The following is a 57,671-nucleotide window of genomic DNA, read 5'->3' on the forward strand; positions in this document are numbered from 1 at the left end:
GTATAGAGGGTAATAACTGTCGCCTTAGACACCGATTAAGACGAGCGGTTAGAAAGACTTGTTGCTTCTCAAAAAAGCTTGATAATCATTTTAAAGTGTTTGATTTGGTGTTCTTTTACATCAATTATGGCTACGTCTGATGCCAGCATACTTTTTAGAACACCACCCATTTTTTATTTCCCAAACGTCTCAAATTACATGTAGTAAGAAATCTATTTCATTTTGCAGGACAATACGGTTGGTTCTTAGGCATAGGGCTACTGCCCTTAGCGACCGTTTTTGCTATTGAATTCACTGTCCCTTTTTGGACGATAATTATATCGTATCTTTTCTTAAAAGAGTCTATAACTGTCAAAAAAGTTGCTGCCGTACTATTAGGTATTCTAGGGGTAATAGTCATCGTACAACCTAATACAGAGGGCGCCAACTATGCGTCACTAATCGTTCTGGGTGCAGCTATTTGCTATGCCTTTTCTCATGTTTCCACAAAATCATTATCTAATAGCGAAAGCCCAATAACCATCATTTTTATGATGTGTCTGCTTCAAGCGCCTTTAGGATTACTTTTATTTATAGAAGGCTGGACAACGCCGTTAGATATTCAGTGGCTATGGCTTATAATTATAGGAGTGACAGCCCTATCAGCACATTATTGTATGACCAAAGCCATGCAACATGCAGAGGTCACATTCGTTGTAACCATGGATATGTTTAGATTACCGCTAATCTCAATCATTGGTGTGCTGTTATATTCTGAAAGTTTTAGCGTGGCCTTAGTCATCGGTATAATACTGATAATGGCTGGTAATTCATTAAATATATACTCTAAGAATACAGATAAAGTAAGACAATAGATAAAGACAGTATTGCCCGATAGCGAACTTAAGTATATTTAATCAGTTTAACGTCCTCTAAGAATCGAAAGAACAAAAAAAAGACCTCGCCACATTAGATGACAAGGTCTTTTATTAAGTCAAAGTATCAACTTTAAAAACTTGAGTTGTAAGGAATACAAGCACTACTAATTTAGGGTTAGCTTATATAACAATGCTAATCAGGTTTTTAGATTGATATTAAGAAGGATGCACCATATCTGCTGGCGTCACCCACTCATCAAACTGTGCTTCAGTTAACAGCTCTAACTCAACCGCTACTTGCTTCAAGGTTTTGTTTTCTTTATAAGCGGTCTTAGCGATTTTCGCTGCCTTTCTCGTAGCCACAATACGGGTATTAAGCATACTCAATAGGCTCAATCTCATCTAAAAAGTGTAAGTCATCAGATTCAACTAGACGTAGCTCATAAGTGGATTGTAGATTTAGCCAGAACTGAGCATTACCACCAAAATACTTGGCTAAGCGCAATGCTGTGTCTGCGGTAACGCCTCGCTTCTCACGTACGATCTCATTAACACGCGCAGGCGTAACGCCCAGCTGGTTTGCAAGCGCAGTGGCGCTCATATCGAGCGGCTCAAGAAAATCTTCTCTTAATACTTCACCAGGATGAATTGGGCGCATACCATTCTTAATCATGAGTTTCTCTCCCTCTCTTATTGTTCAGCTAGATTAAGGGCTGTATAGAATTCAGCTAAGGAACTAACAGAGACTATTTTTTAGGCAATTCGACGCCAAAAATAGTAAGTTTAGTCATTCTAAGCGCGATAGTTTTGGCTATGAAGTGGCAAAAAATAGTCCTGTTCCTTCGGACTGATGCTAAAATCGCCCCAGACGTTGTTGTAAATCTAGCTAAGGTCTCGACATTACCTTCGATTTACGCCTAGTCTGGAATTATTTTAGCGATCAGCAGTCCTAATAGATGAATTCTATACAGCCCCTAATGATAATCGATAATTTCTATATCTGTAGCACCCTGCTCTGTCCAAACAAAGCATAATCTCCATTGAGCATTAATTCGTATACTGTGCTGACCTTCTCTATCGCCATGCAAAGCTTCTAAGCGATTGCCCGGTGGTGCTCTTAAATCTTCAAGCACAGTTGCATTGTCTAACAGTAGTAACTTACGTTCTGCAACATTTTTTATTGCAGACCATCGCTTTGTCTTTCCAGTAGAAAAAAGAGTTTGGGTGTCACTACATTTAAAATTAACGATCATACAAATCTCAACACCTTTATATTTATTATTGGTTTGTAGAAAATTAATATATTTTTATATTGTATATCGATAAGCGATATATATCAATGGTAAAACCTGAATCATAGAAAACCTCATTTTACACACCAATTAGATATTTATACGTTGGCGTTGCTGTATGGGCCGCTCTGGTTTAAGTTATCATAATAGAAAAGACCTTGCCACATTAGATGACAAGGTCTTTTATTAAGTCAAAGTATCAACTTTAAAAGCTTGAGTTATAAGGAATACAAATCAGACTTATAGATTGATATTAAGAAGGATGTACCATATCAGCTGGCGTTACCCACTCATCAAACTGCGCTTCTGTTAATAGCTCTAGCTCAACCGCTACTTGCTTCAAGGTTTTGTTTTCTTTATAAGCAGTCTTAGCGATTTTCGCCGCATTTTCATAACCAACATGACGGTTCAATGCAGTCACTAGCATCAGTGAGTTATGCAAGAAGTCATCGATTTTATCTTTCACTGGCTCGATACCAGCCGCACAATTGTCGTTAAAACTATTGCACGCATCACCAAGTAGCTTGATAGATTGCAATAAGTTAAAGGCGATCACTGGCTTATAGACGTTTAGCTCAAAGTTACCTGACGCGCCAGCCATACTGATAGTGACATCGTTACCCATCACTTGCGCCACAACCATGGTCATCGCTTCTGACTGGGTTGGGTTTACTTTACCTGGCATGATAGAAGAGCCTGGCTCATTTTCAGGAATCGTCAACTCACCCAAACCACAACGAGGACCTGATGCCAACCAACGTACGTCGTTAGCGATTTTATTTAAGCTACCTGCTAGGGTTTTTAAGGCACCAGAAGCAAATACTTCGGCATCACGAGCGGCTAGTGCTTCAAATTTATTCGGTGAGGTCACAAAAGGCAGACCAGACAATGTTGCCAATTGCTCAGCGGCTTTTACCGCATAATCAGGATGGGCGTTTAGACCTGTACCAACTGCCGTTCCACCTAGTGGCAATTCATACAGGCCTTGTAGCGCGTTATCGATACGCGTTAGCGAGTGGTCAAGTTGGCTGACATAACCACTGAACTCTTGACCTAATGTCAAAGGCGTGGCGTCTTGCAGATGCGTACGACCGATTTTAACAATGCTATCAAACTCTTTGGCTTTAGCATCTAGTGTATCGCGCAATGCTTTTACCGCTGGAATCAATAAGCCATTAATTTCACGCGCTGCCGCCACACGAATCGCGGTTGGGAAGCTGTCGTTAGTAGATTGAGCATGGTTGACGTGGTCGTTTGGGTGAATCGGCGTGTAGCTGCCGCGCTCATTACCAGCGATTTCGTTGGCACGATTGGCCAATACTTCGTTCATGTTCATGTTTGACTGGGTGCCAGAACCGGTCTGCCAGACAACCAATGGAAACTGATCCGTTAGACCACCATTGATAATTTCGTCAGCGGCTTGGACGATTAAATCGCGTTTATCACCTTCGATACGCTCAAGGCCAGCATTGGTAATCGCAGCGGCTTTTTTGACCAGTGCCATCGCTTCAATCATCGGTCGCGGCAAGGTTTCACCACCAATCTTGAAGTTCTCGCGGCTACGCTGGGTTTGTGCACCCCAATATGCATCAGCTGGGACTTCCACGTTGCCCATGGTATCTTTTTCGGTACGAGTTGCCTGATTCTGTGTCGACATAACTACCCTCTTCGATGGTTTGTTGATAAATGATTTGTTGATAAATGCTTGAGCATAAAATACAACAGCGGTTACACATAAAGAAAAACACGATATAAAGTGGCGTTATGATAGCATGACTAGGCCGTGTTGAATATTGACAAATAGCCACTACCGCTATCTAAAAGCGCCAGCCACCATCAATTCCCTACGTTACTGGATACTCTACTTATGCATCCTGACATAAATAATACTGAGAAAAATGCATTAAAAACAAGCAATCCGCCAAGACGACATTTTACTCGCCAGCGCCGTCAGTTAAGCGAAAGTGAACGCAGGCAGCTTGCCCATTCTGCCAGCTTGCATTTAATCAAGCTGCAACAGCGCCTGCCAGCCAACGCTCGTATTGGCTTGTATTATGATGGTTTTGGCGAGCTACCGACTCAACCACTACTAGACTGGATAACTCGCTTAAATTATCAGCCGTATCTGCCAGTGGTTGGCTCGCTCGGTCGTAATGATGATAAACGCTTGCGCTTTGTGCCTATTTATCACAACAAATTAATCAACGTCCCGACACGTATCCATAGCTTAGGTATGAAACAAAACCATCATCGCCGGTTGCTATGGGCGGCAGAATTAGATGTCATTATCTGTCCATTGACAGCGGTTGATAGTAATGGCAATCGCATGGGTATGGGTGGTGGGTTTTATGATACGACGCTTGCTAAAAGCTATCAATCAGGGGCAAAAAAGCCGTTAAAAATTGGCTGGTGTTATGATTTTCAAGTGGTGGAACAGTTGGCGCGTCAACCGTGGGATGTGCCATTAGATGGTTTGATTACCCCTAGTGGGATACGGTGGTTTTGATGAAAGATAACTCTAAAAGTAATAGTGACGATAAATCTAGCGCAGATAGCGTTGCCGATTATCTGCAAACGTTAGCTAATAAAGAGGGAGAACGTGAGCAGCTATATTATAGTCAAGAGCAAGAGTTTAATTCTGATGAGTTGGCACGGGTTATCAATGAAACGCGCTTAAATGAGCTATTGGTGCAAAGTGATGAGTTTTTGCGCGGTTTGGGTGTTGAGATTGAGGGTTTTGAAGATTAACGATCTTCTTTAATATTCAATACACACTTCTACACACAGAAATACAGCATTAATTATAAATTATGTGTAATAATACACACATCCAATTAGTATCCTTGAAGAGAATCCATGAAAAGTGGTGAACTAATCAAGTTGCTTAAAGAGGATGGTTGGATAGTTGATAGAGTTAAAGGAAGTCATCATATTTTGAGAAAGGAAGGCGTTGATAGCATTATTTCAATCAGTCACCCTGAAAAAGATGTGTCTCGGCATCAATTGGCTCAAGCAAGACGTATTTCTAGTTTGAAACTTTAAGCAACTCCAACCTTTTAACAAAGGTTGGTTTTTACTCTTCATAAAAACTTTCTCTATCCTATTTAAATTTATTAATAAGATAATATTCATAGGGGGTTATATGTTAAATTATCCCATCGCTATATTCAAAGACGAAGGCATGGACAACTATGCAGCTATTGTTCCTGATATTGACGGCTGTTTCCCTTTAGGAGATACCATCGATGACACAGTGCAAGAAGCGCAGTCCTTAATTTACGATCATATCGAATATATGCTAGATAAAGGAATGAGTTTTGACTTTCATACTAGTGATATAGAAACATTAAGAATGAATGCAGATTTTCAAGATGCTTTGGCTTGGGCTATTGTAAATATTGATGAAAGCAAGTTTTCAACTAAGCAAGTACGCTTTAATGTTAGTTGGCCTGAATATTTATTACAGCGTGTTGACAGTTATGCTGAAAAAAACCACGAAACTCGCTCTGGGTTTTTAGCAAAAGCAGTACAAAAAGCTTTAGTATGAAATTATCGATTTGAAATAAAAAAGCTACCTATTCGGTAGCTTTTTTTATGGAGTATAGTTCTATAAAACACAACCTACAACACCATCGCCGCAATCCAACCAAATACCAATAGTGGAATGTTGTAATGCAAGAATGTCGGTACCACGCTGTCCTTGATATGGTCATGTTGACCGTCAACGTTGAGACCAGAAGTGGGTCCAAGCGTCGAATCTGATGCTGGAGAACCTGCATCACCAAGCGCGCCAGCCGTACCAATAATCGCAACCGTAGCTAGTGGTGAAAAGCCTAACGAGATACATAGCGGCACGTAAATAGCGGCAATAATTGGAATGGTTGAGAACGATGAACCAATACCCATCGTAACGACTAAACCTATGCTTAACATCACTAAAGCAGCAATGGCCTTATTACCCGCAAACAAGTTCGTCGCCCCATCAATCAGCGGTGCGATTTCACCAGTCGCTTTCATCACTTCGGCAAAGCCCTGCGCGGTAATCATAATAAAGCCAATCATCGCCATCAGCTTGATACCGTCATTAAACACCGTATCGGCATCACGCCACTTGACCACGCCCGTCGCCATAAACACCCCAAAACCAAACATCGAGCCAAGCAATAGCGAATCAGTATAAAGCTGCACTACAAAGGCTGTCACAATCGCAGCAATCGCCACCAGTGTTTTAAGCTTACTTTGTGTTTGTGCATCTGCCGCTGTTTTGCTTAATGCATCACCTTCTACGACCGCATCGCGAGCGTCTTTATCAATGGTTAATTGGGCATACTGGCGCGGTTTACGGTAGCTAATAAATATCGCCACTAGCAAACCTACAAACATGCCCAGTGCTGGAATCGCCATCGCTTTGGTGACTGAAATATTTGCCACATCAATGCCCGCTTCGCCGACATTTTTTAGCATGATTTGATTAAGATAAATATCACCAAATCCATAAGGAATAAACATATAAGTGGTGACCAGTCCAAAAGTAATCAGACACGCAATCAGACGTCTATCAATCTGCATCCGGTTAAATGCCAATAGTAAAGGCGGCACTAATAGAGGAATAAAGGCGATATGTATGGGAATTAAATTTTGGCTAAAGCAGCTCATCATAACGAGGCCTGCAAACAGCATATATTTAATCATGCCACTGGTGCCGCCAGCATCAATGCGTTTAATCACTGCACCGGCCAGAGATTGCGGCAAGCCAGAATGCGCAATTGCCACCGCAAAAGCCCCAAGTAACGCATAAGATAAGGCAATTTGTGCCCCATTACGGATGCCTTCTTGAAAGGCATTTAAAGTATCGGTCACACCAAGACCAGCGATGAGTCCACCTGCCAGCGCACCGATTAACAAGCTGAGTACCACGTGTACCCGCGCCAAAGATAGCCCTAGCATGATGACGACTGCCAGTAACACCGCATTGATGGTCATATTTTCGCCCCTTGCTCTCTGTTTTGTGGCCCACTCTCGACCTTTTATTGACCTATTTTTTCGCCGCAGTCTGTTAATCCACACAGCCGTTATACGTGCGTAGCGGTTAAGATGCGCGTCAGTTTACCTGATTTTGTACAGAAATCCCACGCGTAGAACCTAGCAGACATAACCGAACGCGCAAATAAACCCACAATATTACCTTTACTGTTAGCGAATAAGCCTTGCAATTTTGTATAGCAGCACCATTTATCTAAACATGAGACACTAACTTGACTTTACAAGTCTGGTGAACGAGGAAAGAATATATGAGTGAACATAAAATTGCCCAAGACAATATCGACATTGATGTCGACGTTTCATCTAGCGTTGCTGATGATAATGCATTAGAAAAAGAGCTAGATGCAACGTCTGATACTGATAACGTTGACAACACTGAAAAAAATGATAGCGAAAATAGCAGTATTTCAGACGATGATGCTGCAGATGACAATGCTATTAAAGATGACGGCTCTGAAAACTATCTGCCGCTACTAGCGTTGCGAGATGTCGTGGTCTATCCGCACATGCAAATTGCTTTATTTGTCGGTCGTGCACCATCGGTAAAAGCCGTTGAATTGGCACAAGCCGAGTACGGCAATAAAGTATTGGTCGTTGCCCAAAAAGACTCGCTAACCGAAGATATTGATCAAGACAACTTATACCAGTACGGTACGGTCTGCCGTATCGTTAGCACCATGCCGCACGACAGCGATGAAAACTGCATCAAAGTATTGATTGAAGGTCAGTACCGCGCACGTGTTGATAACATCGAAAATCACGACGAGTTGTTAATGGCCAGCTTTGATCGCGCTGACCTCGATGTCAGCATGGACGAAAGCCAGCAGAAAAATACCATTCAAGCCTTAACCACCCTATTTGAAAGCTACGCCGATGCGCGCTTGCGTAATGCTCGTGAGCTAACGCGCGTGGCGCAGCGTATCGATGATTTGCTTGAGTTGGTCTACTTTATCTCAACGCGTGTCTCGATGGACCTTGATGTGAAACAGTCGTTCTTAGAAGAAAACGACATCAAAACCCACATCAATACCTTGACTGAATATTTGGTCAAGCAAAGCGCTGAGCAAAATATCGAACAAGACATCCAAGATGCCGTCCGTCTGCAAATGGAAGACAATCAGCGCGAATACTTCTTAAACGAGAAGATGAAGGCCATTAAAAACGAGCTGTCAGATATGAGTGACGGTGCGTTCGATGGTGAAGATGACGTGGCTGAGCTTGAGCAGCGCTTAGAAGAAGCTGATTTGCCAGAAGATGTGCGCAAAAAAGCCGAGCAAGAATTAAAAAAGCTCAAAATGATGCCGCCTGCCTCATCAGAATCATCAGTGGTGCGTAATTATATTGAGTGGATTTTGGACACGCCGTGGAATGCGACGACCAAAGTTTCTATCAATTTAGACAAAGCCAAAACCGTGTTGGACGAAGATCATTACGGCTTGCAAGATGTGAAAGACCGCATCTTAGAATACCTCGCCGTACAATCACGGGTGAAAAAACTGCGTGGTCCTATTCTTTGCTTAGTCGGCCCTCCTGGTGTCGGTAAAACCTCATTGGGCGAGTCAATTGCTCGGGCTACTGGTCGTAAATTTGTGCGTATGGCGCTGGGTGGCGTCCGTGATGAAGCCGAAATTCGTGGTCATCGCCGTACCTATATCGGCGCAATGCCGGGTAAAATCGTGCAATCATTGGCAAAAGTTGAAGTCAAAAACCCGCTATTCTTACTAGATGAAGTTGATAAGATGGCGCAAGACTTCCGTGGTGATCCTGCGTCAGCGTTGCTTGAAGTGCTAGATCCGTCACAGAACGATACTTTTAACGACCATTATTTAGATATGGACTTAGATTTATCGCAAGTGATGTTCATCTGTACAGCGAACAGTATGGATATTCCACCAGCGCTACTTGACCGTATGGAAGTCATTCGTCTACCGGGTTATACCGAAGAAGAAAAGGTCAATATTGCCCAGAAGTATTTGGTGCCAAAATCGATTAAAAATAACGGTCTCAAAGAAGGCGAGATTGAGATTGTCGAAGCAGCATTACATAGCATCGTGCGTAGCTATACCCGTGAAGCCGGTGTGCGTAACCTTGAGCGCGAAGTCAATAAAATCTGCCGTAAAGTAGTTCGCAATTCAGTTGAAAGTCATGGCGCTCGCGCTCCGAAAAAAGCAGAACGTCAGCTGGTTGTGGTCGATGACAAAAATATCGATGATTATCTAGGCGTGCATCAGTATGACTATGGTCTAGCGGAAGAAGAGCCTGAGATTGGTCGTATTACTGGTCTTGCTTGGACACAAGTCGGTGGTGAGCTACTGACTATTGAAGCGGTGGCAATGAAAGGTAAAGGCGAGCTGAGCTTTACTGGTTCACTCGGCGATGTGATGAAAGAGTCTATTCGCGCTGCTATGAGTGTGGTTCGTGCCCGTGGTGACAGCTTAGGTATCGACTACGAAACCTTTAAAACGACTGATGTCCATGTGCATATGCCAGAAGGTGCGACGCCGAAAGATGGTCCCTCTGCTGGTGGCGCACTGACCACAGCGCTGGTATCTGCTTTGACTGGTATTGCCATTCGTCCAGATATCGCCATGACAGGTGAGATTACCCTGCGTGGTAAAATCCTACGTATCGGCGGACTGAAAGAGAAGCTACTCGCGGCGCATCGCGGCGGCATCAAGCATGTGTTGATTCCAGCGACCAACGAGCGTGACTTGGCTGATATCCCTGATAACGTCAAAGAAGGCTTAACCATTCAGCCAGTCGCGACGATTGATGAGATATTAAAAGTTGCTTTAGTCAGCATGCCAACACCAATTAAGCCTGCAAAAGTCACGGTTGATAAAACCAAAGGCAAAGCGCTACATAATTAATTAAACCGTCAGTAATTTAGCCTTAGCAATTAAAAAGCCGCTTACAGCAATGTAGGCGGCTTTTTTTGGCAAAAATAAACAACAATTTAAGTAAAACCCTATGCTATATTTTAGACAAATGTTTATTTGGTAATAAAAATGAATTTAAATCGATTGGCTACTTTATCATTACTTGTAGGCTCATTATCGTCAGTGGCTTTAGTAGGCTGTCAGTCTACTAAACTGAGCCATTCAAACAAAATTGGTGCCGTTAATTCCGACACAAATAATGAAGACTGGTCAACCTCTATCCAGCAACCTTATCTTCTTCAAACTTTGACTAAGTATGACTGGCAATTAACGCAAGTGACTGGTATGAACAATAAAGGCCAACCTTTCAGGCATAAACCACCATTAATTATGGATATTCGTCCAAGTAGTTTATTATTTAAAGAAGGTTGTCATCGTTACAAATTATTTATTGAGAATGCCTATCCCACGCCATACCCCTACTCAATATCTCACCTTGTGGACTCTACTAATGACTGTGACACACAGAGTAACGTAGCGAGCAAAGGTGCTATCCAACAAAGCCTAGAGACCATATTTTCACCGAGATCAAATTTATACTTTAATTTTGAGCCAGTAACTCTTAAATCTAATTTTTTTATACCAAATTCATCAAAACAACTGGCATTAAATATAAATAATGATATGACACTTATATTTACTGGAATGCGTAAGCCTGAACAAAAAACATCAGGACTGCCCATTACTAATGAGTTAATTGAGCGCTATAGCTGGCGACTGATAAGCGCGGCCGATAATAAAGCTCAACTGATTGAACATTTTAATCAAGCAGAGACCCCTATCATTGGCAGATTTACGACAGAAGAATATCACCGCTTTGCTGGCTACTCTGTGGGCTGCAATGGCGCAGGTGGTCCTTATGCCATAACCAATAATCACAGGCTACTCATTGGTGGTGCGCCCAGTACGATGATGAGCTGCGGCGAGCAGATAGATAAAATAGAATCTGATTTTCGCAAATTAGTATCGTATAGCCAAAGCCAATTATTATTAACCAAAACTGCATCAAATAATGATCACGGCAATACAAATAATGAATTACCCTACAAGCTCATCCAAAAAATGGACTCAGGCGAGACTCTAATTTGGCAAAGTGAGACAAAAGACAGCTCACGATAATATTTAAGACGCTTATACGGATATGAATTTAATATAAAAATGGACAAGCATTATGACTCTTTCCTACCATTTATTAATACCAGCTCGTACGTTTACTTTAATAAGCATGTTTGGCGTGGCAGGCTTAGTCGGCTGTCAAACCATAGACGATAGCACCTTTATACCGATAACCGCTAAAGCGCCAAAACCAATAGATACCGATGAAAGAATCATCACGTTTCCACAAAGTGATGAGAATGAATACATAAGCTCTTGGAAATTGCCTGAACTACCCGTTGAAAGTCTCAATCGCTTTGATTGGAAGCTGGTGCGCTGGATAGATAATCAAGATGTGGTCACTCATGTTGATTCTGATGTTTATGCTGGGGGCGACGCTGTGCCGCCATTAATACTGGATGTGCGACCTAGTAATCTGGTGTTTAAATACGACTGTCAGCGTTATAGCCTGCATCATGACGGTTATCATAATTACACTTATAGCTCCTATGGCGTAACAACGACCACGCCAGAATCTTGCTTAATAAACGATACGCAAGCGGCTAGCGATATCTCGGATTATTTAACCCAACTATTCCCCAAATATGGCCGAGGTCGTTTTAACCTTAAAATTATCCCAACACCAAAACAGCAATCCTCAAAACAGCGATTATCACCTCTAAATAAACCAATCTCAAAAAAGCCAATTCCTTATGAGTTGGCATTAAATGCCCAAGATAAACAGTTTATTTTTGCAGCTATCCCAAAGAAATTGCAACCAACTACTGGTCTGCCGATTAGTTATGAGCTGTTAAAAACTTACCAATGGCGACTTGTTAGCGCGGTCGATAGTGATAATAAAGCCATTATTGAGATTAGTCGTCCAGGCTTTCCCGTCAGCGCCTATTTTGGTTATCCCGTATACAATGAGGAGCATCAAGTGGGGTTTGGCTCTGATTGTAATGGCGTTGGTGGACCATACATTTTGACTGCTGATAACATGCTATTAATCGGCTCAGGGGCACAATCGATGATGGGCTGTGGTCCGAAACGTGAAGCTGCCGAAGATAAAATTCGTGAGCTTGAACAGTTAAGCAAAAGCCAATTAACCTTACAACGGCTCCCAAATACCAATACTGATAATCCAAGCCTGCCCTATTATCTACTCACCCAAAAGCTCGATACAGGTGAAATATTGATTTGGAAAAATCAAAAGACGGTCACTCGTTAATCTAGAATCACCACAAAAAAAGCCAAGCATCAAACGCTTGGCTTTTTTTATTTTGAATATTTCTGATGATAGATATAGTCTATTTACTTTAAAACCGATACAGTACCGCTGGGATGTATTTTGCGCAGCCTATGTCAGCGTAGACACAGCACGCTAGTGAAATTTATACCAGTAGCACGATAGTTTTAAAGTCTCAATGTTATTTCGAACTGACTATAGTGCTTACTTAATCGTCACCGTCATATAATATGGCTTTGGCGTATTACCTTCGCGGGCTTGATTGCGTGGTTGTAACACACGAATGGTATGCTCGCCTGTCTTATCCAATGCCACCGTCTCAGTACTAATATCTGGCGAATTGGTGCCATAAAGTACAGGATATAAGTCGTTGCTACCGACGATTGTCGCGCTTACTTTTTGACCTTTTTTGGCATAAAACTGATATTCACAGAATTTATCGCCTTTAATAGCACCGGCACGATTGACATCATAGCTGCCCTTTGCCATGCGCAGCTCTTTGACACCGCAATCGGCATTATAGTGCAAATCGCCTGTTTGTGATGCGGCTTGCGCCGTCATGGTACCCGCGCTCATCATACCTAAAACTAATACTGTGCTTCCTGCTAATTTAGTCAATGTACTCATATAAAACCTCACATAAATTATTATTAAAATTCTAATTATAGAAACTGATATCTCTTACCACTGCTATTTTGCATTACCGCTCACCGATTCATCGTTTTATTTCGTCATCTTATCTTATCATCGCGTTATGTTAACTTAAGCAAATGTTAAGCTCATCTAATTATATGTTTTATATAGGACTTACATATATTAACGCTTTGTTGCGCTTTTAATGAATATCTAGCGATACAGCTTAGCTATACTAGTGGCGAGATTAAGAAAACTCGTTAAATTCTAAATACAAATGGAGATAATAATGAATAAGACAATGCTTGCAAGTGCTTTATTATGTGGTTCAGCGTTAGCAATGACTGGCTGTCAGACAGTAGAGGGCCAAATGCAAACGGGCAATCCACTTAACCAACCCACATTAAAATCAACCATTAATGCGGTCGATGGCAAAAAAAGTGAAGTGGGTCAAGTTTTTCTACGTCCAGTTGATGGCGGTGTACAAGTTTACGGTAAGCTCATGAATTTGCAGCCGGGTAAGACTGTATCACTACATATCCATGAAACGGGCAGCTGCGATGCTATGGGTAAAGCGGCAGGTGGTCATTTCAACCCAGACAACAATCCTCATTCTAACCCAGATGACATGGATGGCCATGCTGGTGATCTGCCTAACCTAACCGCCAACGACGATGGCGTGGCTACGATCAACTATGTGAATAAAAAAATCTCTGCCGCTGAAGGTGGTAAATATAGTGTCAACCGCCTAGCCTTTATCGTTCATGGCGGCGTTGATGACTATACCAGCCAGCCAGCAGGTGATTCAGGCGATCGCGTCGCTTGTGGTATCATTAAAAAAAGCTAATAACGTTTAAGTTTAATACTATTAATTAGTTACACAAGTAGCTAGCCACACAAAAAAACCTCTTAGAGTCTAAGAGGTTTTTTTGTGGCTTAAAGCAATGTTTATCGTATAAACAACAAACCTTTAATAGAAAGTCTAAAGGTAAAGGAGTTTACGACTCTTCTACCCACTCGCCTTTACGCCAATACACTCCCCAACGCGATGCTTTACCGTTCTTTTCAGAGCCGATATATTGCTCTTTTTTCTTCCGTGACCAACGCAGTATTGTTGGATTACCATCAGGGTCTTCATCTGGGCCTTCAAACAAATACTGGAATTTATCTTCCATTTTATCTTTAATCTGTCTCAGCTCAGCCAACTTTGGTGCCCGTGTTTCGCGTACTTTTGGAAACTTAGACGCCGCTAAGAACATGCCTGCGGCCCCTTCACGCAAGATAAAGTAATCATCGTGCTTGGTCGATTTTAGCTCTGGCATATGGATTGGATCCATACGCGGCGGCGCTGCTTCACCCGTTTTGAGCACTTTACGTGTGTTGTCACATTTCTGACAAGCGAAGTACGGTCCAAAACGTCCAGTCTTTAGCTCCATCTGCCCATCACACTTATTACAATCGATGGTTGGGGCATCTGAGCCTGGGACTTCAAACTTACCTTCTTCTAAAATGTAGCCATCGCAATCAGGATTATTACCACAAACATGTAGCTTGAGGCCGCCATCGACGATATAACCATTCATTGCCGTACCACATTTCGGGCAGCGTTTTTTCTCCATCAAGTCTCTGACTTCGGCCGCATCATCATCGCCTTCGGCGTCGTCAAGATTGGCAAACGCTTCGACTGGCATTAAGTTTTTGGTACCTTTACAGCGCTCCTTCGGTGGTAAGTTATAACCGGTACAGCCCAAGAATACACCCGTTGAACCAGTACGCAGCTGCATCGGACGATCACAAAGATCGCAATGTACGTCTGGGACATCGGTTGGGTCATTGGGGCGCATGCCGTCTTTTTCTTTAGCGCGATCGAGGGTAGTTTTAAAATCACCGTAGAAGTTATCGAGGACATCTTTCCAGTCCGTATCGCCTTCAGCGACATGGTCAAGCTTATCCTCAAGCGCGGCGGTAAAGGTATAATCCATCAAGTCTGGAAAGCTTGCCGTCAGTCTATCGGTGACGATATCGCCCATTTTTTCAGCAAATAAGCGCTTGTTTTCAAGCTTCACATAACCACGGTCTTGAATAGTCGAGATAATAGATGCATAGGTCGATGGACGACCGATACCTTTTTTCTCAAGCTCTTTGACCAAGCTTGCCTCGGTATAGCGCGGTGGCGGCTTGGTAAAGTGTTGGCTCGGATCTAGCTTATCAAGCGTTAACTTATCGCCTTTTTTGACGTCAGGTAATAAAGTATCGTCGGTCTTAGCGGGTGGCATAACCTTAGTAAAGCCATCAAACACCAGGGTACGACCGCGGGCTTTTAGCTCAACGTCATTGGCACTGACGAATAGATTCACTGACAGGTATTTAGCTGGCAGCATCTGACAAGCAACAAACTGACGCCAAATCAGCTCATACAAACGTATCGCGTCACGCTCAACCCCTTTCAACTGGGTTGACTTCATATTGACGTTAGAAGGACGAACCGCCTCATGCGCCTCTTGTGCGCCTTGCTTGTTGCCGTAGAAGTTTGGTTTTTCTGGCACATATTTTTCGCCGTAGCTGTCTTCGATATAACCACGTACCGCAGCTAACGCATCACCGGACAAAAAGGTAGAGTCGGTACGCATATAAGTAATATGACCCGCTTCGTACAATCGCTGGGCTAAAATCATGGTCTTTTTAACAGAAAATCCCAACCGTGTGCTGGCGGCTTGTTGCAGAGTCGAGGTAATAAAAGGCGCACTTGGACGAGATTGCGTTGGTTTCTCTTCACGCTCTTTAACGATAAAGTCATTTGTGTTAAGAACTTCTAGGACTTTATCGGTCTGTTCTTTATTGACCAGCTTAAGCGTTTTGCCGCCTTGTTTAGTGGCTTCTAAACGAATCGCGATTTGCTCAGCGTCCTTTTTGCTACTGGCAACGTGAGTATCCGCATGAATCTGCCAGTATTCTTCGGGGATAAAGGCACGAATCTCATGTTCTCTTTCTACGACCAAGCGCATGGCAACCGATTGCACACGCCCCGCAGATAGACCACGAGCGACTTTTTGCCATAGCAGCGGCGATACCATAAAACCAACCACACGGTCTAAAAAGCGCCTTGCCTGCTGGGCATTGACGCGATCAATATCGAGTTTGGAGGGCTGCTTAAAGGCGTTTTGAATGGCAGATTTGGTAATCTCGTTAAAGACCACGCGCTCATATTTACTGTCCGCGCCGCCAATCACTTCTTTGAGATGCCAAGCAATAGCTTCCCCTTCTCTATCCATATCCGTTGCGAGATAGATTTTGTCAGCGTCTTTGGCTAAGGCTTTGAGCTCTTTGATGACCTTGGTTTTATTTGGCAATACTTCATAGACTGCCGCCCAATTATGTTCAGGGTCGACGCCCATACGCCGTACCAATGCTTGCTGGGTTTTTTCTTCTTTGGTCAGACTCTCATCTTTTTTGGTTGCTGCTGGTTTTTTGGCGCTCTTGCTCGCACCAACGGGTAAATCTCGAACATGACCGATACTTGAACGGACAACGAAATCATCACCAAGGTATTTATTAATCGTTTTTGCCTTGGCGGGTGATTCTACAATCACTAAAGACTTGCCTTTTGGATTGCCAGCAGCGGATGCTGGTTTTTTTTTGGTTGTAGTTTTTGCCATGTGTGACGACACCATAATAAGTAAATTAAAGTAAGGATACATTCGGCAGCACGGCAATTTATAGTAATTAGCTATAATTGCTCAGCGAATTATTGTAGTGGTAGCTGCCGATAAAAAGCGGTTATAAAACAAGCAATAACTATAAGACAAAAAATCAGTTATAAAGACGTTACACTGCTAAGCGTTAAACTGTCAACTGCAAATGACTGAGAGTATGCCAAAAGTACTTGCATATTACACATTAATGGAGATTAAAAAACAATTTACTAGCTCTTGGGCTTTTTATGCACCTCTATAGCCCATTGCTCAAGCTTTTCTTTTAACGCCAATAAATCTTCTTCAATCAGTTTCTTCTGATAAGTAGGATTGGTTGACGGACGTACATAAGCGATATCTTCCCAATAAATGACGATGCTATTTGCCTTGGTCCATAGGCCTTTGACAAACGGCTCGATACTAACTGGCAAATCCAATGGCATTTTATCCAAACTAAAATCAATCTTTTTTACAGCCGTATTGCTATTGTTTTGACTAGGCCGAGTGATACTTGGGATAGTGAGTTTGACGTCGTCTCTCTTGGTATCGATAAAACTTCTGTCTGGTCGCCACTGCCCATCGATCACTTGATAGCGCGTATGCGGCAACTTCGTATCTTCTAGCACCAAGCAGTACTGGCCCATCATCCCGCGACCATATTCATTGTCCTTCCCCTTAACCCAATCAGGACAGGTGACGAGTTTTGGGTTCAACTGCAACCGACGCGCGGTCATGCGCAGCTTATCCAAACGCTGATCAATACCGCTAGGTTTGAGCGCCATCATACTCCCTAATACGAATAGTACAATGATAACGCCAATCAATGTTCCCATGATGGTCTGGCCTTTTAACTAAATGAAGGGGTGGCGAATAGACGACGAGTATACCGTTACTTATAATGAGCACGAACCATTAAAAATCAAGCAGCAAAATCTCACAACCACTGGATAGCCAGTTGAACGGCTCATAACGACATGCCTATTTATAGTGGCAGATCAAACACTTAGCTCAATTAGACATAGTCACAATAACAAGATACAAAAAGTCGTGCGCCTAAAAAGGTGCTATGATAAACCATAACTTTAGACGCGCGCAGGTTTATTATGAATAATATTATTAAGCGAAACTCATCGGCCGCTAATTTTGCTAATAAACTGGCCAATAAAGCCACGAGTAAATCCAGCATTGCTCTATCACTAATGGGTGCGGCTTTATTTACCTTATCAGGCTGTGCAACCACCCAAAGCCTAACGCCGCAGCAATGTCAAAGCAGTAACTGGCAAGAAGTGGGCTATGCCGACGGTATCCGTGGTCGCTCAGGCGCGTATTTCGGTCAGTATGCTAATCAATGTGCCAGCGTAGTCGGCGCTACGCCAAACCGTATTCAATGGGAGCAAGGCCGACAGCAAGGGCTAAAAAACTATTGTACCGAGCTCAATGCTTATAAGCTCGGCCGTGAAGGTTATGATTGGCAGCCTGTTTGTCCTCTCGAAGGTATTGAGAAGCTAGAAGAAGCTTATTCGCAAGGACGCTACTATTATATTCGTCAGCGCGACCTTGACTATCTACGCTCGCCTTATCCATTTGGTTATGGCCCTGGACGTTTCGGTTACGGCCATCGCCCACTTGGCTATGGTTGGTAATGGTTACCTATAATCAGCTCAAAACAGAAGTAGTACGGTTCAATTAACGTGTTATTAAAATAGCTCCAACATATACAAGCCGTATTACGGCTCGATGTCTTTAAAGGTTAAGACTACATTAAAATAAAGGAAACCTCACAAGGTTGCCCATGTGAGGCTGGAGAAAGTTTATTATTTTAATGATTCTTCTTATTGTGTTGGCTATTTTTCTATTAATAGGCTTGCTGGTTTTAGCGGTAAGTTTAATCATATAAAGCAGTTATAAAAGGTATAAATATCAACATATAAATGCCACGAGTTAGCCGATACCTTTTATGTATCTTATGTATCACAAATAGGTATCACAAAAATGCTTTATTAACAAAGCTATTCATTAACAAAGGATATTTTGGTCAATCCGGCGTGACTGGCTGCTGCCAATACTTGCGCGACCGTATCGTACTTGCCTTCTTTATCCGCACTCAATTGTACTGAAGGGTCTTTGTTTTCAGCGCTTTGCTGTTGTAGACGCTGCTCTAACTCCTCCATACTAATCGGATCACTGTCCCAAAATATTCCTGCGTCTTTATCAATGCTAATTTGAATGGCTTCTGGTGGCGGCTCATTTACCTCGGCACTGGTCTTTGGCAGGTTTAATGGTACCGTTGGATTCAACACAGTCGCCGTCAATAAAAATATAATCATCAATACCAGCATGATATCGATAAGCGGAATGAGGTTCATCTCACTCATGCTTTGACTGTCATCATCACCCAATTGAAATGCCATAATTACTCTCAATACGTTTCGTTATAATCATTGCCGTTAGTGCGTTTTAACCGGCCTCAGAGGCGCCTTTTTGGATTTCAAAACATTATTAATAAATAACATTCTCAATAAACAGCGCTTATAGCTGCGATGTTGCTGATTTATTATAATGTTCTGACGCTTGAGCAGTTTGTCTATCTGAGTTTATCGTTGTCGCTGATTGAGCTTGGGTAGCCGTAGTACCGTGCTGCATTGATAGTTGCTGTGCGGCGGCAAGCTCGGTTGATTGCGCCAATAAATCATGCGCTCTGTCATTGGCGTGGTACATCACACGGCGATTGATACGTACGGCAAGGTTATAAAACACCACCGCTGGAATCGCCACTGCAATACCAAGACCTGTCATAATCAGCGCCTCACCAACCGGCCCTGCCACTTGTCCCAAGCCTGCTTGTCCCGTCGTGCCAATATTATGCAGCGCATGAAAGATACCCCACACCGTCCCAAATAGACCAATAAATGGCGCAATCGCCGCGGTCGTGCCGAGAATTGGTAGTCCGCGCTCACTGGCAAAGCGATAGCGACCGATATGTTTGAGTAAAGTCTGCTCTATCACCAAACGACGTGTCGCTGTATCCGACTCTATTAACTCTGCTTGTTTAGCCTGAATTTTCTGGCTCAAGTCATCGGCGACATTGGCAGCCAATTTACGGCTTTGTAGTATCCGTATGATACCGGTTACCCAAGAGAAAATAGATAAGGCGAGTAGCAAAAAGAACAGGGTTCTGGTCACCATATCGCTATATTGCCAGTAGGTTGTAAAGTCCATATCAGACTCCTTAATGTGATGTTTTATGACTTGTCATTTATGGTTTGCAACAGTAGCGCAATTCAGTTATTTATTGTCATATCTTTATGGAACGGGATAATCGATTGGCAGTGTGACATTACCGACAACTGGCACACCATTTTCTGTAAAGGGTTTAAATTTACCAGAGCGTACTTGACGTTTTGCTTCTGTATCCAAGCCCGTGTTTCCAGACGATTGAGCAACACGTACACTATCGATACCGCCTTGTTTATTCACTCTCAATATCAGCACAACTTTGAGCATATCACCTGAACGTGCTCTACGAGCCGCACGACTAGGAAAGCTAAAGTTGGGGGCAGAAGCCCAGTTAGCAGCGCTGGCCGTAAAGTTAACAGGCTGATTACTCACGGCAGCGGCAGCTTTAGCCTCCGCATCAGCTTTTGCTTGAGCAGCGACTTCTTCGGCTTGTTTTGCCGCAGCGGCTTTTTTAGCAGCCTCTTTCGCAGCTTTAGCATTGGCGTCAACTAATGCTTGCGCCTCTCTAGCTGCTTTAGCATCAGCAGCTGCTTGCGCTTCTCGTTCTGCTTGCGCCGCCTTTTCAGCTTGCGCTGCTTTTTCTGCCTGCGCGGCTATGATACGGCGGCGTTCATCAGCAGTTTCCTTATCAAGATTAGGCTGTTTTTTCTCTGGTGGCTCGTTTTCTACTTTCTTTTCTGTAGGTTTTTTCTGCGGTGGTTTCTCGTTCTGAACCGTTGGTTTCTTCTCTTTTACCACTGGCTTCTCTTGCTTAACAACTACAGGTTTTGGTTTTGGCTTAGGCTCTGATTTTGGCTGTGGTTTACTTTTTGGCACTACTTCTACCTCAGCATCCACACTCTCGGCAGGTTCAGTAGGTAACGTCACCATCTCTATCTCGATAGGTGGCGTGTCTTTTTCTGGCTCGACTTTTATCTCAGCCGGTTTTATCGCCACCAATGCTACTGCCGTGAGCACGTGTAGCGTCACCACTATGATAATAGCAATGAGTATTGACCTAAGTGGTGGCGCGTCTAAATCCGTTGAACTCATAACAGCCTAACTTTTATTTTAACCGGAGTAGAATGGCGTAGATGATAATGCAAACGATAATTATTATCAATAATAAATTTACAATAATTTCTTTACTTAACAAAATATTTACAGCTCTATTGTAAGGTCATTCACCTTCAGGTTTAACAAACCTTTATTATATAGCTGATTCACCTTAAAACCGATACGAGTGCTACTGGATTAAAATTTTCGTAGCCCCTGTCACGTTTACGAACAGCAAGCAAGAAAAATTGATAACCGTAGTACGTGGTTACCAACGTCTCGATTTTATATAGAACTGCCTATATATAATTGAAGTATATTAGCAAACCATTCAGCTATCGTTAATAAAAACCATTATCATCTGTATTGATAATAAGTCTCAATTACTTTATCATAAGCATATTAATTTTTAAGCGCTCTAATCCTTAAGCGTAAAAACAGCAATAAAAAACAAGAAGTCTTAAGGTATTACTATCGAGTAGTATCTAGCGCGCACAATCACGCTAAACAAGCTCTTTTTATTTTTCACATTCTCCAAACCTACGATATACCGAGTCATTTATGTCTATTAATTCATTATCTAGCCGTTCTTCTACCCCTCTTTTTAAACGTCCCTTATTGGCTGTCATGGTGACGGCACTGTTTACCACCATCGGTATAGCAGGCTGTAGCTCGCCTGATTCGAGCGATGCGGAGCCAACAGAAACTAAGGCTGAAAACCAAACGGCTGATTCTGCCTCAAATGTTGACAATAATGATGCTGTTTCTGCTGAAAAAATCTCAGTCGATACGGTAAAAGGCAAGGTCGATCTACCAATGAACCCCTCGCCGTTGGTGGTTTATGACATGACCTTGTTACAAGATTTAGCAGCGCTTGATGTGGCGGTTGATGGTATGCCGAGCGGGCTACATCTAGATAACTTACATTCTGAAGTACAGCCTGAGCCCAAAGAAGTCGGTACCGTATTTGAGCCCAATCTTGAAGACTTAAATGCGATGCAGCCGCAAGCGATCTTGGTCGGCTCGCGTATGGCAGAAAAATATAATGAGCTATCCAGTATCGCACCGACGTTGGATATGAGTATTGATACCGCGAATATTTATGAATCAAGTAAACAGCGTTTGCATGATTTGGGCGCTTTGTTTGGTAAGAGCGATCAGGCGGCTAAGCTGCAAGGTAATATCGACGGTCTCATCGATGAGACTAAAACCTTAACCAAGGATAAAGGCAAAGGCCTAGTCGTCATGGTTAATGGTAATAAACTTTCTACTTATAACGTTAAATCGCGCTACGGCTTTATCCATACTGTACTGGATATACCCATTGCAGACGAGTCAATATCGGATGCGCGCCACGGTCAGCCAGTGTCTTTTGAATACTTACAAAAAACCAATCCAGACTGGTTGTTTGTCGTTGATCGCAGCGCAGCGATTGGTGAAGATAGCGCTGGTGCTAAAGCAGTATTGGACAACCCATTGGTCGCGCAAACCACTGCATGGAGTAAAGATCAAGTGGTTTACTTGAGCCCAGACTCTTACCTAGCATTCGGTGGCTATTATCAGTGGATGCAAGATTTGACGACCATTAAAGACGCATTCGCTAGCGCAAAATAAACGCTATAACCATGCAAGCCATTGTTGTTAATCGATGATTAGCACCTCATTTTAAGCCAGTATAAGTTATGTCGTTATTTTCACATCGTGCTCATACCCACGCTAAACCCCACGCTAAAACCAGTGCTTCGTTGCCAATCGCTTCACCGCACTGGCAAAAAAGCACTAGTAAAGGTTTGAGTACCAACCCTCGACGTGCCGCTATACCGCCATGGTTAATAAACACCGGTAGCCTCATTATTATGGGGTTTTTGGTGTTATTAAGCCTATCAATCGGTGTGGCGGATTTTTCATGGTCAGGTATCCTACAAAGCCTCATCAGTCATAGCGCCAACTCGGATAGCTCGTTAATGTTGGTCAGCCGACTACCGCGTACCATTGCCATTATCTTAACCGGTATCGCGATGGCAGTAGCGGGGATGATTATTCAGGTGGTGTTAAAAAACCGTTTCGTTGAGCCATCGATGGTTGGTGCCACCCAAAGTGCGGCGCTAGGGCTGTTGGTGGTCAGCTTGCTGTTTCCAGCCAGTGCGCTTATCGTCAAAATGGGCGTGGCAACCGTCGCCGCTGTATTTGGCATGATGTTATTTATGCTGCTGATTCACCGCATCCCGCCTACTGACTTTTTGATGATTCCACTGATTGGCATTGTCTTTGGCGGTATCATCGAGGCGGTGACGACGTTTATCGCCTATCAAACTGAGTCGTTACAAATGCTAAGTGTATGGCAATTTGGTGACTTCTCTGGCGTATTAGCTGGTCGTTATGAGCTACTGTGGCTGACAGGTGGGCTGTGTGTGTTGGCTTATATCATCGCCGACAAACTGACCATCGTTGGTTTGGGCGATAATATCGCGCTCAATTTGGGCATTAGTAAACGCCAAGTCACATGGCTTGGCGTTGGGATGGTGGCGATGATGAGTGCCGTTGTCGTGGTAACGGTGGGCATGATTCCATTTATTGGTTTGGTCGTGCCCAATATCGTCAGTCGATTGATGGGTGATAAATTACGTCGTAGCTTGCCCGCAGTTGCGCTATTAGGTGCCTCAGCTGTCCTGCTCTGCGATATTATTGGTCGCTCTATTCGCTATCCGTTTGAAGTACCTGTGGCGACGGTCTTTGGTGTGGTCGGTACCGTGCTGTTTTTATGGCTATTATTACGTGCGCCTGCCGAGCAATAAAAACAGTCACTCAACCCTGTTATCAGTTATCTACCCTCTTCACTTATCTCTCTTTTTTACCAGATAAGCTTGGCACTATAGGATTCGCGCATGTTTTCACCCTTTACGCCTAGCGCTGCAAAAAATAGTAGCTCAGAGAATAGTTATTCAAAAAGTAATAGCTCGAGAAACAGTACTCAAAAAAATAATAATGACACCTCTTCTTCTGAACAGAGTCGTCTAGCGCAATTTTGGACATTCATCGTCAATCACCCAAAATCGATTGCGGCCATTGTGCTGCTGATCTCGATGGTTCTGTTTTTAACCCTCAACGTCAACGGTCATTGGGATTTTGCGTTACCGCTACGAGGCAAAAAATTACTGGCGCTGATGGTGGTTGGCTATGCTATCGGGGTATCGACGCTACTGTTTCAGACCTTGACCCACAATCCTATTTTGACGCCATCACTGTTGGGCTTTGATTCGTTATATGTGCTGCTGCAAAGTTTATTGGTGTTCTTTTTGGGCGCGATCAGCTTTACCAGTATCAATCCGATTGCCAAATTCTCGCTTGAAATATTCTTAATGTTTGGCGCATCATTGCTATTATTTCGGTTGCTATTCTCCAAGAGCAGTCAGGATTTGACGCGGCTGATATTGGTCGGCGTTATTTTTGGCGTGCTGTTTCGTAGTTTATCGGCATTGATTGCACGATTGATTAACCCCGATGACTTTGTGGTGGTGCAATCTGCCAGCTATGCGCAATTTAATACCGTCAATCCACAGTTGCTTGGTATCAGTCTATTTATTTGTGTCATCAGTGGGCTATTTATCTGGCGCTGGCGCTATCAGTGCGATGTGTTGATGCTCGGTAAGCCCCAAGCGATTAACCTCGGTATCCATTATCAACGCCTGGCATTTGGGCTATTAACCATCATTGCGGTATTAGTCGCTACGGCGACAGCATTGGTCGGTCCAGTAACCTTTTTTGGTTTATTAGTCTGCGCTTTAACCAATCGCATTGCTCGCCATATGTATCATAGCGAACGACTGATACTGGTCAGCTTGGTGGCCATGATTTGCTTGGTATTGGGTCAGACCGTATTTGAGCAAGTATTGGGCATGGCGGGCGTACTGTCAGTGGTGATTGAATTGGCGGGCGGCTTGGTATTTTTAATATTGATTTTTATAAGCCAACGTCGCCAGTAATACCAGTCCAAAAAACTGATCAAAATTTATCTAAAAACAAGAAGCCCCTATGATTAAATTGGATAACATCTCGTACCATATTGGCAAACAACAAATCTTACATGACATCACTTTATCGTTACCAAGTGCCCAAATTATCGCCTTAATTGGTCCCAATGGCGCGGGAAAATCCACTCTATTTTCGGTGATGGCACGCCTGCAGCCGCTTCAATCTGGGCAGGTGCGTTTCGCTGAGCACGATATTGTCAGCTGTCATGCGCGAACCTTGTCCAAGACTGTCGCCATGCTTGGACAAGACAACCAAGTACAAGGACGGCTACGTGTACACGAGCTGCTGATGTTTGGTCGCTATCCCTACCACCAAGGACAGCCAACCGCGCACGATCAACAAAAAGTGCAGGAAATTATAGAACGTTTTGAGCTTGAGCCTTTGGCTGAGCGCTTTTTGTCGACGTTATCGGGTGGACAGCGACAACGGGTATTGATTGCGATGATTGTTTGCCAAGATACGCCGTATTTACTGCTCGATGAGCCGCTAAATAATCTGGATATGTACCATGCTGGGCGCCTAATGCGTGAGCTGCGTGAGTTGAGCCATGGTCAAAATAAAACCGTGGTGATTGTCTTGCACGATATCAATCAAGCGGCGCAATTCGCCGACACCGTGGTGACGATGAAAGAAGGTCGCGTGCTAGCCACAGGAGCGCCTGTGGATGTACTCACACAAGAAACAATGAAAGTGTTATATAACGTCGATGTGACTGTTTTAAATCATCAAGGTCGTCCAGTGATTGTCGATACAGTATAAGTATAGAATCTAGCTATATAGAGTCTAACCATAAAAAATTAGTGTAAATACAATTAAGGCGTGTTGAACATTCACAAATTATATAAGCCATAAAAAAAGACCACCTATATAATATAAGTGGTCTTTTTACTACTAATGAGTAAAGTAGTTTGGTTTAGAACTGATAGGTTAAAGAAGCTTTGATGTTACGACCTGGCTCAAAGTCAGTTCTTAAAGTACCATCGTCACGTGGCGCAACGATACGTGACGCATGATTGGCATAGTTTTCATCAAAGATATTGTATACACCAACTGTTGCTTTTATTCCTTCTATCTGTTTTGGCGAATAGCTCATAAAAATATCATGGACGTCATAGCTTGGTTTTTCGATGTCATCGCCACCCGTATTCGGAGTTACTGAAGCAACATAGGTACTGCGCCAGCCTAGCTCTGTAGTGTCTGTTGGCTCATAAGCCAGATTGAGCATGTATTTATCGCCCGAATCAGAGCTACTGCCTGTTTGTGAGTAGATGCTATAGCCGCTATCTTTACCTTTACTACGTGCATGAGCGTAGCTCAAGCCCATACTAAAGTCATCCATCTTATAATCGGCGGCAAGCTCGACACCTTTGATTTTGTAGTCTTCGTCTTTATTAATTGCACCTTGGCAACTACCGCCTGACGCACCTGTCGCACAATCTAAGCCAACTTTATTTTTGCCTGCACGTACATATTCAATATAGTTCTCGATATTGGTCTCAAAGTATTTACCACTTAATTGCAGTGCATCATCAGCAGTGGTCAAACCACGTAATGTGGTCACAACACCAACCTCGGCGTTATCACCTTCTTCTGCTTTTAAGTCATCATTTACATAAGTCTCAGTGCCATCTTGGTTAAAAATAGCTTGGCTCAAATCTGGACCATTAAACAATTGGGTATAACTGGCAAATAGCTGAGTACTCGGGGCAACCTCGTAGCTGGCGGCCAATCCACCGACGACGTTGTTAAATACTTTACCATCAGCAACGAAATCTGGAGACTCATAGCGATCATAGCGAATACCTGGCGTTAGGCTAAATTTACCCATCTGCCATTGGTCTTCTAAATACACAGAGGTGTTTTGAGCTTCATCGCTACCTGTTTTGGCAGAGTCACGTGCCATTTCAGACTCTTTTTTGTAATGTTCAACACCAGCGATTAGCTTATGCGAACCAGTGATACCCTCAACGATGCTGCTATCAATCACACTGGTATTCTGAATTTTACCGCCTGTAGTTTTGACCTCGGCTTCCCAGTCATAACCAGGGTTTACCGTATAATCTGTATCTCGTGAGATTTTCGTCTTTGTTTGATAGACATTGGTATCAACATCGATTAGCTGATTAACCGGATTATAATTATAATCTAGTCCATAAGTAATGTTGAGGGCATAATAACGAAGTATTAACAATTTGGCAATAATTAATGTAAGAAATTTACGATTAAAAAATGGGCCCGCTGAAAATATGGCTGGGTTTGGGAGACTGGCTATTCAGTTATTAGGTAACGACTATTCACGCCTCATGCTCAGGAAATTGAACGATAAAAAGTATTTTTTCCACTGACTTGCGCTATGTTCTTATAATTAATCGTTATTATTAATAAAATAAACGCACCAATATGAAAAAAAACATTGCAATAGGCAGCCGTTTACATATACCCTTAGATAGTTGACCAATTAGTCAAGTTTAAATAACAATTACTGATCAGATTAAAAGACAATAGCTATCTGCTAGTTATTGGCATAAATGTAAACAGACTTCTCTGTCAGATGAATTAGCAATGCTAATTTTTACAGAGACAGCATTTTTTTCATCTCATATATGGATTCAAAACTTTGCTTAATCATCTGCACAGAGCTTGGCCTATAACTCACTTCACAAGGAAGTTAAGATGAGTGAAAATACTCAAGGAAACCCGGATTTATTGTATGGTCTACATGACCGTCCTGCTCCTCCAAAAGCATTTTTAGGTGCGGTTCAACACGTACTCGCCGCTTTTGTTGGTATCATCACTCCCTCATTAATCATTGGTGGCGCGTTAGGCTTAGGCGAACATATTCCCTACCTAATCAGTATGGCCCTAATGGTATCGGGGGTTGCTACCTTTATTCAAACCCGTAAAGTTGGCCCTGTCGGGTCAGGGCTAATGGCACTCCAAGGCACTAGCTTTGGTTTCCTAGCAGCAGTATTAGCAGCAGGTTTTGTAGTCAAAAACAAAGGCGGTAGTCCTGAAGAAATCCTCTCCGTTATCTTTGGGGTTACCTTCCTCGGGGCATTCGTTGAGATTTTCTTAAGTCAGTTCATCACTAAGCTTAAATCTTTGATGAGTCCAATCGTTACCGGTTGTGTTATTGTCACCATTGGTCTGTCGTTGACCAAAACAGGTCTAACCGATTTAGCAGGGGGTGTTGGTGCTGAAAACTTTGGTAGTATGGAGAATTTACTACTAGGCGGCGGTGTGTTAGTGAGCGTGGTGCTAATCAGTATCGTTAATAATAAAGTCATTCGCTCAAGTGCTATTTTTATCGGTTTAATGTTAGGTCTAATAGTAGCAGCATTTATGGGCCGTATTGATTAGTAGCAGCATTTATGGGCCGTATTGATTTTTCATTGGTCTCAGAAGCCCCTTTATTAACGGTACCCGTACCCTTTAAGTTTGGTTTTGGTTTTGATTGGCAAGCCTTTATTCCTATTGCCTTTATGTATATTATTACCAGTATCGAGACCTCAGGTGATTTGACCGCAACGTCGATGATCTCAGGTGAGCCGATAAAAGGCCCACTATATGAGAAACGTATCAAAGGCGGCGTATTAGGTGATGGTGTCAACTCCGCCATTTCTGGTATATTTAACAGCTTCCCCGTAACCACATTTAGCCAGAATAATGGTGTCATCCAAATGACTGGTATTGCCAGTCGCTATGTTGGCTTTTATGTGGCAGGTATCTTATTTATAATGGGTCTGTTTCCTGTTTTAGGTGCTATCTTTACTCAGTTGCCAAAGCCGGTGGTTGGCGGCGTAACGCTGTTGATGTTCGCTACTGTAGCGACTGCGGGTATTCGTATCCTCTCGACAGTGAACTTTACCCATCGTAATGTGTTAATCATTGCCACCTCATTGGGTCTGGGTCTAGGTGTTGCGTTTGTTCCTGATGTCTTTGCGCAAATGCCACAACTGTTCCGCAATATCTTTGGCTCAGCAGTGACCATGTCAGGGGTAATAGCCATTGCGCTCGATGTGATTTTGCCGAAGAACTATGGTGTCGAATATGATACTGAAGAGCAGCATATCGAAGACGGCCTAAAACCGCTTAGAAAAAAAGCGTCTTAGTAGCTGATTTACAAATGCTTCATCATGATGTATAAAATAAAGCCTCAATAGTATTAAACTACTGAGGCTTTAGCTTGGTATCCATAAATAATATCGGCAACGCTAGCTAGCTGTAATCGCTATTCAATGCCACAGCCACGTAAAATGAATGGCACTAGAAAGTCAGCAGCCCGTGCTTCATCTTGTTCATCGTACTCAGTCTTGTTCATCAAGCCGACGATTTCTGTTTCAAATTCAGCGTAGCGCTGCGTCGTGGCCCAAATTAAAATCAACAGCTGCAATGGATCATCGATAGCGATTTTGCCTTGTTCGTGCCATGTTTTCATCACTTGAGTTTTATCAAGCGCCCATTCTTTCATCACCGTCGACATAAAGTCATGTAGATGTAATGCCCCACCGATGACCTCAAGCGCAAACAGCTTATGCCGATTTGGGTGAGCAAAGGCTTGATGTAATTTGGTACGCACAAACTTTTCGATGACTGTTTTGGGATCGCTGTCCACCGTCATCGTCACCAAGCCCTCATTCCACTCTTCAATAATAGAAAGCAAAACAACCTTATACAGGTTTTTTTTATTCTTAAAGTAATAATGAATATTGGCTTTTGGCAAACCCGCTCGATCGGCGATACCTTGCATCGTGGCACCGCGATAGCCTTGCAATACAAATTCTTCTTCAGCAGCGGTCAAAATCAGTGCTTGATTGTGTGCACGAATATCCTGCTGATTACGGTGTACAGCGCTCTCAGAGGATGATGGTGCGTTTGATTTAGCGTTTTGAGTCATAGGATGAACCGTTAGACATTAATGTGAATAAACAACCATATTCCAGCGTGAATTTAAGATAAACTAATAGATTAATACGCTAATTTTTATGGAACATGGCAAGCAAATATAAAATATTTTTCATAAAGTAGTTGACCAAATGGTCAGGTTTAAGCAGAATGGTTAATATTAAACCAATTACGACTCATTCGATACTACTTTAACATGGGTTTTTACCCTGATTTATGTAATCAAGAGAAATGATCCTCTTTATAAACTTATATCAATCGAATTATAAACTCGTATCATTCAACTTTTTTGTGTCAAAAGATAAGGATATCACTGTGAGCTTATCACTATCGCAACTCAATGCCCTGTCGCCAGCCGATGCTACCTCGAAATTCCTGACCTGTTGCACTAGCAGCCGTTGGGCGAGTCTATTGGCAGATGCGCGTCCGTTTGAAGATGTAGATGCTCTAATGAGCGCAAGCGATGCAGCATGGGGCCAGGCGCAAACAGAAGAAGCCAATTTATTAGAGGCCTTTGACGGTCATCCACAGATTGGTAATGTTGACTCATTAAAAGAGAAATATCGTAATACGCAAGATAGCGCCGCACATGAGCAATCAGGTGCTAATAACGCTGATGACGCTGTGATTGAAGCCTTAGCACAAGGCAATCAAGACTACCTCGATAAATTTGGTTTTATCTTTATTGTTTATGCTACGGGTAAAAGCGCGCAAGAAATGCTTGACTTATTACTCGCTCGCTTGCCAAATGATCGTGAAACAGAACTGGGCAATGCAGCAGCTGAACAAAACAAAATAACCCGCTTACGTTTGCAGAAAATGCTAAGCGACGCTTAAACTTAACTTTAGAGTTAGACTCATTTTTTTCCACACATATAAAAGGAATTATTATGTCCGCTACTTTATCATCACATATTCTAGACACGCATCTTGGTAAGCCAGCTGCTGATATCGCTGTAACACTACATCGTGTGTCTGCGAGCGGTGAAGCAAAACTATTGGCCAATGGCGTTACCAACGCTGATGGTCGCGTGGCACCAGACAGCTGGGCGTTTGACCCATCCATTGATATCGCTGAATATCATATTGATATTGGTCGCTATACATTGACTTTTGATACGCAGTCTTATTTTGATGCACAAAATCTCACTGCATTTTATCCGCAAGTTATTATCGACTTTATGGTCAGTGATGGGAATCATTACCATGTGCCGTTGTTGCTTAGCGCACATGGTTATAGTACCTATCGCGGCTCATAATTTTATCGCTTTATCACTCGAAGCCTTATACGAATAAGGCTAAACGAGCGCTGTAAACTCTAAACGTCTGACAGTGAGGTCAGTGGTTTAAGACCAAATAAATAATGCTGGTATCGCTACGTTGTATCACAATCTTTTATAATAACGAAGGTGAGCAAAAGTCGTTACGAGTTACCAAGATATAACAATATAAAAGGACATTGACAACATGGGTGCATATCTTCTCGATTGGCTAAGTTTATTCTTCCGCTGGTTTCACGTTATCGCTGGTGTAGCATGGATTGGCGCATCTTTTTACTTCGTATGGCTCGACATGAGTCTTCAGAAGCCACCAGAGTGGAAAGCCAAAAAAGGCATTTCAGGTGACCTTTGGGCAGTTCATGGTGGTGGTTTCTACGAAATTGCCAAGTACAAGCTCGAACCTGAAGAAATGCCAAAAACACTGCATTGGTTCAAATGGGAAGCCTACACCACTTGGCTGACCGGTATGATGATGCTTATCATCGTGTACTATATCAATGCCACAGCGTACTTGATTGATCCAAGTAAAGTGGATTTTGGTAGCAGTGTGGGTGCCATATCTACCAGTTTACTGTTCTTATTTGGCAGCTACTTTATTTATGAAGCCATTGTACGCAGCAGTATCGGCAAAAATAAACTGGTTTTTAGTGTCACTATCTTTATATTAATGATTATTGCCACTTGGGGTTCTTATCAGTTATTTAGTGACCGTGCTTCCTTTATCCATGTTGGTGCCATTTTAGGTACAATCATGGCAGGTAACGTATTCTTTGGAATTATGCCTGCTCAGCGCGCATTGGTAGATTGTGTAAGTCGTGGCGTAAAACCAGGTCCAGATGTAGCAGCTTTAGCATTAATGGCCAGAAACCGCTCGGTGATGAATAACTACTTTACTCTACCGCTAATCTTTATCATGATTAGTAATCACTATCCAATGATGTATTCACATGCGCATGGCTGGTTGGTATTGGTATTCGTCGGTATTATCACTGCAACTGCTCGTCATTACTTCAACGAAAAACACTTGGGTCGCAATAAACCAAAATTCTTAGTGGTTCCTGCGATAGCAACCGTATTACTAATTATTTGGATGCGTCCGACACCAATTGAGAAATCACCAACCCCTGCCGTCAGTGCAACTGCTCCAGCAGAAGACGCAGCACCGACAGATACGCCACCTGCTGATGGTGCAGAAGCAGAAGCTGATGCTGCTAGTAATGATGAAAACGCGGCCGAAGCCGTCCCAGTGTCTGCATCTGCTGATGATGCTGCTATGGCTATTGTTCATGAACGTTGTACTACTTGTCATGCCGTGCAACCCACTCACGAAATGTTTAATGTACCTCAAGCCGGTATTGTTTTAGAAACTCCAGCAGATCTAAAAACCTATAAAGCAAGAATCATCACGGCGGTACAAACAGAATATATGCCTTTTGGTAACCTGACTAATATGACAGATGACGAGCGTCAGCAATTACTCGAGTATACCTCAGGGTTATAAGCAAACCGTTTAACAATCTACCTAACGCTGGTTTTTATATCGAAGCCAGCGTTATCACAGTATGGTTTTTGACCCTATCTAGCTTTATAAAAGTTCAGATACTATGGCTCAAATAAAAGACCGCACTTCTTGTTCTACCCTATTTCGTTTTAGTTTATCTAGGATAATCATAATGACAAAAAAAATAACCAGCGATTTTAATCAGGATGCCTATCCGCGTGACCTAAAAGGCTATGCCGGTAATCCACCAAAGGCTAACTGGCCAGGTGGCGCTAAGATCGCGGTGCAGTTTGTACTTAATATCGAAGAAGGTGCAGAAAACAGCGTCATTCATGGCGATGGTCAGTCAGAACGTTTTTTATCTGACGTATTAGGTACGCCTGAGTTTCTCAATCGTCACCAATCTATTGAGTCTGCATTTGAGTACGGTAGTCGTGTTGGCGTTTGGCGTGTATTAGATACCTTTAAAGAGTACGGCTTACCGATCACTACCTTTACTTGTGCTGCTGCTGCTGAAAAGACACCGCATATCGTTGAACGCGTCTTAGAAGATGGTCATGAAATTGCCAGTCATGGACTACGCTGGATTACTTATCAGGATATGTACCGTGAGACTGAACGCGAACATGTACGCCGCGCCACTGAAATCTTTGAGAGCATGCTTGGTAAGCAGCCACTCGGTTGGTATACCGGTCGTGATAGCCCCAATACTCGCGAACTGGTCGCTGCACAAGGTGGCTATATTTATGACTCGGATTCTTATGCCGATGAACTCCCCTACTGGCTCAATGTCAAAGTAGAAGAAGGCAGTAAAATCGCCCGTAAACCGCATTTGGTTATCCCTTATACACTTGAGACCAATGACATGCGTTTTGCTTCTAGCCCTGGTTTTACCAACGCTGAACCTTTTTACCAGTACTTAAAAGACAGCTTTGATACCTTGTATGAAGAAGGCGACAAAGACGGTAAGAACGAGCCAAAAATGCTAACGATTGGCTTGCATTGCCGTATCATCGGTCGCGCTGGTCGTATCACTGCGCTCAAACAGTTTTTAAAATATATCACCAGTAAACCCGATGTTTGGGTATGCCGCCGCGATGAAATCGCCAAGCACTGGTATGAAAACCATCCAGCAACGGCAGATAACACCGCCAACTGGATGTAACTATCGACATTAGAGACGTATCATCATATTAATAAGCAGGTATGTAATAGAAACTAAGCTCGCTGATGATGGTACGCTCAAGGCCATTTATAACTTAATAAACGGCTAAAAAATCAAATAAATGATATTATTAAATAATATAAAGGTGAACTCATGAAAACCACGATAATTGCCCAACCTTTAACCAAAGCTGCTTTTGCACCTTATGGTTCAGTGATTGAGCCTTATGACGATAAAGAAAAATGTCCTGAAAATAGTTGGGATATCAATCGTGGCTATGCGTGTCGTCATGATTCTATCTCAAAAGTGGCATTAGACGGCGGTGAAGTTGGTTTTAGTATTTTTCGCACTAAAAGACGCGACTGCCCTATTACGCTATCGGTCATGGAATATCACCCGTTTGGTACGCAAGCCTTCTTTTCTATGAATTCCACAGATTATCTGGTTGTGGTAGCTAAACCTGGCGACGCGCCCAAATCAGCGGATGATTTAGAAGTATTTTATGCTCACTCGCATCAAGGTGTTCAGTATGACGCCAATGTTTGGCACCATCCGCTACTAGCACTAAAAGCAGATTGTGACTTTTTAGTTGTCGATCGTATCAATGGTGAGGGTAACAACTGCCATGAATTTGAGATTGATGATTGGGAAGTTTGCGTTGATGTGTCTGCTGAGCAAGCTAAATCAGAGAGAGCAAAGGCTAATGCTGTTTAGACATTAAATAAATAGTATTTTGATTGTGCTTTAATTTGATTGTGCTCTAAAAAGCACACTGACATCAGAGTTAGCCAAAATTGACATTAAAAGAACACCAAGTTAAACACTCTAAAATACTTATTGAGCTTTTTAGATAGACAACACATTCTTCTAACGGTTTATTTTAATCGATGTCTGAGACGGCCGTTATTGCCTTCTATACCTACGTTGTACTGTTTTCCCATACATAAGCCACTTCTTGCGATGCACGTAAGTCCAAAACTTATCAACCTCTAACAGTCATTAACCATATTTAATCTTCTATTCTAGAATGACGGCCATGAGAGGTTAAGGCCTGATTATCAATGAACTGACGCTTGCAGTCTTTACATTGATAGTTCTGCTTAACATAGCTTTTTATTGCATTTTTCTTTAGACTTATACTATGACAGTCAGGGCATCTGATTTAGGCATGAGCGCTTCTAAGGCGCCTGATATCAATGACATTGGGCTCATGGAAAACAGAGCAACTTTACATATTTCTAGTCAGCATATCTACAACTGATTAGAGCATGGGTTTTAGATTTAGAGCATGGAACCTTAGGTTTAGAGCATGGAGCTTTAGATGAATCATAGGTCTGTGCGTCATTAGAGAAAATGACAGCTGTTGTCGATAAAAAATGAAAACGATCCAAATTACCGGGCTATGTCTAACGTCTAATAATTTTGACAATAGCTTAGCCCTTCAAGCAAGCTGCAAATGATTTAGTGTTTAAAGGGAAACCCCAGCCAAACGGGTAACCCCCTCCTTTGCTCCACGATTCAAACTCAAAGACTTAAACTCAAAGGTTCAGACACAAATTTATCGCGGCACAAAACCACTAAGGAACATTAACCATGTCAACAAAAAGCACTTATTACGCACCAACTGGCGGCTTGCCTCCACAAACACAACTACTATCTGATCGTGCTATCTTCACCGAAGCTTATGCGATTATTCCAAAGCGTGTATTAACGGATATCGTTATCAGCTATCTACCGTTTTGGACAGGCATGCGCATGTGGGTACTGGCACGTCCACTTTCAGGTTTCTCTGAGACCTTTTCACAGTATATCGTCGAAGTTGAGCCTAATGGCGGCTCAGAAAAGCCTGAGCTAGATGCCAACGCCGAAGGTGTGGTATTCATCGTTGAAGGCGAAATGGATATGACTATCGAAGGTGAGACGCATCATCTTGAATCAGGTGGTTATGCATTCTTACCACCTGGCTGCAAATGGTCATTGAAAAACAACAGCGACAAGCACGTTAAATTCCATTGGATCCGCAAAGCGTATCAACATTGTGAAGGTATTGATGTACCTGAAGCGTTTGTAACCAGCGATCACGATGTTGAAGCCATTGAAATGCCGGGTACTGATGGCGTATGGACAACCACCAGATTTACCGAGCAGTCTGATATGCGTCACGACATGCATGTGAATATCGTTACTTTCCAGCCAGGTGGCGTGATTCCATTTGATGAAACGCATGTGATGGAACATGGTTTGTATGTACTAGAAGGTAAAGCTGTCTATCACTTAAACGGTGAATGGGTAGAAGTTGAAGCAGGCGACTTTATGTGGCTGCGCGCATTCTGCCCACAATCTTGTTACGCTGGCGGACCTGGTCCATTCAGATACTTACTATACAAAGACGTGAACCGTCATATGCCGTTTATTCGTCCAGTAAAATAAGCCATCTAGAATAATTAAAAGCATAATTATTAATTCGAAAATAAAGCCAGCTAATTACAATTAGCTGGCTTTTTATTTTTATGTCGAATTGAATATTTTTAAACCAAGCTTTAATAACGTAATGCTAAAACATCCATCACTTTACTTGTTTTTTATGTACTACTGTACTAGAATACTGAAACAAGATGATAATCAATCTGTTTTTAAATGAAGACTACATATTATGAGCACCGATCCTTATCATAGTTTATTAAAGCATTTAGCCAGTTGTCATGATAGCGCCGCTATCGAAATGCTGCTCAGTGCCTTGTTAACCGATAAAGAGCAATTTGAGATTGCCAACCGTATTCGTATTTTTGATTTATTAGCACGCGGTGTCACCCAACGTGAAATTTCTGAGCAGCTAGGCGTTGGTATTGCCACCGTCTCTCGCGGTGCTAAAGCGATGCAAATTCATGACGTCAGCGCGCTGCTAGCAACTCACAGACAAGACGATTAAAACATCAATCAACGCTAATTACATTTATTCTAGCTTTACCTATTTGAATTACTTTGGACCTCGTTATGACCTCTCCTACCCCACAATATGATCAACCTGCCGCTATTGATATCCCTAGCAAGCCGCAACGGATAAAGCTGACGCAGGATATCGATTTTCTAGCTTTATTTAAACGCATTGAGCGTGCTTTTGATACTTGTTATTTGCTCGAATCCTTAGGCGAAGATAGCCATATGTCACGCCATCATGCCATTGGTTTTGATCCAGTGATGACCATTACTGCTATCGACCGTACTATCCTGGCGATTACCGATAACAAAACCGCTAAAACTGACCATTATCAGACGGACAATCCCTATCAGCTGCTACGTACTATCACTCCGCAGCATGTCATTGCCCGCGAACAAAGTGGCGGTTTGGTTGGTTATCTGGGCTATGACAGTGTCAATTTCTTTGAGCCAAGTGTCAATGCCAAGCCGAGCGTCGATTTTGAACCGTTTAAGTTTGGCGTTTATCTAGATGGCTTAACGCTCGATAAGATGACTGGAGAGATTTTCTACTTTTATTATCCAACCGAGCAGCAAAACAATCGTATCGAACAGATTAAAGCCTTGCTTGATGCACCGACCCCAGAATACGAGCCACCTACAGTAGAATTTTTAGGCGACGGCATGAGTCAAGACGAGCATGCTAAAGTAGTGATGCAAGTCAAAGAAGACATCATCTCTGGGCGTATATTCCAGTGTGAGGTGGGCTTTAAATCTAAATATCGTATTGCTGGCGATAAAATGCCCATTTATGAAAAACTGCGGGCGGTTAATCCATCGCCGCACATGTACTTTATGAAATTTGCTCAGCAGTGCATCATCGGTGCCTCACCTGAATTATTGTTTCGCTTGCGTCAAGGCGAGATGGAAACTTATCCACTCGCAGGTACGGCAAAGCGCGGCGGCGATGTCGTCGAAGACCGTCAGCTTGCCAGAGCGCTGCTTAACGATGACAAAGAGATTGCCGAGCACAATATGTTGGTCGATTTGCATCGCAATGATATTGGCCGTGTGGCACGCTTTGGTACGGTAAAGGTGCGCAATTTGATGGATATCAAACGCTTCTCACACGTGCAGCATATCTCCTCTGAAATCGTCGGTATCTTGCATCCTGATGAAGATATGTTTAGCGCCCTTGCCAGCAACTTTCCTGCTGGAACGCTGTCAGGCGCGCCAAAGGTTGAAGCCATTAAAGTCATTAACGAGCTGGAGCCAGATGGTCGTGGCGCTTATGGCGGTGCGCTTGGGTCCTTTAACTTTAATGGTGATTGTATCTTTGCCATCCCTATTCGCAGCTTATTTATCAATGGCGAATCAGCCTACGCACAAACCTGTGGCGGTAATGTCTATGACTCCAATCCCGCTGATGAATATCTAGAAATTCAGCGTAAGCTTTCTGCCATGAAGGTAGTATTAGACAGTTTTATGAATCCGTAAATTGCTTATATTTTTGCCAAAGAGTTGATAACCAATGAATGTTTTAATTATAGATAACTACGACTCGTTTACCTTTAATCTTTACCAATACATTGGTGAGATTTTACAGACGATGGACAGTGATAAAGAAGCAAACGTCATTGTTAAACGTAACAATGAGATAACGTTAGCAGATGTACAGGCCATGAATCTTGATCGTATTATTATCTCACCTGGCCCTGGTGCGCCTGATGATCCTGCCTATTTTGGTATTTGTGCCGAAGTGATTGAAGTCATGGGCAAGACAACACCGCTATTGGGTGTTTGCTTGGGTATGCAGGGCATCGCCCATGTTTTCGGCGGTGATGTAGTACGTGCCAGTGTACCGATGCATGGCAAGGTTTCAGCCATTCGCCATGATGCTGCGAGCGTTTATCAAGGCTTACCACAAGAGATAGAAATCATGCGCTATCACTCATTGATGGTACAGGCAGATACCCTACCAAATTGCCTAACTGTCACTTCAGTCGTCGCCAATGATGCTCATGCTGAATTAAGCTTGGCTGAATCAGCGCTAGCAGGCGATGAGATTATGGGTGTTCAACATAAAGACTATCCCATTCAAGGGGTACAGTTTCATCCTGAATCTTTTGCGACCGAAGGCGCTAAACGCTTGCTGACTAACTTTTTGCTACAGGTGTAGATCTACTATGTCCGCCTGCTCTCTAAACAAATCTGGCTTACTAAGATACAGGCTATTAAGCCGAATAAGTTTGTTTGCTAGGCGCTTCTGTTAGCTCAGCGGTAGCGCTTTTAGAGACAAATTTTATATTAGGGATGGATGTACAAGGCCAGCTGATTTAAAAAAAGAGCAAATACAGTGGATAAAACAACGTTCTAAAGACTGCGGTGCAGATGCTACACATCAACCCAGAAGCCAAGCTGAAAAAGTTTATTTTATTCAGCAAAATGACACTCGAGAAAGAGCGTGGTTTTTGTGGATTGATTGAGGTGTGTCCTAATTTTAATAATAGGCCTACTGCATAAGACCAGTGACTTAGCAGGATTTTTCACGCAGTATTAGGCAACTTTAGCAGCAACAATACCTATTTATGACTCATCAAACACACCCTAATATAGATGGTTCCCTTATATCAGTCTATTTTAAGTGTTCTGTTAATTGATTTGAAGGATGAAATGACTGGTTCCAATAGGGTATAGGCTAGTAAAACCTACCAATATTGAGCCATATGTATGAAAGAAGCATCAAATCTAAAACAAATATAACAGCAAGGATTTTTGATAAAACTTTAATTGTCTTAACAATATTTTTGTCTGACTTAATCGTATTTATCGTGATAAATACGATTAAAAATATAATTAAAACAGGCGCTACGTACATGCTAACTATCCCTAGAGTCACGAACATATAAGAAGCAATCATATCGAGGTAATAAGTCATATTGAACCTTGTCATCATAACTAGCGCTATTAGTTCGACGCCTGTATAGCGCACCGATCACGAATAGACCATGTGTGGTAAGTACACTATGAAGTACACTGGAACTATCTGAGGGAGAAAACCCGCTGGTCTCATGAGCCTAAAGCCTAGTATTCGAGTTCTCACTAGGTAACCGAACCAGTGCAATCACCTAATTCCAGCTAGTATTTGGCTGGGGCAAAGTGTCAACTCGATCTTCCCAGCGCCTTGCTTGTTCGGCATAATCTAGATCAATTGTCTTTAACCCCTCGTATAATTTTGTTAATTCATTTGTAGCAACATAACTTCCTTGCTTGGAGAGATCTTCAAGCTCCTTAAGTTTTGGGTCGAATAGTTGGTGAATCATGTCTACCGTGGAATCATCAAGCGTTTTATTCATTCGACTGATGCAACTCTTTACTAATATAGCCTTCGTGTCCAAGTGCCCTGCTTTGGATAGCAAATAAGCAGTCACGGCTTCAACACTACTCTCAGTCTCATGCTGTAAATTAATAGGATTGTTATCACTGATATGTCTTTGTTTTTCTATGATTGCTATCGCAACCATAGAATTAAGTAATGGTGATACATCGTTAGGGCTAAAGGATTGATGGTAGTCAACCACATAGCTCATATACTGCACGGCTTTAGCATCGTCTTTAGGTACGAATTCGCCTAAATAACTATGAACCGCCATATAGATATATACGTTTATGAACTTGTCTGGATCGTGCTTTTTCTGTTTTACCTGTTCTACGTTTTTAATTATTTGGTCAAGTTCTTCATTATCTAAACCTTTATATTGAGAGAAGCCTTCTGGTACATCACGAATAATTATCTCCGCTATCTTGTCTAAATCGTGTTCAAGTTGCTGATACAGCGCAATAGCCTCTTTGTCACTACTGAATGGCTTACTGGCTTTGCATGGTTGAAAGTCTTCCACTTGAAGATCTAAGTCATTAGAATGAACTTCAATACCATTTGGCGTTTGTGTGAGATTATTCAGATCAATGGGCGTGTCAGACTGTTCGATGTGCTTGTAGATGTCACAACTTGATGAGCTGTCAGCAACGCTTGATACGTTAAAAGACGGGTTAGGTGTGCTTTGAGCGATTGCCATTGATGACAGCGTAGAAAGCACAGCAGCTGAGAATATAGATAAAATTGGGTTTAGATAATTATTAATATCTGCTTTTTTATTGTACATAGTGCACTTTCCAATATATTTGATAGAGTGAATTGTGAGCATATCTTATACTTTGCAGGTTAATAACTTGGATTTACAAAACAGGGAACATACCGAACTTTCTTGTTTTCGTCTGATACATGACTAGCAATAATAGCGGAAAATTCAGCGTTATGGTTTCAGAATAAAGTGGTTCGCATGATTTGTTCATTTCTAGCCTAATCTATGACTTTTATGAGCAGTCTACGGTCTAACTGATGTACGGCTAGAAAGTAACGAAAAGCTAAAACTTTATGACTAATTATAGTTATTTTATGCAAACAACTACTATGGTCAATTGTTCAATAAAATAATATTTAGTTGAGGAGCCAAGAAAAAGCTTTTAGAGAGTGTTAAAAATCTTATTTTGTTATAATTGAGGAATATTAAAATTGGAATACACACGCACAAAGAGCAAAAATCGACTACTTGTGAATCCAGAAAATTGGGGAGTCAGTGAGAATACTTATGGAATAGCACCTAAATACTACTATGATTTAGTATATCCATGTTTAGATTGCAGTAAGCTCGTTATGTGGTCTGCGGAAGAGCAGAAATATTGGTATGAAGAATTAGGTAAAAATACAAATTCAAAAGCAGTTCGTTGTCAAATTTGTCGTTGTCATACTCAAGCAATTAAAGAAGAGCAAAAAAGACACATGGAGAAGTTAGAAAATCTAAAAAAAGATAAAAAATAATAGTTTTTCCACTTATGAATAATCCTCCACATTGCAAAAAACAACTCCCGTTGTCAAATTCGTATAACTAAACTTTAAATTTTTTAACCATACACTTCAATGGTAATGACCTGCATTGACGATTCTATAGTCATTAAACTCATATTTAACACTAGCAGTTCGGTTCGTTGACAGCGCACCGAACGTATCCCCATAACGATGATTATGGTAAATGTTTCTTGCACAAAAAAGCCGTTGTATCGGTTGCGCTAAATTAGCGATACCTTCAGAGAAATATGTTCAACAGATATTAGGGTATATTGCAGACAGACTCATTTCGAACGTAAACAATGCAGACTTATGCAAGTGATCTAATACTGATAAAAATGAGGAATGAGCCAAAAAAATCATCAGCCGATCGACTGATGATTTTTTTACGATTGAATAGGTTACAGCTGAATAAGTAGTTTATAGCTGAATACGCTGCAAAAATGCTTGCGTGCGTGGGTGCGTTGATAACTCAAACATTTGCTCCGCGCTGCCCTCCTCGACCACATATCCATCTTCAATCAACACCACATGGTCGGCGACATCACGCGCAAAGTTAATCTCATGGGTCACCACCACCATCGTCCAACCTTCAGACGCTAGCTGTTTCATAGTCCCGAGTACGTCTTGTACCAACTCAGGATCCAGCGCAGACGTTGGCTCATCGAACAATAACAATGACGGCTCAATCGCTAAGGCACGAGCAATACCAATACGCTGCTGCTGACCGCCAGATAGCTGAAACGGGTAAAGGTTGGCTTTGTCAGACAATCCTACCTTATCGAGTAGTGCCACTGCTTGCTCGCGCGCTTGCGCTTTACGTTGCCCTTGTACCACCGTAGGCCCAAGCATCAAGTTTTCAATTGCTGTCTTATGTGGAAACAAATTATAAGACTGAAACACCATGCCTGATTTACGCTGCAAGGCCAATAAAGTTTTTTTATTCGGCTTATGAGCAAAGTCGACCGTCAAGCTGCCATCATCAAAGGCAATCACGCCTTGATCTGGAATCTCAAGCGCATTCAAACAACGTAAAAACGTCGTTTTACCTGATCCTGATGGCCCTAATATCACCACCACCTTACCTTTATGAATGGTCAAATCAATGCCTTTTAGCACTTGATTACTACCAAACGCTTTGTGAATATTACTGACTTGAATCATAAAGATTTCCGTTTAAACATTAGAAAAGATGCTTTATAAAGAATAGGTTATAGCATTCCCAAAACTTGAGTAGCAAGGAAAACGAGCGTAAGTACTACACCTAATAGGCTAAGCACGTTTGACGCCACCAATCGTACTTTCGGGTTGGGTATTATTTAGCGACGTAGCGATCTAGGCGGGTCTCAAGCTTACCTTGGATAAAGGTCAAAAACAGACAAATACCCCAATAAATAAACGCCGCTTCGGTATAAACCAGCATAAATTCATAGTTACGCGCCGTGATAATCTGCGCCTGTTTAAACAGCTCAGTGACCAATACTAGTGACGCCAACGAGGTATCTTTTACCAAACTGATAAAGGTGTTCGATAACGGCGGCACTGACACACGCAGCGCTTGCGGCAAAATAACATGGCGAAAGGTTTGCAAATAGGTCAAGCCGACGGTTGAGCCTGCTTCCCACTGTCCTTTTGGAATAGATAAAATAGAGGCGCGCACCGTCTCAGATGCATAAGCACCGATATTGAGTGAAAAAGCAATGATTGCGGAGGGAAATGGATCAAGTTTTAACCCAATACTCGGCAAACCGTAGAAGATAATAAACAACTGTACCAGCATCGGCGTACCACGAATGGCAGACACATAAATACGGGCAAGTCTGTAAATCACCTCATGAAACCAGCCAGCACGCGGCACGATACGAATCAGCGCCACTGTCAGCGCAATGGCCATACCGATGGCGAATGATATCAATGCCAGCGGTATCGAATAATAGATACCACCTTTGAGCATGGGCCAAAAAGACGAGATAACGATTTGTGCCCGATCAGGACTCATAAAAGGCAATAACGCCAATAGATCTGCGAGCCATGACGCCGACATAACAGACGCTGGTATAGTGGAAGCTAGCATTATTTTTGTTGACTTATATCAGCACCAAAGAATTCTTCGCTAAGTTCGGTTAGCGTCCCATCAGCTTGTAATGTCGCCATCGCGTCGTTAAGTTTTTCTACGACTGCGTCATCACCTTTAATCAATATCAAACCTGAACCACGCTGCTCGCTCTTAGGGGCCGTCAGCTTAATCTCAAGATTGGCATCTGGGAATTTTTTTAGATAATCTAACACGGCAAGTCGATCGTTCATTGTAAAGTCAGCACGGTCTTGTTTGACCAATTGCACGGCTTGCGCCATACCGTCGACAGGGACGATTTCTGCTTCATAGCGTTCTGCCAGCTCACCGTAATTACTGCTCAGTGATTGCGCGGTACGCAAGCCTTTTAAGCCTTCCCACGAACTGTAACGATTGTCATCAGTCGGTGCTAATACGACGGCTCCTGACCAGCTATAAGGTGTCGCGATATCATACTTTTTCTGACGCTCAGGGGTGGTCAAGCTCACTTGATTCGCCACCATGTCAAAGCGCTTTGAATCCAAACCTGCCAGCATCGCATCCCACTGGGTCTCTTTAAAATCCACCTCAACGCCTAGCTTATCCGCAACAGCTCGTGTGACTTCGACATCATAACCGGTGAGCTTGCCGCTCTCATTGTGATAAGTGAACGGTGGATAGGTGCCTTCTGTACCAACGATGATAGTATCGCCATTATTGATACGTTGCAGCAAATCTGAGCTACCACTCGCAGCACTGTCTGTTGCAGTGGTATCGGTGTCATTAGTAGTGGACTGACCACAAGCGGCCAGTAATACGGTACTGGCGGCAAGGGCTAAAAGAGTACGACGTTTCATAAGGCGTCCTTATAAGATGAATGAATAATACAAAAATATAACTGGAGCAAAACTATATAAGCCGAACAAAATGGCTAACTCATGAAATACAGGGATGGCGATAAAGCCTGTGCTCTATTATCTTTGGCCTTGGCTGCCCGATTTGAGGATATGCAGTATATTTTTCAATACTACGGCTATATTATCTTTAAACTTTAGGGTTTTTAGAACAAAACAGAACTTTGGCGATGTCGTCTAATTGGCGATGTCGTCTAAATAGTGGCTATTCCATATGTTAGCGTAATTGGGAGAGAATAAACGTACAAAAACAGTGAGCATGCGTAAGGTTACATCTCATTTATAACTCGCCTGAGAACTGATAGCGGTCACCTGCATGCCACATTTTGACAAAGGTCAGCACTTGACCTGACGAATAGGTTTGCCGACGCAAGACTAAGGTTGGCGATTGTACGGATATCTGTAAGGCAGCTGCAATCGCATCAGGTGCGGCTACGGCACGAATGGTATAGCTGCCGCGCTCCAGTGGACTTTTGGCAATGAGGTAATCGCTGGTGTTGACCACACTAAAATCCTGCTCGATAAATTCAGGAACTTTGACGGCATCGACCCAGCGTTCTTCAAACTGTATCGGTTGACCATCAGCAAAGTGGATAATTTTTACCTCATATAAAACCACTGCGTCGCTATTATTAGTATCAACATGACTGACCTTTTGTAAACCAGAAGGTACAACCGCTGCCTCAAGATCAAACTTACGCCGCAGCTCATCATCTAGCATAGCGGCTGTCAGAGGACGCTTACTCACAACCTGCGCCTGATAATCGCGGTTGGCTGATTTCAAATCTTGAGCGATATTGCGCACTTCCACAAAGGTGTGATTAAACTGCTGCTGAGCGACAAAAGTCCCTGAGCCTTGCCGACGCTCCAATACCCGCTCCTCGCTCAGCTCTTTTAAAGCGCGATTTACCGTCATCCGTGACACACCAAACTCTTCTGCTAGCGCCATTTCTGTAGAAATCGCATTGCCTGCCTGCCATTTACCAGAATGAATATTGTCTAATATCGCATTTTTAATCCGCTGATACGCTGGAATTGTCTTTGTCATATCCGCCTTTAACCGTCAACTGTACTCATGGGAATAGCGCCATAATATCACGAGATAACCTGACAAGCCTCAGCAAAACTACATGGTAAGTACCTAACTACAAAATCACTAAAAAATTAATGGGTAATAAATAAAAAACCTTGCATAAAAAAAACATTCCTGATAATTTGTATATACAACTTTAAAAGCTTTAGTTTAAAAGAACCACTACTTAGAAAATCATAAGGAACGATGATGACTAATAAAATGACCCGCCGTGACGAGAGCCGCAATATAGCCGCACCGACCGGCAGTACCCTACACTGTAAGAGCTGGCTGACCGAAGCGCCTTATCGCATGCTGCAAAACAATCTGCATCCTGATGTCGCTGAAAACCCAAAAAGCTTGGTCGTTTATGGCGGTATCGGACGCGCAGCCCGTAATTGGGAAAGCTACGATCAAATCCTAGAATCACTAAAAGAATTAGAAAATGATGAAACCTTACTGGTGCAATCAGGCAAACCAGTCGGCGTCTTTCAGACTCACGAAAATGCACCGCGTGTATTGATTGCTAACTCCAACCTTGTGCCGCGCTGGGCCACGTGGGAGCATTTTAATGAGCTCGACCGCAAAGACTTATTTATGTACGGTCAGATGACTGCTGGTAGTTGGATTTATATCGGTACCCAAGGCATCGTCCAAGGTACTTATGAGACTTTTGTCGAAGCTGGTCGTCAGCATTATGATGGTAGCTGGGCAGGCCGCTGGATTTTGACTGCCGGTCTTGGCGGTATGGGCGGCGCGCAGCCATTGGCCGCGACCTTTGCTGGAGCGACTTCGCTAAATATCGAATGCCAACAATCTAGTATCGATTTTCGCTTGCGTACGGGCTATATCGATAAGCAGGCTGATAATCTAGACCATGCTTACGAGCTTATCAAGCAGCATACCGATGCTGGTGAAGCGGTTTCTATCGCCCTACTTGGCAATGCTGCGGACATCTTACCTGAAATGGTCAAACGCGCTAACGCTGGCGGCATGAAGCCGGACTTGGTCACTGACCAAACCTCAGCACATGATTTGATTAATGGTTATCTACCAAGTGGCTGGACCGTTGAAGAATGGAAAGCTGCTCAAGAAAATCCAGAGCAACATGCCGCGCTAACCAAAGCAGCGGCTCAGTCTTGTGCGGTTCACGTACAAGCAATGCTAGATCTACAAGACATGGATATTCCAACGACCGATTATGGTAATAATATCCGTCAGGTGGCTTTTGATGAAGGGGTTAAAGACGCCTTTAATTTCCCAGGTTTTGTTCCGGCTTATATACGCCCCCTATTTTGCCAAGGTAAAGGGCCATTTCGCTGGGTAGCATTATCAGGTGATCCAGAAGATATTTATAAAACTGATCAAAAGATTAAAGAGCTGTTCCCAGAAAATCAACATATCCATCGCTGGCTTGATATGGCAAAAGAGCGTATCCAGTTTCAAGGATTGCCTGCGCGTATTTGCTGGTTAGGTCTTGGTGAGCGTGACAAAGCGGGTCTTGCCTTTAACGAGATGGTCAAAAATGGTGAGCTAAAGGGCCCTATCGTTATCGGACGCGACCATTTAGACACAGGCTCTGTTGCCAGTCCAAACCGTGAAACAGAAAGCATGAAAGATGGCTCAGATGCCGTATCTGATTGGGCGCTATTGAACGGTATGCTTAATGTCGCAGGCGGCGCAACTTGGGTCTCTCTACATCATGGCGGCGGTGTTGGCATGGGCTATTCGCAACATTCAGGCATGGTCATCGTCGCTGACGGAACTGATGCGGCAGCCAAACGCTTATCGCGAGTACTGGTCAATGATTGCGGCTCAGGTGTCATGCGTCATGCTGATGCAGGATATGAGCTGGCGATTAAGACAGCCAAAGAATACGGCCTAAACTTGCCGATGATTAAGTAGCCCAAATCATTTTTACCTTATAAAAATAAATATATAGTTGATTCACTTTAAAACTGATACGAGTGCTACTGGAGTAATTTTTTCGCAGCCTCTGTCACGCTCGCGAACAGCAAGCAAGAAAAATTGATAACAGTAGCACGTGGTTATTTACTTTATTACAGTCGTATCGACTTTATTTAGAATTGCCTATATAACAAGGATTCTCCCTATGAACAATATCAAACAATTAACTCTACACCCTCGCCAATTAAGTTTTGCGATGTTGCGCGATATTTACGAGCAGCCTGTCGTATTGACCCTGCCTGACAGCGCTTATAAAGCGATAGATGCCTCACATGAAGATGTACGCACCATCATTGCACGTGATAAGAGCGCTTATGGTATCAATACCGGTTTTGGGCTTTTAGCAAAGACCCGTATCAGTGATGATCAGCTCGAGCTACTTCAGCGTAACCTTATCGTTTCACACTCGGTGGGTACTGGTGAGGCATTGCCAGATAGTGTGGTTCGATTGATTATGGTCATGAAGGTTGCCAGTTTGGCGCAAGGCTTCTCTGGCGTACGTCGCGAGGTCGTTGATAGCTTACTTGGCTTAATTAATAATCAAATCACGCCAAACATTCCTGCCAAAGGCTCAGTTGGCGCGTCAGGAGACCTCGCCCCTTTGTCACATATGACATTGGCAATGATGGGCGAAGGCGACGTCTATGTCGCTGGTCAATGCGTGCCAGCCGCTGAGGCGTTAGCGCAGCATGGTCTTGAGCCAATTACCCTAGCGGCCAAAGAAGGTCTTGCCCTTATCAATGGCACCCAAGTATCCACCGCATTGGCATTGCGTGGTTATTTCTTGGCGCGTGACTTACTTGAGACAGCAACTATCGTCGGCTCACTGTCTATCGATGCCGCTAAAGGCTCAGATGCACCGTTTGATGCCCGTATTCACGAAGTACGTGGGCACCATGGTCAAATTGAAATCGCCAAAGCCCACCGTCAGCTTATTAAAGGTAGCGCCATTCGCGCCTCCCATGACGGCGAGCAAGACGATAGAGTACAAGATCCTTACTGCTTACGTTGTCAGCCGCAAGTAATGGGTGCCTGCCTTGATATCATCAATCAAGCAGGCAAGACACTATTGATTGAATCAAATGCCGTCACTGACAACCCACTTATCTTTAACAATGAAGACGGTCCTGTTGCTATCTCAGGTGGTAACTTTCATGCTGAGCCAGTGGCCTTTGCGGCTGATATTCTAGCCTTAGCCATTGCCGAGATTGGTTCTATGTCTGAGCGCCGTATCGCCTTGCTAATCGATGCGACTCTCTCAGGTGGTTTACCGCCATTCTTGGTTGACAATGCTGGGGTCAACTCAGGCTTTATGATTGCCCATGTGACCGCCGCCGCACTCGCCTCAGAGAACAAATCCATCGCTCATCCTGGCAGCGTCGATAGTATTCCAACTTCCGCCAACCAAGAAGACCATGTATCGATGGCAACCTATTGCGCACGACGCTTGTATGAAATGGCGCAAAACACTGCCACTATTATCGGTATTGAGCTACTTGCTGCGGGTCAAGGAATCGACTTCCATCGTGGACTAGATACTTCAGAAGCATTGACGACCGCGCATCAAACACTACGCGCGCAAGTGACGTTTTATGATAAAGACCGCTACCTAGCGCCTGATATTGAAGCGGCAAAGCAGTTAGTATTAGCTGGTACCCTTGCAGAGCATTGGCAAGAATTACGTAGCAATTGGTACGAGTCTAAGTAAGCAGATAGCTTTAAATGTATGTTAAAGGAGATCGGCGATGACTACAATAAATGTTAGCCACACGGCAGCGGATATGAGCCGCTGGACAGGACGTGCCGAACCGTTTGAGACAGCACGCGCCTGCTACTGGTATCAGCTTGCACAGCCTTATGCGTTTGATGGTGCTATACCAAGGGCAGGACAGCGTATTGGACTGATTGGCTTTGCTTGTGACCAAGGTGTCAGACGTAATCAAGGACGTGTGGGCGCAAGAGCTGCTCCGCCATTGATTCGTCAGGCATTTGCTACGCTACCAGTCATCGCTGACTTGCAACAGCGCTTTAATGGTCAGCTGCTAACTTTACTGGGTGATGCCGGTGATATACATTGCCATGACAATGATGGCTTTGCCGCCAGCACTCTAGAACAAGCCCAAGCACACTATGCCGATAAGGTGAGTCAGATTATTAAGCAAGGTGGCTTGCCCATTGGTCTTGGCGGTGGTCATGCCATCGCTTATGGTAGCTTTTTAGGGTTATGGCAGGCGCTACGACAAACAGATGCTGCCAATGATATAAGCTCGACTGATACAAGCGCGACGCCGCGTATTGGCATTATCAACTTTGATGCGCATTTAGATATTCGTCAGTCTGATGTGGCTACTTCTGGCACACCATTTCGACAAATAGCAGAACACCTTGATGAGCACGGTCAGCCATTTAACTATTGCTGTATTGGTGTCAGTCGATTTTCGAATACTGCAGCTCTATTTGATCGTGCTGAGCAGTTGGGTGTACATATCATCAGTGATGAAGATTGTACCAATAAAAAATGGAAAAAAATTACTGCTCAAATAACAACCTTCATCGATAGCGTGGATATTATTTATTTAACGATCGATATGGACTGCTTGCCATCAAGCGTTGTTCCCGGCGTTAGTGCGCCCGCCGCCTATGGTATTCAGCTGAGTTTCGTTGAACGCGCGGTCAAGCTTATTATGGCATCAAATAAAGTAAAAATAGCCGATATTGCTGAGATTAACCCAACCTTTGATATTGATGCCCGCAGCTGTAAAGTCGCGGCGAGACTATTAGCAACTATTATTGAGCAACACTTATTAACGACACTGGTTTAAACACATAACCACTTTTATAACTCACCTGATTATCAGCACTTAACAGGAGTATATTATGACTAACACAGCAAACCAAACAACTGATGCTGCAACGATGACCTCTTTTGATCACATCATTATCAATGCCAATCTTGCCACATTTTCAGCGCAGTATGGTTTTGATATTCATGCTGGCAACAAGGACAATGAATCGGCGGTAGCAAGCAGTGCCTCAATAAAAACCACCCCTTATGGTCAACTAGAAAATTCAGCTATCGGTATCAAAGACGGGAAAATTGCATGGATTGGCGCGACCGAACAGATGACATCACACCTTTCTCATTATCAAGCGGATCAAATCAAAGATATTAATGGCGGTTGGATAACGCCAGGCTTAATCGACTGCCATACACATCTGGTCTATGCTGGTAATCGCAGCAATGAGTTTGAAGCGCGTCTACACGGCGCCAGTTATCAAGAGGTCGCTGCACAAGGTGGCGGGATTGTCGCGACGGTCAGCGCCACTCGTAAAGCCCGTCAAGAAGAAGTATTTGCCCAAAGTGAAAAGCGCCTGCTTGCTTTGATTAAAGAAGGCGTGACCAGTATCGAGATTAAGTCTGGCTATGGCTTGGACTTAGACACCGAACGTAAAATGCTCACAGTCGCACGCCAGCTCGGGGACAAATACGACATACATGTCAGCACCACTTATCTGGCGGCTCACGCCCTGCCCCCTGAATACCAGTCTCACATGCAGGACCGTGCCGATGACTATATCGAGCAAGTTTGCGAATGGTTGCCAATCCTACATAAAGAAGGCTTGGTCGATGCGGTCGATGGCTTTTGTGAAAACATCGCCTTTAGTGCGGCACAAATCAGGCGCGTCTTTGAGGTTGCGCGCGCGCTGAACTTACCGGTTAAACTGCACTCTGAGCAACTATCTGATATCGGTGGTAGCGCCTTGGTTGCTGAATATCAAGGATTATCCAGCGATCATTTAGAGCATTTATCAGAAGGTGATATAAAAAAGATGGCCGCAAGTAATACGGTTGCTGTACTCTTGCCTGGTGCATTTTATACCTTGCGTGATACCAAGTTGCCACCGATTGAAGCGCTACGTAAGCATCAAGTGCCCATGGCAATCTCTACCGATTGTAATCCTGGTACATCACCACTGACATCGCTGTTATTAGCGATGAATATGGGCTGTACGCTATTTTATTTAACCCCTGAAGAAGTATTGGCAGGCTCAACCGTCCATGCTGCGCAGGCTTTAGGACTACCTAATAAAGGGCGTATAGAAGTTGGCTGTGATGCCGATTTAGCGCTTTGGGATATTACCCGCCCTGCCGATTTATGCTATCAGATAGGACTCAACCCTATCCAAGGTATTATGATCAAAGGACAATGGCGTAAAGGATAGCATAGCCAGATCTAAATCAAAAAGAGTCATTCATATTAGGGGTTGTATAGAATTCAGCTAAGGAACTGAGAGAGGCTGCGAAAAACTTTATAGCAATAGTACTAGGGCGTGTCCTCATTTTAAAAATGGTGATGAAAATGAGTTAAATTGCAGTTAAACAAGGAAAATAGTGCAGATAATATCGGGATATTAGCCAAATATTTGACGATGTTTAGCAAAATTTAGCCATTTTAGCCCATTTAGGTATTATCGTTTAGATTGAGGACACGCCCTACACCCATGGTTTAACTTATATCATTAGGCGATTACTTTTTAACCTTACGTTTAAACACTGAACCTGTATTGGCATCGATATTGAGTTCAATAATTTTCTGACCCTTGAGTACTTCAACCTCATAATATGAGGTATGTTTTGCATAATCACGGTCGTTTTTAAACTCAATTTCCATCACCTGACCGCCTGTTTGCTTTTCAGCAAGGTTCATCGCCGCCACAATGTTGATTTTTGCCTTTTTCTGTACTTTATAATCGTTAGTATCATCGCTATCTAAACGCTCAGATTCAGATTTGACAACTTTACCAGTCATAGCATCTATTTTGATTTCATAGTTGATACGGTCAGTGCTGAACTCTACTTCATACACGCCACCATTGCCGTCAGCATCACTATCATCGTCATCGAATTCGGCACTAACTAAAGTACCAGTAGCTTCTTTACTGGCTATATTAATGGCTTGCTTTAAGCTGATTTTTGCAGCTTGAGCAGCGCGCACCTCATCTGAATGACTAGAGGCACTGGCGGCTGTCGTCATGACACCTGTTGTCAAAGCCAATGTCAAACAAGCACCTAATGTCGTTAGTTGAAAACGCTTAAGAGCCTTATTCATAATAATTATCTCCTTATCTATGCTGTATAGATTTTTTTCTAATTATACTAAACCCAAAAAGTAAGATTAGCTGTGTCAAACTCGTTTAGTCTACAGTACGTAGCACTGGCATTCGTTTTCCTTGCTACTCTAATTTTTGTGAATGGTATTACCTAAATTTTGAGTATCTAACGTTATCGTGTTTCCTATCATAACGCTGATTAGAGAGCTCTTTGGCGCAAAAAAGTATCTCAATGTATTATCATTGTTTATAGAAAAAAAACGCGCCTACTCATCAAAGTAGGCGCGGTATGTATGGTGTCCTTTCAGGCGCTATTCATGATAGCGACCATAACTCAATCTTATACCAAACCCAAAAAGTAAGATTAGCTGTGTCAAACTCGTTTAGTCTACAAAGCGTAGTACTTGCACTCGTTTTCCTTGCCACTCTAATTTTTGTGAATGGTATAAGTTTTTATATAGCACTGATAGAGAAGTAGTACTGATCAAAACTTAGTTCAAAATACCATAAGCACATAACGCGTCAGCAACACGCTTGAAACCAACGATATTTGCGCCCGCCATATAGTCAATATAACCTTTATCCGTTTGGTTATATTCTTCTGACGCTTCAGCCGCACAGTCATGGATGTTTTTCATGATGCACTTTAGGCGCTCATCTACTTCATCAAAGGTCTGATACTGACGCACTGAGTTCTGTGACATCTCCAGCGCTGAAACAGCGACGCCACCAGCATTTGCCGCTTTTCCTGGTGCATAATGCACACGATACAAGCGAATATGATCGATGGCATCAGCAGTCAGCGGCATATTTGCGCCTTCAACGACGTATTTGACCCCATTATCTACCAACTGTTTGGCTTCATCTTCATTGACTTCATTTTGGGTCGCTGAAGGTATCGCAATGTCCGCTTTGAATTGCCAAGGCTTTTCGCCTGCAAGCCACTTACCACCAAAAACATCGACATATTCTGCTAGTGGTTTGCTTTGCTCTTTTTGCGCTTTGAGCCAATCGATTTTTTCTTGATTGAGGCCTTTTTCATCATATAAAGTGCCTTGAGAATCGGAAACCGTCAAGACAATACCACCAAGCATGCAGACTTTTTCAGCAGCATGTAGCGAGACATTCCCCGCGCCTGATACTAAGACTTTCTTTCCTTTAAGTTCTTCGTTTTGTGCGGCAAGCATATTTTCTAAGAAATATACGGCGCCATAGCCCGTCGCTTCAGTACGCATTAAACTGCCGCCAAAACCGACGCCTTTACCAGTCAGAACACCGGTAGATTCGCGCGTCAGGTTTTTGTACATGGCAAACATATAACTGACTTCACGTCCACCAACACCGATATCGCCCGCTGGTACGTCCATATCTTTGCTGATGTAGTGATGCAATTCACGCATAAAAGCATAGCAAAAACGGCGAATCTCAGTGTCTGTTTTGCCTTTAGGGTCAAAATCAGAGCCACCTTTGCCGCCGCCAATAGGCAAGCCTGTCAGTGCGTTTTTGAATATTTGTTCAAAACCTAAGAATTTTAGAACCGATTCGTTCACGGTTGGATGAAAGCGCAGACCACCTTTATAAGGGCCTAAAGCATTGTTGAACTGTATACGCCAGCCACGGTTGACTTGTACTTCACCTTGATCGTTTTCCCAGTTAACACGGAAGTTAAAAATACGGTCAGGCTCAGTCAGGCGCTCAAATATCTTCAAAGTTTCGTATTCAGGATGCGCATCATATAGTGGCTTAATCGTAAGGGCCACTTCTTTTGCCGCTTGGATAAATTCAGATTGGTGGGCGTATTGTGATTCAATTTTTTCGATAGCCTGACTGATGCTCATATAGGTTCCTTAAGGTAAAAATTGTGGTCGTGCTGATTTACATTGGCGTTTTATCGCATTACTGCAAACGATCGGATGGCAAACGCTAATGTGGGATTGCAGTCGCTCCTGTACGCTGTTCTGTCTAGGAACTGGTGGGATTAGAAGTCCGTTAATTGTGTCTCTAAATAGTACATCCAGAAGCACAAACTTTTTTGCCTTACATCTATATATCATTTTTTAGGCGTATAAGTCTAGTAAATATCACCATCATCAAAAGTGATGAACAACTTTTTTATAATTATAATGTATAAAATGACCGTTGACGAAAACTTAGTAGTCAAAAAAAATCAAAGCCAATGTTGAATATTTTGACTGCTTTATGATTAGAAACTTAGGTTCTTTTATTGATTTTATCAAACTTACTGTATGGAATAAGCGTCAAGCTAAAAATAAAAGTAATAGTTAAACCACTAAAACAAACTTTTGTTATATAAGATTAAGAAGTGAATGACGAAAGGTTATTAAACTGCCTTGAAAGGTTAAAAAACATTGAATATTTGGCCTTTTATTCACCTCATATCATATCAATATTAATAGTAAGGGCTTATAATATTGCCGCTAGTTAAAGACTGCTTAAAACATTATTAACCGTTATTTTGTTCAATTAATAACCCGTCATAGAGAGTTCGATATGCGTACTGATTCATTCCAGCAAATTTTGGAAGATTTAAACAGCTCATCAGCTGATGTTGAGGCTTCTGCCTTGATTTCTAACGATGGCCTTATGATTGCATCTGCTCTACCAACAGGTGTTGATGAAGACCGCGTTGGTGCAATGTCAGCAGCTCTATTGTCACTAGGTGACCGTGCAGGACGCGAATTGGCTCGCGGTAGCATTGACCGTATCATGATTCAAGGTGAAAAAGGCTACGTCATCATGACCTCGTCAGGTGATGAAGCGGTACTAACTATTATGGCAAAACCAAACGCCAAACTTGGTTTGATATTTCTAGACATCAAACGTGCTTCAGAGGCGCTGGCCAAACTTATCTAATCGTTGGTTTTAACGTGCTAACGTTCTTAAAGTGCTAACGCTGTGGTTCTCTTCGGCGTCTACAATATAGACTTCTTCTGTGTATAATACTTTAAATGAAAATGAGCTCACTGTCTCATAAAAATAATTTAAGGTATTACACACTGTTTATACTGAGTCAATGATTGAGGTTTTTGAAACTTGAGCTTTTAAAAATTGAGAAAACCCAATCCTAGCGCGTCATCATATTCAGCACCGTATAAGTGCTACTCATGAAAAATAAGCATGTAGAAGCACATTAAAGACCAGTACCTTGAAAATAAGCATGAAGCAAACCCGCTTATTCATTATTATCTATACCACAATAAATAAAGGAGGTTACGATGGGTTCTCCACTCCCTGACGCAATGAAGCCTGACACGCCAGCTGAGCAGATCACGCTGACCTATCATGACGGCACCTCACGTACTATCTATGATACTGGTGTTGAACGCCCTTATCCTGACGGTAAGCTGATTGTTTCACGTACCGATTTAGACGGTATTTTGACGCACGTCAATGATGCCTTTGTCGAAATTAGCGGCTACACTGCTGATGAACTCATCGGCCAGCCACAATCTATTTTGCGCCATCCAGATATGCCAAAAGCCGCCTATAAAGACCTATGGGCAACTGCTGAAGCAGGACAAAAATGGCATGGTTATGTTAAAAACTTGTGCAAAGACGGCAGTCATTATTGGGTTTATGCGACGGTTGTACCTAACGTTCGCCGCGGCGAAACGGTTGGCTATACTTCGGTACGCCGCAAGCCTTCGCGCAGCAAAATTGACGCCGCCATCGCTCAGTACGCCGAAATGAAACAAAACGAGGAAGGATAAATCATGACGACACACAATATGTTAATCGCCCCTGATTTTTCGCCTGAGCGTTTTGCAGGCTGGCACATGTTTAATATCTTGATTCAAAAACGTGCCAACCTAAACATGCATCTCAATATGCCTGCCTCACATGCTGAGCAAGAGGCGCTTATCGATGCAGGCGACATGCAAGTTATTTATGCCAACCCTTTTGATGCAGCGACGCTTATCCGTGAGCAAGGCTACCGTGCAGTTGCCCGTCCTATCGGCAAATCTGATGAAATGGTCATTGCCGCTGGTGCCAATAGCGACATCAATAATTTAGAAGACCTAGCAAATGGCGCGACCATTGCGATGGCCAATAACCGTGATGTTAAGCTCATTGGTTTACGCTTGCTTGAGGCGGTCGATTTAAACGAGGGCGATTTGAATTGGTCGGTGACCGAAACCTATCAAGCAGCAGCACGCCAAGTTATCAAAGGCGATGCACAAGCAGCATTCTTTTTGGCTGAGATTTTTCACAGCTTTTCACGTTTGACCAAAGCCCAATTAAACGTATTAATCGAAAGTGATTTGGCAGATATTAGCCATGTATTACTAATTAAAGACGGCTTTCCTGATACAGACATTCTGATGAATGCCGTGTTGAATTTGCATAACGATGATGACGGTAAAGAAGCCTTAACAGAGCTTGGTATGCCTCAAGGTTTTGAAGCCATGGACGAGGAAGATGCTGAGTTTATGATAGACTTGATGGAAACTTTAATGGACTAGCAGGTTCACTGGCATCTAACTTAGGTCATAGCCTATTGCGCTACAATATTGGCTATGACTGACAGGACACGATTATGTCTGATTTAGACCTTATCAAAGAAAATGAAATGGAAGCGCGCCGAGTGTATCGTTATTACTCACGCAAAATATTTATCGCCCCAAACAACCGACATTTTCATGAACAACGTATCAATGCTGCCTTATTACTAAACGAAAAAGAGCCGCTGCAAGGCGCCGTCGCCGACTTTTTTTATGGCTGCTGGTATGACATCCCTTACGATGTAAACAATC

General features: G+C 42.9%; 54 protein-coding genes and 4 pseudogenes (1 of these 58 running past the window's edge). 37 read left to right on the top strand and 21 right to left on the bottom strand.

The genetic code is table 11. The features are described from left to right. The 3 genes and pseudogenes from EI161_RS00380 to EI161_RS15060 all read left to right on the top strand — a co-directional run. On the top strand, window positions 1–140 hold a 140-nt coding region (locus EI161_RS00380), incomplete at its 5' end, for an IS1 family transposase (RefSeq protein ID WP_192528726.1). Window positions 141–230: 90 nt separating this feature from the next. Then, a pseudogene (locus tag EI161_RS15055) lies at window positions 231–392 on the top strand (EamA family transporter); the annotation flags it as partial. Between the two features lie 6 nt (window positions 393–398). Beyond that, window positions 399–854, top strand: coding sequence for a DMT family transporter (locus tag EI161_RS15060; protein WP_413038490.1), 456 nt, complete (start codon window positions 399–401; stop codon window positions 852–854). Window positions 855–1,073: 219 nt separating this feature from the next. Here the strand turns inward: EI161_RS15060 and EI161_RS00390 are convergent. From EI161_RS00390 to fumC, 4 genes and pseudogenes are all read right to left on the bottom strand, one after another. After that, window positions 1,074–1,253: pseudogene (locus EI161_RS00390) on the bottom strand (class II fumarate hydratase); the annotation flags it as partial. Next, on the bottom strand, window positions 1,231–1,530 hold the full coding sequence (locus EI161_RS00395) for a HigA family addiction module antitoxin (protein WP_192528727.1): 300 nt from the start codon (window positions 1,528–1,530) through the stop codon (window positions 1,231–1,233). The pseudogene EI161_RS00390 and the gene EI161_RS00395, both read right to left, overlap by 23 nt. A 301-nt stretch (window positions 1,531–1,831) precedes the next feature. Beyond that, the gene (locus tag EI161_RS00400) at window positions 1,832–2,110 is read right to left on the bottom strand and encodes a type II toxin-antitoxin system RelE/ParE family toxin (RefSeq protein ID WP_192524368.1); all 279 of its coding nucleotides are present in this window, start codon (window positions 2,108–2,110) and stop codon (window positions 1,832–1,834) included. 292 nt (window positions 2,111–2,402) lie between these two features. After that, complete coding sequence (fumC, locus tag EI161_RS00405) at window positions 2,403–3,806, bottom strand: class II fumarate hydratase (protein WP_192528728.1); 1,404 nt, start codon at window positions 3,804–3,806, stop codon at window positions 2,403–2,405. A 210-nt stretch (window positions 3,807–4,016) separates the two neighbouring features. Here fumC and EI161_RS00410 point away from each other — a divergent pair, with 210 nt between their 5' ends. The 4 genes from EI161_RS00410 (at window position 4,017) to EI161_RS00425 (ending at window position 5,696) form a co-directional block, all read left to right on the top strand. Continuing rightward, window positions 4,017–4,655, top strand: a complete 639-nt coding sequence (locus tag EI161_RS00410) for a 5-formyltetrahydrofolate cyclo-ligase (protein ID WP_192528729.1) — start codon at window positions 4,017–4,019, stop codon at window positions 4,653–4,655. Further along, the gene (locus EI161_RS00415) at window positions 4,655–4,897 is read left to right on the top strand and encodes a hypothetical protein (protein ID WP_192528730.1); all 243 of its coding nucleotides are present in this window, start codon (window positions 4,655–4,657) and stop codon (window positions 4,895–4,897) included. The genes EI161_RS00410 and EI161_RS00415 overlap by 1 nt, the downstream gene beginning before the upstream one ends. A gap of 108 nt (window positions 4,898–5,005) precedes the next feature. Beyond that, window positions 5,006–5,191, top strand: a complete 186-nt coding sequence (locus EI161_RS00420) for a type II toxin-antitoxin system HicA family toxin (protein ID WP_192528731.1) — start codon at window positions 5,006–5,008, stop codon at window positions 5,189–5,191. Window positions 5,192–5,291: 100 nt separating this feature from the next. Continuing rightward, window positions 5,292–5,696, top strand: coding sequence for a type II toxin-antitoxin system HicB family antitoxin (locus tag EI161_RS00425; protein ID WP_192528732.1), 405 nt, complete (start codon window positions 5,292–5,294; stop codon window positions 5,694–5,696). Between the two features lie 74 nt (window positions 5,697–5,770). Here the strand turns inward: EI161_RS00425 and EI161_RS00430 are convergent, their stop codons facing one another. Next, window positions 5,771–7,132, bottom strand: a complete 1,362-nt coding sequence (locus EI161_RS00430; RefSeq protein ID WP_192528733.1) for a Na+/H+ antiporter family protein — start codon at window positions 7,130–7,132, stop codon at window positions 5,771–5,773. 497 nt (window positions 7,133–7,629) lie between these two features. Between EI161_RS00430 and lon the strand changes: the two genes are divergently transcribed. The 3 genes from lon to EI161_RS00445 all read left to right on the top strand — a co-directional run bounded on the left by lon (window position 7,630) and on the right by EI161_RS00445 (window position 12,457). After that, window positions 7,630–10,062, top strand: coding sequence for an endopeptidase La (gene lon / locus EI161_RS00435; protein WP_192528759.1), 2,433 nt, complete (start codon window positions 7,630–7,632; stop codon window positions 10,060–10,062). A 138-nt stretch (window positions 10,063–10,200) separates the two neighbouring features. After that, window positions 10,201–11,250, top strand: a complete 1,050-nt coding sequence (locus tag EI161_RS00440) for an META domain-containing protein (RefSeq protein WP_192528734.1) — start codon at window positions 10,201–10,203, stop codon at window positions 11,248–11,250. A gap of 52 nt (window positions 11,251–11,302) precedes the next feature. After that, the gene (locus EI161_RS00445) at window positions 11,303–12,457 is read left to right on the top strand and encodes an META domain-containing protein (RefSeq protein ID WP_192528735.1); all 1,155 of its coding nucleotides are present in this window, start codon (window positions 11,303–11,305) and stop codon (window positions 12,455–12,457) included. Window positions 12,458–12,679: 222 nt separating this feature from the next. Here the strand turns inward: EI161_RS00445 and EI161_RS00450 are convergent, their stop codons facing one another. Next, window positions 12,680–13,102, bottom strand: a complete 423-nt coding sequence (locus EI161_RS00450) for a hypothetical protein (RefSeq protein WP_192528736.1) — start codon at window positions 13,100–13,102, stop codon at window positions 12,680–12,682. Window positions 13,103–13,397: 295 nt separating this feature from the next. Between EI161_RS00450 and EI161_RS00455 the strand changes: the two genes are divergently transcribed. Further along, on the top strand, window positions 13,398–13,955 hold the full coding sequence (locus EI161_RS00455) for a superoxide dismutase family protein (RefSeq protein WP_192524377.1): 558 nt from the start codon (window positions 13,398–13,400) through the stop codon (window positions 13,953–13,955). A gap of 151 nt (window positions 13,956–14,106) precedes the next feature. On the opposite strand, the gene topA is transcribed toward EI161_RS00455, so the two are convergent. Together topA and EI161_RS00465 are read right to left on the bottom strand one after the other, a co-directional pair. After that, complete coding sequence (gene topA, locus EI161_RS00460) at window positions 14,107–16,764, bottom strand: type I DNA topoisomerase (RefSeq protein ID WP_192528737.1); 2,658 nt, start codon at window positions 16,762–16,764, stop codon at window positions 14,107–14,109. Between the two features lie 266 nt (window positions 16,765–17,030). Beyond that, the gene (locus EI161_RS00465; protein WP_192524496.1) at window positions 17,031–17,633 is read right to left on the bottom strand and encodes a hypothetical protein; all 603 of its coding nucleotides are present in this window, start codon (window positions 17,631–17,633) and stop codon (window positions 17,031–17,033) included. Window positions 17,634–17,903: 270 nt separating this feature from the next. Between EI161_RS00465 and EI161_RS00470 the strand changes: the two genes are divergently transcribed. Then, the gene (locus EI161_RS00470) at window positions 17,904–18,443 is read left to right on the top strand and encodes a DUF2799 domain-containing protein (protein ID WP_192524497.1); all 540 of its coding nucleotides are present in this window, start codon (window positions 17,904–17,906) and stop codon (window positions 18,441–18,443) included. A 366-nt stretch (window positions 18,444–18,809) separates the two neighbouring features. Here the strand turns inward: EI161_RS00470 and EI161_RS00475 are convergent, their stop codons facing one another. The 3 genes from EI161_RS00475 to EI161_RS00485 all read right to left on the bottom strand — a co-directional run bounded on the left by EI161_RS00475 (window position 18,810) and on the right by EI161_RS00485 (window position 21,069). After that, window positions 18,810–19,211, bottom strand: a complete 402-nt coding sequence (locus EI161_RS00475) for an ExbD/TolR family protein (RefSeq protein ID WP_192524498.1) — start codon at window positions 19,209–19,211, stop codon at window positions 18,810–18,812. Between the two features lie 118 nt (window positions 19,212–19,329). Beyond that, on the bottom strand, window positions 19,330–20,019 hold the full coding sequence (locus EI161_RS00480; protein ID WP_192528738.1) for a MotA/TolQ/ExbB proton channel family protein: 690 nt from the start codon (window positions 20,017–20,019) through the stop codon (window positions 19,330–19,332). An 84-nt stretch (window positions 20,020–20,103) separates the two neighbouring features. Beyond that, window positions 20,104–21,069 (bottom strand): energy transducer TonB, encoded by a 966-nt coding sequence (locus EI161_RS00485; RefSeq protein WP_192528739.1) that lies wholly within the window; start codon window positions 21,067–21,069, stop codon window positions 20,104–20,106. A gap of 564 nt (window positions 21,070–21,633) precedes the next feature. Between EI161_RS00485 and EI161_RS00490 the strand changes: the two genes are divergently transcribed. From EI161_RS00490 to EI161_RS00505, 4 genes are all read left to right on the top strand, one after another. Beyond that, window positions 21,634–22,686, top strand: coding sequence for a siderophore ABC transporter substrate-binding protein (locus tag EI161_RS00490; protein ID WP_192528740.1), 1,053 nt, complete (start codon window positions 21,634–21,636; stop codon window positions 22,684–22,686). 68 nt (window positions 22,687–22,754) lie between these two features. Continuing rightward, window positions 22,755–23,867, top strand: coding sequence for an ABC transporter permease (locus EI161_RS00495; RefSeq protein WP_192524502.1), 1,113 nt, complete (start codon window positions 22,755–22,757; stop codon window positions 23,865–23,867). Between the two features lie 90 nt (window positions 23,868–23,957). Further along, the gene (locus EI161_RS00500; RefSeq protein WP_192528741.1) at window positions 23,958–25,055 is read left to right on the top strand and encodes an iron chelate uptake ABC transporter family permease subunit; all 1,098 of its coding nucleotides are present in this window, start codon (window positions 23,958–23,960) and stop codon (window positions 25,053–25,055) included. Between the two features lie 49 nt (window positions 25,056–25,104). Then, window positions 25,105–25,863, top strand: coding sequence for an ABC transporter ATP-binding protein (locus EI161_RS00505; protein ID WP_192524504.1), 759 nt, complete (start codon window positions 25,105–25,107; stop codon window positions 25,861–25,863). A gap of 154 nt (window positions 25,864–26,017) precedes the next feature. On the opposite strand, the gene EI161_RS00510 is transcribed toward EI161_RS00505, so the two are convergent. Beyond that, window positions 26,018–27,295 carry a TonB-dependent receptor domain-containing protein gene (locus tag EI161_RS00510; protein WP_225735156.1) on the bottom strand — a complete coding sequence of 426 codons (1,278 nt, stop codon included), beginning with the start codon at window positions 27,293–27,295 and terminating at the stop codon, window positions 26,018–26,020. A gap of 482 nt (window positions 27,296–27,777) precedes the next feature. Here EI161_RS00510 and EI161_RS14925 point away from each other — a divergent pair, with 482 nt between their 5' ends. Further along, window positions 27,778–28,464, top strand: a complete 687-nt coding sequence (locus EI161_RS14925; protein ID WP_263973691.1) for a solute carrier family 23 protein — start codon at window positions 27,778–27,780, stop codon at window positions 28,462–28,464. A gap of 11 nt (window positions 28,465–28,475) precedes the next feature. Continuing rightward, a complete protein-coding gene (locus EI161_RS14930) occupies window positions 28,476–29,216 on the top strand; it encodes a solute carrier family 23 protein (protein ID WP_263973692.1) in 741 nt (246 codons plus the stop codon). 119 nt (window positions 29,217–29,335) lie between these two features. Here the strand turns inward: EI161_RS14930 and EI161_RS00520 are convergent, their stop codons facing one another. Continuing rightward, entirely contained in the window at window positions 29,336–30,001 is a 666-nt protein-coding gene (locus EI161_RS00520; RefSeq protein WP_192523418.1) for a TetR/AcrR family transcriptional regulator, read from the bottom strand. 323 nt (window positions 30,002–30,324) lie between these two features. Between EI161_RS00520 and uraD the strand changes: the two genes are divergently transcribed. The 5 genes from uraD to EI161_RS00545 all read left to right on the top strand — a co-directional run bounded on the left by uraD (window position 30,325) and on the right by EI161_RS00545 (window position 34,669). Next, window positions 30,325–30,846 (top strand): 2-oxo-4-hydroxy-4-carboxy-5-ureidoimidazoline decarboxylase, encoded by a 522-nt coding sequence (gene uraD, locus EI161_RS00525; protein ID WP_318779290.1) that lies wholly within the window; start codon window positions 30,325–30,327, stop codon window positions 30,844–30,846. A 53-nt stretch (window positions 30,847–30,899) separates the two neighbouring features. After that, window positions 30,900–31,268, top strand: coding sequence for a hydroxyisourate hydrolase (gene uraH / locus EI161_RS00530; RefSeq protein WP_192523420.1), 369 nt, complete (start codon window positions 30,900–30,902; stop codon window positions 31,266–31,268). Between the two features lie 208 nt (window positions 31,269–31,476). Further along, complete coding sequence (locus EI161_RS00535; RefSeq protein ID WP_192528742.1) at window positions 31,477–32,790, top strand: urate hydroxylase PuuD; 1,314 nt, start codon at window positions 31,477–31,479, stop codon at window positions 32,788–32,790. 172 nt (window positions 32,791–32,962) lie between these two features. After that, on the top strand, window positions 32,963–33,955 hold the full coding sequence (puuE, locus tag EI161_RS00540) for an allantoinase PuuE (protein ID WP_192528743.1): 993 nt from the start codon (window positions 32,963–32,965) through the stop codon (window positions 33,953–33,955). 153 nt (window positions 33,956–34,108) lie between these two features. Further along, window positions 34,109–34,669: an ureidoglycolate lyase gene (locus EI161_RS00545; protein ID WP_192528744.1), complete on the top strand. Its 561-nt coding sequence runs from the start codon at window positions 34,109–34,111 to the stop codon at window positions 34,667–34,669. A gap of 304 nt (window positions 34,670–34,973) precedes the next feature. On the opposite strand, the pseudogene EI161_RS15065 reads toward EI161_RS00545, so the two are convergent. Continuing rightward, window positions 34,974–35,117: pseudogene (locus tag EI161_RS15065) on the bottom strand (IS1 family transposase); the annotation flags it as partial. On the opposite strand from EI161_RS15065, the pseudogene EI161_RS14755 reads away from it, so the two are divergent. The 5 genes and pseudogenes from EI161_RS14755 to EI161_RS00570 form a co-directional block, all read left to right on the top strand. After that, window positions 35,103–35,213 (top strand): annotated as a pseudogene (locus EI161_RS14755) (hypothetical protein); the annotation flags it as partial. The pseudogenes EI161_RS15065 and EI161_RS14755 sit on opposite strands and share 15 nt — an antisense overlap. Before the next feature lie 335 nt (window positions 35,214–35,548). After that, window positions 35,549–36,385: a bifunctional allantoicase/(S)-ureidoglycine aminohydrolase gene (locus tag EI161_RS00555; protein ID WP_192523424.1), complete on the top strand. Its 837-nt coding sequence runs from the start codon at window positions 35,549–35,551 to the stop codon at window positions 36,383–36,385. A gap of 223 nt (window positions 36,386–36,608) precedes the next feature. Further along, window positions 36,609–36,884: a Trp family transcriptional regulator gene (locus EI161_RS00560; RefSeq protein ID WP_192528745.1), complete on the top strand. Its 276-nt coding sequence runs from the start codon at window positions 36,609–36,611 to the stop codon at window positions 36,882–36,884. 65 nt (window positions 36,885–36,949) lie between these two features. Continuing rightward, entirely contained in the window at window positions 36,950–38,368 is a 1,419-nt protein-coding gene (locus tag EI161_RS00565) for an anthranilate synthase component I family protein (RefSeq protein ID WP_192528746.1), read from the top strand. A gap of 34 nt (window positions 38,369–38,402) precedes the next feature. After that, complete coding sequence (locus EI161_RS00570) at window positions 38,403–39,050, top strand: anthranilate synthase component II (protein ID WP_192523427.1); 648 nt, start codon at window positions 38,403–38,405, stop codon at window positions 39,048–39,050. 949 nt (window positions 39,051–39,999) lie between these two features. Here the strand turns inward: EI161_RS00570 and EI161_RS00575 are convergent. After that, complete coding sequence (locus EI161_RS00575; protein ID WP_192528747.1) at window positions 40,000–41,034, bottom strand: hypothetical protein; 1,035 nt, start codon at window positions 41,032–41,034, stop codon at window positions 40,000–40,002. A gap of 449 nt (window positions 41,035–41,483) precedes the next feature. On the opposite strand from EI161_RS00575, the gene EI161_RS00580 reads away from it, so the two are divergent. After that, complete coding sequence (locus tag EI161_RS00580; protein WP_192528748.1) at window positions 41,484–41,750, top strand: zinc-ribbon domain containing protein; 267 nt, start codon at window positions 41,484–41,486, stop codon at window positions 41,748–41,750. A gap of 447 nt (window positions 41,751–42,197) precedes the next feature. On the opposite strand, the gene EI161_RS00585 is transcribed toward EI161_RS00580, so the two are convergent. From EI161_RS00585 to EI161_RS00600, 4 genes are all read right to left on the bottom strand, one after another. After that, complete coding sequence (locus tag EI161_RS00585) at window positions 42,198–42,941, bottom strand: amino acid ABC transporter ATP-binding protein (protein ID WP_192528749.1); 744 nt, start codon at window positions 42,939–42,941, stop codon at window positions 42,198–42,200. A 151-nt stretch (window positions 42,942–43,092) separates the two neighbouring features. Then, window positions 43,093–43,776 (bottom strand): amino acid ABC transporter permease, encoded by a 684-nt coding sequence (locus EI161_RS00590; RefSeq protein WP_192528761.1) that lies wholly within the window; start codon window positions 43,774–43,776, stop codon window positions 43,093–43,095. Between the two features lie 74 nt (window positions 43,777–43,850). Further along, entirely contained in the window at window positions 43,851–44,687 is an 837-nt protein-coding gene (locus EI161_RS00595; protein WP_192528750.1) for an amino acid ABC transporter substrate-binding protein, read from the bottom strand. Between the two features lie 337 nt (window positions 44,688–45,024). Further along, window positions 45,025–45,792 (bottom strand): UTRA domain-containing protein, encoded by a 768-nt coding sequence (locus tag EI161_RS00600; protein ID WP_192528751.1) that lies wholly within the window; start codon window positions 45,790–45,792, stop codon window positions 45,025–45,027. 246 nt (window positions 45,793–46,038) lie between these two features. Between EI161_RS00600 and hutU the strand changes: the two genes are divergently transcribed. The 4 genes from hutU (at window position 46,039) to hutI (ending at window position 52,008) form a co-directional block, all read left to right on the top strand. Further along, a complete protein-coding gene (gene hutU, locus EI161_RS00605; protein WP_263973693.1) occupies window positions 46,039–47,721 on the top strand; it encodes a urocanate hydratase in 1,683 nt (560 codons plus the stop codon). A gap of 208 nt (window positions 47,722–47,929) precedes the next feature. Beyond that, window positions 47,930–49,492: a histidine ammonia-lyase gene (hutH, locus tag EI161_RS00610; protein WP_192528753.1), complete on the top strand. Its 1,563-nt coding sequence runs from the start codon at window positions 47,930–47,932 to the stop codon at window positions 49,490–49,492. 37 nt (window positions 49,493–49,529) lie between these two features. Further along, window positions 49,530–50,606: a formimidoylglutamase gene (hutG, locus tag EI161_RS00615; protein ID WP_192528754.1), complete on the top strand. Its 1,077-nt coding sequence runs from the start codon at window positions 49,530–49,532 to the stop codon at window positions 50,604–50,606. A 55-nt stretch (window positions 50,607–50,661) separates the two neighbouring features. Then, window positions 50,662–52,008 (top strand): imidazolonepropionase, encoded by a 1,347-nt coding sequence (gene hutI, locus EI161_RS00620; protein ID WP_192528755.1) that lies wholly within the window; start codon window positions 50,662–50,664, stop codon window positions 52,006–52,008. Between the two features lie 305 nt (window positions 52,009–52,313). Here the strand turns inward: hutI and EI161_RS00625 are convergent, their stop codons facing one another. Together EI161_RS00625 and gdhA are read right to left on the bottom strand one after the other, a co-directional pair. After that, window positions 52,314–52,895: a PepSY domain-containing protein gene (locus EI161_RS00625; protein WP_192523436.1), complete on the bottom strand. Its 582-nt coding sequence runs from the start codon at window positions 52,893–52,895 to the stop codon at window positions 52,314–52,316. 492 nt (window positions 52,896–53,387) lie between these two features. Then, window positions 53,388–54,734 (bottom strand): NADP-specific glutamate dehydrogenase, encoded by a 1,347-nt coding sequence (gene gdhA / locus EI161_RS00630; protein ID WP_192523437.1) that lies wholly within the window; start codon window positions 54,732–54,734, stop codon window positions 53,388–53,390. Window positions 54,735–55,407: 673 nt separating this feature from the next. On the opposite strand from gdhA, the gene EI161_RS00635 reads away from it, so the two are divergent. The 4 genes from EI161_RS00635 to EI161_RS00650 form a co-directional block, all read left to right on the top strand. Then, window positions 55,408–55,770, top strand: a complete 363-nt coding sequence (locus tag EI161_RS00635) for a roadblock/LC7 domain-containing protein (protein WP_010201036.1) — start codon at window positions 55,408–55,410, stop codon at window positions 55,768–55,770. 362 nt (window positions 55,771–56,132) lie between these two features. Further along, window positions 56,133–56,627, top strand: coding sequence for a PAS domain-containing protein (locus tag EI161_RS00640; RefSeq protein ID WP_192523438.1), 495 nt, complete (start codon window positions 56,133–56,135; stop codon window positions 56,625–56,627). Between the two features lie 3 nt (window positions 56,628–56,630). Next, entirely contained in the window at window positions 56,631–57,380 is a 750-nt protein-coding gene (locus EI161_RS00645) for a PhnD/SsuA/transferrin family substrate-binding protein (protein ID WP_192523439.1), read from the top strand. Window positions 57,381–57,454: 74 nt separating this feature from the next. After that, a protein-coding gene (locus tag EI161_RS00650) for a hypothetical protein (RefSeq protein WP_192523440.1) crosses the window boundary here: on the top strand, window positions 57,455–57,671 show its beginning. 401 nt of this gene lie beyond the right edge of the window; 217 of the gene's 618 nt are visible here — the first part of the coding sequence; the start codon lies at window positions 57,455–57,457; its stop codon lies off the right edge, out of view.

The sequence above is a fragment of the Psychrobacter sp. FME5 genome (assembly GCF_014861375.1).
Taxonomy (GTDB): Bacteria; Pseudomonadota; Gammaproteobacteria; order Pseudomonadales; family Moraxellaceae; genus Psychrobacter.

What these genes read in the sequence shown, in the direction of transcription:
- EI161_RS00560 (WP_192528745.1), top strand. Translation starts at nt 36,609, where the DNA reads ATGAGCACCGATCCTTATCATAGTTTATTAAAGCATTTAGCCAGTTGT.
- EI161_RS00640 (WP_192523438.1), top strand. Translation starts at nt 56,133, where the DNA reads ATGGGTTCTCCACTCCCTGACGCAATGAAGCCTGACACGCCAGCTGAG.
- EI161_RS00480 (WP_192528738.1), bottom strand. Translation starts at nt 20,019, where the DNA reads ATGGACTTTACAACCTACTGGCAATATAGCGATATGGTGACCAGAACC.
- puuE (WP_192528743.1), top strand. Translation starts at nt 32,963, where the DNA reads ATGACAAAAAAAATAACCAGCGATTTTAATCAGGATGCCTATCCGCGT.
- EI161_RS00585 (WP_192528749.1), bottom strand. Translation starts at nt 42,941, where the DNA reads ATGATTCAAGTCAGTAATATTCACAAAGCGTTTGGTAGTAATCAAGTG.
- EI161_RS00520 (WP_192523418.1), bottom strand. Translation starts at nt 30,001, where the DNA reads ATGACTCAAAACGCTAAATCAAACGCACCATCATCCTCTGAGAGCGCT.
- EI161_RS00430 (WP_192528733.1), bottom strand. Translation starts at nt 7,132, where the DNA reads ATGACCATCAATGCGGTGTTACTGGCAGTCGTCATCATGCTAGGGCTA.
- hutG (WP_192528754.1), top strand. Translation starts at nt 49,530, where the DNA reads ATGACTACAATAAATGTTAGCCACACGGCAGCGGATATGAGCCGCTGG.
- EI161_RS00575 (WP_192528747.1), bottom strand. Translation starts at nt 41,034, where the DNA reads ATGTACAATAAAAAAGCAGATATTAATAATTATCTAAACCCAATTTTA.
- hutI (WP_192528755.1), top strand. Translation starts at nt 50,662, where the DNA reads ATGACTAACACAGCAAACCAAACAACTGATGCTGCAACGATGACCTCT.
- EI161_RS00455 (WP_192524377.1), top strand. Translation starts at nt 13,398, where the DNA reads ATGAATAAGACAATGCTTGCAAGTGCTTTATTATGTGGTTCAGCGTTA.
- EI161_RS00565 (WP_192528746.1), top strand. Translation starts at nt 36,950, where the DNA reads ATGACCTCTCCTACCCCACAATATGATCAACCTGCCGCTATTGATATC.
- EI161_RS00475 (WP_192524498.1), bottom strand. Translation starts at nt 19,211, where the DNA reads ATGGCATTTCAATTGGGTGATGATGACAGTCAAAGCATGAGTGAGATG.
- fumC (WP_192528728.1), bottom strand. Translation starts at nt 3,806, where the DNA reads ATGTCGACACAGAATCAGGCAACTCGTACCGAAAAAGATACCATGGGC.
- EI161_RS00450 (WP_192528736.1), bottom strand. Translation starts at nt 13,102, where the DNA reads ATGAGTACATTGACTAAATTAGCAGGAAGCACAGTATTAGTTTTAGGT.
- EI161_RS00490 (WP_192528740.1), top strand. Translation starts at nt 21,634, where the DNA reads ATGTCTATTAATTCATTATCTAGCCGTTCTTCTACCCCTCTTTTTAAA.
- gdhA (WP_192523437.1), bottom strand. Translation starts at nt 54,734, where the DNA reads ATGAGCATCAGTCAGGCTATCGAAAAAATTGAATCACAATACGCCCAC.
- EI161_RS00485 (WP_192528739.1), bottom strand. Translation starts at nt 21,069, where the DNA reads ATGAGTTCAACGGATTTAGACGCGCCACCACTTAGGTCAATACTCATT.
- EI161_RS00500 (WP_192528741.1), top strand. Translation starts at nt 23,958, where the DNA reads ATGTTTTCACCCTTTACGCCTAGCGCTGCAAAAAATAGTAGCTCAGAG.
- hutU (WP_263973693.1), top strand. Translation starts at nt 46,039, where the DNA reads ATGACCCGCCGTGACGAGAGCCGCAATATAGCCGCACCGACCGGCAGT.
- uraH (WP_192523420.1), top strand. Translation starts at nt 30,900, where the DNA reads ATGTCCGCTACTTTATCATCACATATTCTAGACACGCATCTTGGTAAG.
- EI161_RS00535 (WP_192528742.1), top strand. Translation starts at nt 31,477, where the DNA reads ATGGGTGCATATCTTCTCGATTGGCTAAGTTTATTCTTCCGCTGGTTT.
- EI161_RS00420 (WP_192528731.1), top strand. Translation starts at nt 5,006, where the DNA reads ATGAAAAGTGGTGAACTAATCAAGTTGCTTAAAGAGGATGGTTGGATA.
- EI161_RS00645 (WP_192523439.1), top strand. Translation starts at nt 56,631, where the DNA reads ATGACGACACACAATATGTTAATCGCCCCTGATTTTTCGCCTGAGCGT.
- EI161_RS00625 (WP_192523436.1), bottom strand. Translation starts at nt 52,895, where the DNA reads ATGAATAAGGCTCTTAAGCGTTTTCAACTAACGACATTAGGTGCTTGT.
- EI161_RS00440 (WP_192528734.1), top strand. Translation starts at nt 10,201, where the DNA reads ATGAATTTAAATCGATTGGCTACTTTATCATTACTTGTAGGCTCATTA.
- EI161_RS00505 (WP_192524504.1), top strand. Translation starts at nt 25,105, where the DNA reads ATGATTAAATTGGATAACATCTCGTACCATATTGGCAAACAACAAATC.
- EI161_RS00425 (WP_192528732.1), top strand. Translation starts at nt 5,292, where the DNA reads ATGTTAAATTATCCCATCGCTATATTCAAAGACGAAGGCATGGACAAC.
- EI161_RS00400 (WP_192524368.1), bottom strand. Translation starts at nt 2,110, where the DNA reads ATGATCGTTAATTTTAAATGTAGTGACACCCAAACTCTTTTTTCTACT.
- EI161_RS00395 (WP_192528727.1), bottom strand. Translation starts at nt 1,530, where the DNA reads ATGATTAAGAATGGTATGCGCCCAATTCATCCTGGTGAAGTATTAAGA.
- EI161_RS00555 (WP_192523424.1), top strand. Translation starts at nt 35,549, where the DNA reads ATGTCAACAAAAAGCACTTATTACGCACCAACTGGCGGCTTGCCTCCA.
- EI161_RS00470 (WP_192524497.1), top strand. Translation starts at nt 17,904, where the DNA reads ATGAATAATATTATTAAGCGAAACTCATCGGCCGCTAATTTTGCTAAT.
- hutH (WP_192528753.1), top strand. Translation starts at nt 47,930, where the DNA reads ATGAACAATATCAAACAATTAACTCTACACCCTCGCCAATTAAGTTTT.
- EI161_RS00570 (WP_192523427.1), top strand. Translation starts at nt 38,403, where the DNA reads ATGAATGTTTTAATTATAGATAACTACGACTCGTTTACCTTTAATCTT.
- EI161_RS00410 (WP_192528729.1), top strand. Translation starts at nt 4,017, where the DNA reads ATGCATCCTGACATAAATAATACTGAGAAAAATGCATTAAAAACAAGC.
- EI161_RS00465 (WP_192524496.1), bottom strand. Translation starts at nt 17,633, where the DNA reads ATGGGAACATTGATTGGCGTTATCATTGTACTATTCGTATTAGGGAGT.
- topA (WP_192528737.1), bottom strand. Translation starts at nt 16,764, where the DNA reads ATGGCAAAAACTACAACCAAAAAAAAACCAGCATCCGCTGCTGGCAAT.
- EI161_RS14925 (WP_263973691.1), top strand. Translation starts at nt 27,778, where the DNA reads ATGAGTGAAAATACTCAAGGAAACCCGGATTTATTGTATGGTCTACAT.
- EI161_RS00545 (WP_192528744.1), top strand. Translation starts at nt 34,109, where the DNA reads ATGAAAACCACGATAATTGCCCAACCTTTAACCAAAGCTGCTTTTGCA.
- EI161_RS00600 (WP_192528751.1), bottom strand. Translation starts at nt 45,792, where the DNA reads ATGACAAAGACAATTCCAGCGTATCAGCGGATTAAAAATGCGATATTA.
- EI161_RS00635 (WP_010201036.1), top strand. Translation starts at nt 55,408, where the DNA reads ATGCGTACTGATTCATTCCAGCAAATTTTGGAAGATTTAAACAGCTCA.
- EI161_RS00445 (WP_192528735.1), top strand. Translation starts at nt 11,303, where the DNA reads ATGACTCTTTCCTACCATTTATTAATACCAGCTCGTACGTTTACTTTA.
- EI161_RS00595 (WP_192528750.1), bottom strand. Translation starts at nt 44,687, where the DNA reads ATGAAACGTCGTACTCTTTTAGCCCTTGCCGCCAGTACCGTATTACTG.
- EI161_RS14930 (WP_263973692.1), top strand. Translation starts at nt 28,476, where the DNA reads ATGGGCCGTATTGATTTTTCATTGGTCTCAGAAGCCCCTTTATTAACG.
- EI161_RS00590 (WP_192528761.1), bottom strand. Translation starts at nt 43,776, where the DNA reads ATGAGTCCTGATCGGGCACAAATCGTTATCTCGTCTTTTTGGCCCATG.
- EI161_RS00415 (WP_192528730.1), top strand. Translation starts at nt 4,655, where the DNA reads ATGAAAGATAACTCTAAAAGTAATAGTGACGATAAATCTAGCGCAGAT.
- EI161_RS00495 (WP_192524502.1), top strand. Translation starts at nt 22,755, where the DNA reads ATGTCGTTATTTTCACATCGTGCTCATACCCACGCTAAACCCCACGCT.